This window comes from Pseudomonas sp. 10(2024), from assembly GCF_045164175.1.
Classification (GTDB): Bacteria; Pseudomonadota; Gammaproteobacteria; order Pseudomonadales; family Pseudomonadaceae; genus Aquipseudomonas; species Aquipseudomonas alloputida.
The window spans coordinates 3006091-3062669 of the sequence record NZ_CP174006.1; the positions used below are offsets into that span (position 1 = coordinate 3006091).

Annotated in this window: 52 protein-coding genes and 1 pseudogene (2 of these 53 only partly in view); 28 read left to right on the top strand and 25 right to left on the bottom strand. The window is 63.7% G+C overall.

All coding sequences use genetic code 11. The features are described 5' to 3' along the window. Positions 1 to 293: the 3' portion of a UDP-glucose 4-epimerase GalE gene (galE, locus tag ACI7M0_RS13375; RefSeq protein WP_104961748.1), read on the top strand. The gene continues 673 nt to the left of window position 1, outside the view; the window shows 293 of its 966 coding nt (coding positions 674–966); its start codon lies beyond the left edge, outside the window; the stop codon is at positions 291 to 293. 62 nt (positions 294 to 355) lie between these two features. On the opposite strand, the gene ACI7M0_RS13380 is transcribed toward galE, so the two are convergent. From ACI7M0_RS13380 to ACI7M0_RS13420, 9 genes are all read right to left on the bottom strand, one after another. Next, on the bottom strand, positions 356 to 1162 hold the full coding sequence (locus ACI7M0_RS13380) for a CpsD/CapB family tyrosine-protein kinase (RefSeq protein WP_129931694.1): 807 nt from the start codon (positions 1160 to 1162) through the stop codon (positions 356 to 358). An 11-nt stretch (positions 1163 to 1173) separates the two neighbouring features. Then, positions 1174 to 2736, bottom strand: a complete 1563-nt coding sequence (locus ACI7M0_RS13385) for a Wzz/FepE/Etk N-terminal domain-containing protein (RefSeq protein ID WP_129931693.1) — start codon at positions 2734 to 2736, stop codon at positions 1174 to 1176. A 19-nt stretch (positions 2737 to 2755) separates the two neighbouring features. Beyond that, complete coding sequence (locus ACI7M0_RS13390) at positions 2756 to 3871, bottom strand: hypothetical protein (protein WP_019438668.1); 1116 nt, start codon at positions 3869 to 3871, stop codon at positions 2756 to 2758. Positions 3872 to 3895: 24 nt separating this feature from the next. After that, the gene (locus ACI7M0_RS13395) at positions 3896 to 4453 is read right to left on the bottom strand and encodes a polysaccharide biosynthesis/export family protein (RefSeq protein ID WP_014591044.1); all 558 of its coding nucleotides are present in this window, start codon (positions 4451 to 4453) and stop codon (positions 3896 to 3898) included. A gap of 264 nt (positions 4454 to 4717) precedes the next feature. After that, on the bottom strand, positions 4718 to 4894 hold the full coding sequence (gene eppA / locus ACI7M0_RS13400; RefSeq protein WP_004374238.1) for an EPS-associated small membrane protein EppA: 177 nt from the start codon (positions 4892 to 4894) through the stop codon (positions 4718 to 4720). Positions 4895 to 5142: 248 nt separating this feature from the next. After that, positions 5143 to 5685, bottom strand: coding sequence for a helix-turn-helix domain-containing protein (locus ACI7M0_RS13405; RefSeq protein WP_004374236.1), 543 nt, complete (start codon positions 5683 to 5685; stop codon positions 5143 to 5145). Positions 5686 to 5761: 76 nt separating this feature from the next. Next, entirely contained in the window at positions 5762 to 7180 is a 1419-nt protein-coding gene (locus ACI7M0_RS13410) for a short-chain fatty acid transporter (RefSeq protein WP_004576289.1), read from the bottom strand. 154 nt (positions 7181 to 7334) lie between these two features. Further along, positions 7335 to 7991, bottom strand: a complete 657-nt coding sequence (locus ACI7M0_RS13415) for a CoA transferase subunit B (RefSeq protein WP_010954014.1) — start codon at positions 7989 to 7991, stop codon at positions 7335 to 7337. Positions 7992 to 8026: 35 nt separating this feature from the next. Next, positions 8027 to 8725, bottom strand: coding sequence for a CoA transferase subunit A (locus ACI7M0_RS13420; RefSeq protein WP_004374230.1), 699 nt, complete (start codon positions 8723 to 8725; stop codon positions 8027 to 8029). Between the two features lie 140 nt (positions 8726 to 8865). Here ACI7M0_RS13420 and ACI7M0_RS13425 point away from each other — a divergent pair, with 140 nt between their 5' ends. Further along, positions 8866 to 9771 (top strand): LysR family transcriptional regulator, encoded by a 906-nt coding sequence (locus ACI7M0_RS13425; RefSeq protein ID WP_129931692.1) that lies wholly within the window; start codon positions 8866 to 8868, stop codon positions 9769 to 9771. Continuing rightward, positions 9759 to 10580: an aldo/keto reductase gene (locus ACI7M0_RS13430; RefSeq protein ID WP_104961753.1), complete on the top strand. Its 822-nt coding sequence runs from the start codon at positions 9759 to 9761 to the stop codon at positions 10578 to 10580. The genes ACI7M0_RS13425 and ACI7M0_RS13430 overlap by 13 nt, the downstream gene beginning before the upstream one ends. A 589-nt stretch (positions 10581 to 11169) precedes the next feature. On the opposite strand, the gene ACI7M0_RS13435 is transcribed toward ACI7M0_RS13430, so the two are convergent. The 4 genes from ACI7M0_RS13435 to lexA are packed head-to-tail and all read right to left on the bottom strand — an operon-like array spanning position 11170 to position 16909. Next, a complete protein-coding gene (locus ACI7M0_RS13435; RefSeq protein WP_129931690.1) occupies positions 11170 to 14250 on the bottom strand; it encodes an error-prone DNA polymerase in 3081 nt (1026 codons plus the stop codon). Next, a complete protein-coding gene (locus ACI7M0_RS13440) occupies positions 14247 to 15665 on the bottom strand; it encodes a DNA polymerase Y family protein (RefSeq protein ID WP_129931689.1) in 1419 nt (472 codons plus the stop codon). The genes ACI7M0_RS13435 and ACI7M0_RS13440 overlap by 4 nt, the downstream gene beginning before the upstream one ends. 6 nt (positions 15666 to 15671) lie before the next feature. Further along, positions 15672 to 16292 carry a translesion DNA synthesis-associated protein ImuA gene (imuA, locus tag ACI7M0_RS13445; RefSeq protein WP_098090248.1) on the bottom strand — a complete coding sequence of 207 codons (621 nt, stop codon included), beginning with the start codon at positions 16290 to 16292 and terminating at the stop codon, positions 15672 to 15674. Continuing rightward, positions 16292 to 16909: a transcriptional repressor LexA gene (gene lexA / locus ACI7M0_RS13450; protein WP_012052394.1), complete on the bottom strand. Its 618-nt coding sequence runs from the start codon at positions 16907 to 16909 to the stop codon at positions 16292 to 16294. The genes imuA and lexA overlap by 1 nt, the downstream gene beginning before the upstream one ends. 91 nt (positions 16910 to 17000) lie before the next feature. Between lexA and ACI7M0_RS13455 the strand changes: the two genes are divergently transcribed. Further along, positions 17001 to 17684: an HAD family phosphatase gene (locus ACI7M0_RS13455; protein ID WP_104961757.1), complete on the top strand. Its 684-nt coding sequence runs from the start codon at positions 17001 to 17003 to the stop codon at positions 17682 to 17684. Here the strand turns inward: ACI7M0_RS13455 and ACI7M0_RS13460 are convergent. From ACI7M0_RS13460 to ACI7M0_RS13475, 4 genes are read right to left on the bottom strand one after another with little or no spacing between them, the layout of a single operon-like run. Further along, positions 17681 to 19066 (bottom strand): MFS transporter, encoded by a 1386-nt coding sequence (locus ACI7M0_RS13460; RefSeq protein ID WP_129931688.1) that lies wholly within the window; start codon positions 19064 to 19066, stop codon positions 17681 to 17683. The two genes, ACI7M0_RS13455 and ACI7M0_RS13460, sit on opposite strands and share 4 nt — an antisense overlap. 44 nt (positions 19067 to 19110) lie before the next feature. After that, complete coding sequence (locus ACI7M0_RS13465; protein ID WP_004374204.1) at positions 19111 to 19437, bottom strand: NIPSNAP family protein; 327 nt, start codon at positions 19435 to 19437, stop codon at positions 19111 to 19113. Continuing rightward, entirely contained in the window at positions 19437 to 21152 is a 1716-nt protein-coding gene (locus tag ACI7M0_RS13470) for an FAD-dependent oxidoreductase (RefSeq protein WP_129932707.1), read from the bottom strand. Before ACI7M0_RS13470 ends, ACI7M0_RS13465 begins: the two co-directional genes overlap by 1 nt. Further along, positions 21149 to 21976 (bottom strand): SDR family NAD(P)-dependent oxidoreductase, encoded by an 828-nt coding sequence (locus tag ACI7M0_RS13475; protein ID WP_004374198.1) that lies wholly within the window; start codon positions 21974 to 21976, stop codon positions 21149 to 21151. The genes ACI7M0_RS13470 and ACI7M0_RS13475 overlap by 4 nt, the downstream gene beginning before the upstream one ends. A 176-nt stretch (positions 21977 to 22152) precedes the next feature. Between ACI7M0_RS13475 and ACI7M0_RS13480 the strand changes: the two genes are divergently transcribed. After that, positions 22153 to 23025 (top strand): helix-turn-helix domain-containing protein, encoded by an 873-nt coding sequence (locus ACI7M0_RS13480; protein ID WP_129932708.1) that lies wholly within the window; start codon positions 22153 to 22155, stop codon positions 23023 to 23025. A gap of 77 nt (positions 23026 to 23102) precedes the next feature. On the opposite strand, the pseudogene ACI7M0_RS13485 reads toward ACI7M0_RS13480, so the two are convergent. Beyond that, a pseudogene (locus tag ACI7M0_RS13485) lies at positions 23103 to 23396 on the bottom strand (IclR family transcriptional regulator); the annotation flags it as partial. Between the two features lie 58 nt (positions 23397 to 23454). Between ACI7M0_RS13485 and ACI7M0_RS13490 the strand changes: the two are divergent. From ACI7M0_RS13490 to ACI7M0_RS13505, 4 genes are all read left to right on the top strand, one after another. Further along, entirely contained in the window at positions 23455 to 25971 is a 2517-nt protein-coding gene (locus tag ACI7M0_RS13490; RefSeq protein WP_129932709.1) for an excinuclease ABC subunit UvrA, read from the top strand. 88 nt (positions 25972 to 26059) lie between these two features. After that, entirely contained in the window at positions 26060 to 26566 is a 507-nt protein-coding gene (locus ACI7M0_RS13495) for a sigma-70 family RNA polymerase sigma factor (protein WP_129932710.1), read from the top strand. Next, positions 26566 to 27528: a FecR domain-containing protein gene (locus ACI7M0_RS13500; RefSeq protein WP_129932711.1), complete on the top strand. Its 963-nt coding sequence runs from the start codon at positions 26566 to 26568 to the stop codon at positions 27526 to 27528. Before ACI7M0_RS13495 ends, ACI7M0_RS13500 begins: the two co-directional genes overlap by 1 nt. A 155-nt stretch (positions 27529 to 27683) precedes the next feature. Further along, positions 27684 to 30101, top strand: coding sequence for a TonB-dependent receptor (locus ACI7M0_RS13505; RefSeq protein WP_129932712.1), 2418 nt, complete (start codon positions 27684 to 27686; stop codon positions 30099 to 30101). 137 nt (positions 30102 to 30238) lie between these two features. On the opposite strand, the gene ACI7M0_RS13510 is transcribed toward ACI7M0_RS13505, so the two are convergent. Continuing rightward, on the bottom strand, positions 30239 to 31114 hold the full coding sequence (locus tag ACI7M0_RS13510; RefSeq protein WP_014591064.1) for an AEC family transporter: 876 nt from the start codon (positions 31112 to 31114) through the stop codon (positions 30239 to 30241). A gap of 426 nt (positions 31115 to 31540) precedes the next feature. Between ACI7M0_RS13510 and ACI7M0_RS13515 the strand changes: the two genes are divergently transcribed. From ACI7M0_RS13515 to ACI7M0_RS13585, 15 genes are all read left to right on the top strand, one after another. Then, the gene (locus ACI7M0_RS13515) at positions 31541 to 32839 is read left to right on the top strand and encodes an MFS transporter (RefSeq protein ID WP_003248327.1); all 1299 of its coding nucleotides are present in this window, start codon (positions 31541 to 31543) and stop codon (positions 32837 to 32839) included. Between the two features lie 81 nt (positions 32840 to 32920). Continuing rightward, positions 32921 to 33229, top strand: coding sequence for a hypothetical protein (locus ACI7M0_RS13520; RefSeq protein WP_003248325.1), 309 nt, complete (start codon positions 32921 to 32923; stop codon positions 33227 to 33229). Between the two features lie 48 nt (positions 33230 to 33277). Beyond that, the gene (locus ACI7M0_RS13525; RefSeq protein ID WP_129932713.1) at positions 33278 to 33829 is read left to right on the top strand and encodes a YbhB/YbcL family Raf kinase inhibitor-like protein; all 552 of its coding nucleotides are present in this window, start codon (positions 33278 to 33280) and stop codon (positions 33827 to 33829) included. Between the two features lie 554 nt (positions 33830 to 34383). Beyond that, on the top strand, positions 34384 to 35445 hold the full coding sequence (locus ACI7M0_RS13530) for a 3-deoxy-7-phosphoheptulonate synthase (RefSeq protein WP_129932714.1): 1062 nt from the start codon (positions 34384 to 34386) through the stop codon (positions 35443 to 35445). Between the two features lie 80 nt (positions 35446 to 35525). Continuing rightward, the gene (locus ACI7M0_RS13535) at positions 35526 to 35807 is read left to right on the top strand and encodes a peptidylprolyl isomerase (protein WP_003248318.1); all 282 of its coding nucleotides are present in this window, start codon (positions 35526 to 35528) and stop codon (positions 35805 to 35807) included. 142 nt (positions 35808 to 35949) lie between these two features. Then, on the top strand, positions 35950 to 37749 hold the full coding sequence (locus ACI7M0_RS13540) for an extracellular solute-binding protein (protein ID WP_129932715.1): 1800 nt from the start codon (positions 35950 to 35952) through the stop codon (positions 37747 to 37749). Then, positions 37746 to 38804, top strand: coding sequence for a microcin C ABC transporter permease YejB (locus ACI7M0_RS13545; protein WP_064490558.1), 1059 nt, complete (start codon positions 37746 to 37748; stop codon positions 38802 to 38804). Before ACI7M0_RS13540 ends, ACI7M0_RS13545 begins: the two co-directional genes overlap by 4 nt. Then, positions 38804 to 39820 carry an ABC transporter permease gene (locus tag ACI7M0_RS13550; protein ID WP_129932716.1) on the top strand — a complete coding sequence of 339 codons (1017 nt, stop codon included), beginning with the start codon at positions 38804 to 38806 and terminating at the stop codon, positions 39818 to 39820. The genes ACI7M0_RS13545 and ACI7M0_RS13550 overlap by 1 nt, the downstream gene beginning before the upstream one ends. Positions 39821 to 39879: 59 nt before the next feature. Further along, entirely contained in the window at positions 39880 to 41262 is a 1383-nt protein-coding gene (locus tag ACI7M0_RS13555; RefSeq protein ID WP_129932717.1) for a sigma-54-dependent Fis family transcriptional regulator, read from the top strand. Between the two features lie 225 nt (positions 41263 to 41487). After that, the gene (locus ACI7M0_RS13560) at positions 41488 to 42879 is read left to right on the top strand and encodes a GntP family permease (protein ID WP_014860335.1); all 1392 of its coding nucleotides are present in this window, start codon (positions 41488 to 41490) and stop codon (positions 42877 to 42879) included. A 10-nt stretch (positions 42880 to 42889) separates the two neighbouring features. After that, on the top strand, positions 42890 to 43660 hold the full coding sequence (gene hbdH / locus ACI7M0_RS13565) for a 3-hydroxybutyrate dehydrogenase (protein WP_010953972.1): 771 nt from the start codon (positions 42890 to 42892) through the stop codon (positions 43658 to 43660). A 55-nt stretch (positions 43661 to 43715) separates the two neighbouring features. Beyond that, the gene (gene eco, locus ACI7M0_RS13570; protein WP_012052429.1) at positions 43716 to 44195 is read left to right on the top strand and encodes a serine protease inhibitor ecotin; all 480 of its coding nucleotides are present in this window, start codon (positions 43716 to 43718) and stop codon (positions 44193 to 44195) included. Between the two features lie 92 nt (positions 44196 to 44287). Then, on the top strand, positions 44288 to 46240 hold the full coding sequence (locus tag ACI7M0_RS13575) for an acetoacetate--CoA ligase (RefSeq protein ID WP_129932718.1): 1953 nt from the start codon (positions 44288 to 44290) through the stop codon (positions 46238 to 46240). Positions 46241 to 46327: 87 nt separating this feature from the next. Then, positions 46328 to 46603 carry a peptidylprolyl isomerase gene (locus tag ACI7M0_RS13580; RefSeq protein WP_010953969.1) on the top strand — a complete coding sequence of 92 codons (276 nt, stop codon included), beginning with the start codon at positions 46328 to 46330 and terminating at the stop codon, positions 46601 to 46603. Positions 46604 to 46715: 112 nt separating this feature from the next. Then, positions 46716 to 49193, top strand: a complete 2478-nt coding sequence (locus tag ACI7M0_RS13585; RefSeq protein ID WP_129932719.1) for an autotransporter outer membrane beta-barrel domain-containing protein — start codon at positions 46716 to 46718, stop codon at positions 49191 to 49193. Here ACI7M0_RS13585 and ACI7M0_RS13590 read toward each other — a convergent pair. Then, the gene (locus tag ACI7M0_RS13590; protein ID WP_003248288.1) at positions 49190 to 49813 is read right to left on the bottom strand and encodes a LysE family translocator; all 624 of its coding nucleotides are present in this window, start codon (positions 49811 to 49813) and stop codon (positions 49190 to 49192) included. The genes ACI7M0_RS13585 and ACI7M0_RS13590 overlap by 4 nt on opposite strands. Before the next feature lie 131 nt (positions 49814 to 49944). Between ACI7M0_RS13590 and ACI7M0_RS13595 the strand changes: the two genes are divergently transcribed. Continuing rightward, positions 49945 to 50754 carry an AraC family transcriptional regulator gene (locus tag ACI7M0_RS13595; protein WP_104961781.1) on the top strand — a complete coding sequence of 270 codons (810 nt, stop codon included), beginning with the start codon at positions 49945 to 49947 and terminating at the stop codon, positions 50752 to 50754. A gap of 83 nt (positions 50755 to 50837) precedes the next feature. Beyond that, a complete protein-coding gene (locus ACI7M0_RS13600) occupies positions 50838 to 51452 on the top strand; it encodes a LysE family translocator (RefSeq protein WP_104887572.1) in 615 nt (204 codons plus the stop codon). On the opposite strand, the gene ACI7M0_RS13605 is transcribed toward ACI7M0_RS13600, so the two are convergent. After that, complete coding sequence (locus ACI7M0_RS13605) at positions 51400 to 52125, bottom strand: serine/threonine protein phosphatase (protein WP_129932720.1); 726 nt, start codon at positions 52123 to 52125, stop codon at positions 51400 to 51402. The genes ACI7M0_RS13600 and ACI7M0_RS13605 overlap by 53 nt on opposite strands. Before the next feature lie 214 nt (positions 52126 to 52339). Between ACI7M0_RS13605 and ACI7M0_RS13610 the strand changes: the two genes are divergently transcribed. Both ACI7M0_RS13610 and ACI7M0_RS13615 read left to right on the top strand, forming a co-directional pair. Then, entirely contained in the window at positions 52340 to 53083 is a 744-nt protein-coding gene (locus ACI7M0_RS13610) for a carbon-nitrogen hydrolase family protein (RefSeq protein ID WP_129932721.1), read from the top strand. Then, complete coding sequence (locus ACI7M0_RS13615) at positions 53080 to 53322, top strand: hypothetical protein (protein WP_054888825.1); 243 nt, start codon at positions 53080 to 53082, stop codon at positions 53320 to 53322. Before ACI7M0_RS13610 ends, ACI7M0_RS13615 begins: the two co-directional genes overlap by 4 nt. A gap of 4 nt (positions 53323 to 53326) precedes the next feature. Here ACI7M0_RS13615 and ACI7M0_RS13620 read toward each other — a convergent pair whose 3' ends face one another. The 4 genes from ACI7M0_RS13620 to ACI7M0_RS13635 form a co-directional block, all read right to left on the bottom strand. After that, positions 53327 to 53827 (bottom strand): methylated-DNA--[protein]-cysteine S-methyltransferase, encoded by a 501-nt coding sequence (locus tag ACI7M0_RS13620; protein WP_004576657.1) that lies wholly within the window; start codon positions 53825 to 53827, stop codon positions 53327 to 53329. Between the two features lie 70 nt (positions 53828 to 53897). Then, complete coding sequence (locus tag ACI7M0_RS13625) at positions 53898 to 54698, bottom strand: lipopolysaccharide biosynthesis protein (RefSeq protein WP_129932722.1); 801 nt, start codon at positions 54696 to 54698, stop codon at positions 53898 to 53900. A 206-nt stretch (positions 54699 to 54904) separates the two neighbouring features. Continuing rightward, positions 54905 to 56545 carry a fatty acid--CoA ligase gene (locus ACI7M0_RS13630; protein ID WP_256658230.1) on the bottom strand — a complete coding sequence of 547 codons (1641 nt, stop codon included), beginning with the start codon at positions 56543 to 56545 and terminating at the stop codon, positions 54905 to 54907. Between the two features lie 11 nt (positions 56546 to 56556). Continuing rightward, a protein-coding gene (locus ACI7M0_RS13635) for an acyl-CoA dehydrogenase C-terminal domain-containing protein (RefSeq protein WP_129932724.1) crosses the window boundary here: on the bottom strand, positions 56557 to 56579 show its end. The gene runs 1756 nt beyond the window's last position; the window shows 23 of its 1779 coding nt (coding positions 1757–1779); its start codon lies beyond the right edge, outside the window — the gene reads right to left on this strand; its stop codon occupies positions 56557 to 56559.

Consider the following 56579-nt stretch of genomic DNA (forward strand, 5'->3'; position numbering starts at 1 on the left):
CGGCCCATGCACTGGCAGTGGATTATCTACTGGACGGTGGCGAGCGTGCCGCGTTCAACCTGGGCAATGGCCTGGGCTTTTCGGTGCAACAGGTGATCGATACGGCCCGGGCCGTGACCGGGCGACAGATCACCGCCCTTGACGCACCGCGTCGTGCCGGCGACCCGCCACGGCTGGTGGCGGATGCGAGCAAGGCCATGCAGGTGCTGGGCTGGCGTCCGGCATTCGCTTCGCTGGAGCAGATTGTTCGGCATGCGTGGCAGTGGGAGTTGCAGTATCCCTGGAGGCGCTGAGTTGACCTCATAGCTTTCAGGCGCAGCACAAGGCTGCGCCTGAAAGCGTATTGCCAGAAGGCTCAGTAATAGGTGCGTGGCTGTTCGTCAGCCTTGTTCAACACTGTCCCGATCAGGTTCACCGTGGCCAGGTGATGCAGGCAATCCTCGATTTCCTTCTTGTTGTTCATTCCGTTGGCCACCACCAGCAACACGCAGTCGAACTTGGGCAACACGGTGATCGCATCGTCCGAGCTGAGCAGCGGTGGCAAATCGAAAATGCAGATGCGCGATTCGTAGCGGTTGCGCAAATCGCCAATCAGGTTGTTCACCTTGGGCGAGGACAGCACCTCGGTCGACAGGGGCACGGGTACCCGCGTTGGCAGCACCACGAAGCGCGGCAAGGTGGGGTTGACCAGGCAGTCCTGCAACTCGGCCTTGTCCGTCAGAAACTCGTTCAGTGCCTGCTCCATGGGCAGGCCCAGGTAACTGCCGACCTTGGGCCGGCGCAGGTCGAAGTCCACCAGTAACGCAGTCTTGGTGGTGTGGTGGGCAATACTCATGGCCAGGTTGATCGCCAGCATGGTCTTGCCCGCTTCCGGCGTTGGCGAGGTGATGGCCAAGGTACGCCAGCCGTTCTCGTCCATGGCCCTGAGCACCTGCGTACGCAAAAGGTCGATCGGCCCGTTCATGTTGGAGTTCTTGTTGTATGCCACGATGCGGTTACGCTCCAGGTGGTCTGCACGCAGCGGTACCACCTTGGTGTTCACGTAATCGAACTGACCCGGCACTTCGGCCAGCGCCGTACCTGGGGCGGGAGACAGTGCCTGGGGAGTACCTGGGGTAACCTGATGAATATTGTTGCCAACAGCCGGCTTGATCCTGTCCATCACTGCTTTCCCTATACAAACCGAGACATGACTTTGTACAACAGCACATCCAGTGGCATGTAGAACACGTGCACCAGCCCTATCATGATAGCTGCCAGCGCCAGTGCCGCCAGGATCAGTCGATTGCGCCAGCGCTTGCGTCGGGCGACGTCGGCCCGGGTATCGATATAGGGCAGTGCCACCAGCACTCGTTTGCCCAGCAGGCTTTCCAGGGCGCCCACGCCACGCACGCGCTGATTGAGCATTTCCAGCAGCATCACCAGCGCACCGCCACCGGCCGGTGCCAGCACCAGGCCCAGCGCAGCGATTTTCTTGCGGTTAGGCTTGATCGGCTTCTCAGGCAACAGGGGAGGCTCCAGCAGCACAAAGCGTTCAGCCTTGTTCTCCTGCTCCAGGCTTTCGGTAATCTTTGCGCCCATTTCCTTGGCACGAATCTCTTCGTATTTCTTGCGCGCGTTGTCGTGGTCACGCATCAAGGTCACCAGGCCACGCTCGACCTGCGGCGCCTCGAGGATCTCGGCTTCGTAGCCTTCCATTTTCCGGGTCAGCTCACGCTTTTGCTCTGCCAGCGAGGCAATACGCACCTGGGCGGCGCTCATCTTGGCGCGGACACGGGCCGCGTCGAGGCTGACCGTGGACACTGCCGCAGTGCGCCCCCCACTGGCTTCGAGCGCCTGGATCTTGCGCTTGACCGCCACGACATCCGGGTGGGCGTCCTTGTAGCGGGTCAGCAGCTGCGCGTATTCGGCTTTCAGGCTTGGCAGGTCTTCGGGCAGGTCGGCACGGGTTGACCGGGTGCCTTCGGCAACCTTGGTGGCAAGGCCGGCATTGGCCGCAGACAGCTCCAGTTCCAGGTAGCGCAGCTCTTCCTGGGCAGCCTTGTAGTCACGGTCGACCTCACGGAATTCCAGCTCCGCCCGCGATAGCATGTTCATGCGCAGGGTCTGGTGCTCGGGCAAGGCATTGGCGTGGGCCTGCTTGAAATCGGCCAGCTGGTTTTCCAGGCTGGCCAGCTCGGCACCCAGCTTGTTGGCTTCCTGGGTGAGGAATTCGGTGGTTTCGTTGGCCCGCTCGGTGCGCTGCTTGAGGTTTTCGTTGAGGAACAGCGTCACCAGTTCATCGGCGACTTCCTTGGCCACTTGTGCCTGCTTGTGCTCGAACGAGACATTGAACGCCACGGTCGCTTCACCACGGCCGCGCACGTAGGTGGTCAGGGTTTCGACCACGATCGCGTTGCGCATCTGGTCGATCTTGTCGCTTTCGCTGAAGCGCTTGTCGGGGAAGAGGTCGTACTTGCCGATGATGCGCAGCAGGTTGTCGCGGGTCATCACCCGTTGACGGATCACCTCGATGCGCTCATCGGCAAAACTGGTGTTGTTGGTCGACACCAGCTCAGGCGAAATCTGCTGCGACTCCACCAGAATGGTGCCGGTCGACTGGTAGATCGGCGGCACCATCAACGCGACGGCCACGGTCGCGGCGAGAATGACTGCGGCACTCACCCCTAACACCAGGGCCCTGTCCTTGATAATGGCGATGTAATCTCTGAGGGAGAGCTCGTAGTCAGACTTCATAGGGCCACCTGCCTGAAGTTCAGATGTCGGGGTACCTGTACGTCAACGTCAAACCAACGATCGTAGCGGTCGCATCCGGTACATGGTCCTGCTGCCGTTCCTTGTACATCAGCGACAGGCGCAGGTCCCAGTAAGGCGAAAACTGGCGGCTGGCCCATACGCTGTAAGTCTGCAGCGTGTTGGGCGACTGCCCTTTGCTGTCTTGCCACGCGGCGTCGGCGCCCACCCGGGACAACTCGGTCAGCGCATAGCTCCACACACCACGCACCTGGTCCAGTTCGGCGAAGCCGCCTTCGGCGCTCGCCACCGTGCTGCGCTCGGCGGTAAGACTGGCATCGGCACGCGGGCCGGTGTACAGCAACGCAACCCCACCCTCCCCGCGCCGGCCACCGTCGTCGCCTGACACTTGGTTGACGCCAACATGGGCATCGGCGCTCAAGCCTTCGGCAAGCTGGTATTTGATGCCGACTGCCGGGCTGTAGCTGTTGGAAGCGGTCGCGGTAAGGTCCTCTTCGGGCTCATAGCGCCGGGCACCAAAACGGGTATACAGGTCAGCCCGCTCACTCCAGGCGTAAGTCCAGGTAAAGACGTTCGCCAGTTCGTCGTAGCCCGTCAGCGTGCTGATGTCGTAACGGGCACGGCTGTAGGTGGTTTCGTTGCTCAAGGTACTGCGCTCGGTCACCGCCTGGCTCCAGTTGCCAGTCAAGGTGTAAAGCTTCTGTGTACCGTCGGTAGTAATCACCCCGGTATCCAGTACTGTGCCCGACAGCGTCGAGCTTTCGTTGTAGCGCCCCACCAGGCCGAACCGCCCCCGCTCGGTGGTGCGCTGCCAACCCAGGCTGATATCAGGGTCTTCACGGTCATCGACGATATCCGTATCGGACGAGCGCAGCACATGCATGCCAAGCCCCAACCTCAATTCGTCACGGTCGAAAGTACCAATCAGGGTGTAATCCGGCGCGATGATCGTGCGCGTTATGCCCTTTTCCCCCGAGGTCAACAGCAATGGGTTGCTGTCGTATTCGACGGATGTCGGTACCACCACCGTAGACTGCCAATTTGCCGCCAGTACCGCGTCCGTGAACGGCAAGACCAAGATTGCCGTTGCAATGCGAGTTGTTCTAAGAAGAGGCATTAAATGTTCTTATTAAAGGCAAGATCAAGGAACGACCAGCGTATCGCCAGCCTGAAGTTGGATGTTGGTGGACATGTCCCGCCCAGACACCAGGTCCTTATATCGCACGGGCAGGATCTTTTGGGAAGCACCGGTGCCGCGGACCACCTTGATTTCGCTTTCATCTGCAAACTTGTCCAGGCCACCCGACATGCTCAGCGCCTGCAATACCGCCGTGGGGCCTGCCATTTGCACGGGCCCAGGTTTGATCACTTTACCCTGTACATAGACCATGTTGCCGGCAATGCTTTTGACGACAACGCTGACGTTAGGGTCGGGGAGGTATTTTTCGAGTTTGGCAGCGACCTGCTTTTCGACTGCCGTCACGTCCAGCCCGGCGACATCGATGCGCCCGGCCAGGGGGAAGGTGATACTGCCATCGGGAAGTACGGTGGCTTCTTGACGCAGGCTGTCTTCCTGCCACACCGATACCATCACCACATCGCCGGGGCTGAGCAGGTAGGCAGCACTGCTCTGGTCGGCGTTACCGGCGCCAGACCACACCGTCAGCATGCAGAAAGCGGCAAACATTGAACGCACCATGAGGGTCCCTCCGGCCAAATGGCCCGACAAAGAGCACTGAATGAGAACAACACACCAACTCTCGCTCCGCTTCACGGCGCACTGCTGCCGCGATGGCCTCGACCTTCCTGGAGGCCCTTGCCTTGACGCTGCAGACGTGGCTGCAACGCCTTGTAAATGTTGGTCCTACGGGCTACTGGGAATATAGCAACGGTTGGAGAATTCACAAGCCATGCCTGTGGCTTCGCGGCAAGGAGCAGTCACTTCAGGTACAAGGCAGCCGGTTCAGATCTTTCTGCGGTTGGCAACGGCAACAAAACCGACCACAGCAAAGGCAAAGAACCAGCCAGCAGTTGAAACAGGAATGATACTGTTCTGATTTATATACGAATCTGCCGCGCGGGCAGCACCACTTAGCATCACCAGCAAGAACATCGATTTGATTATCAGAGTCGTGCGCATACTCCCCTCCTAAAAACAGGAAAATCAATGAGTTATTAGAGCGGTGCTGCGGGTGTTGTTACATGTTTGATTTGAGCTTATGGGCACAATGACACTACGTCAATGATCCGACACCATAATAAAATTCAATGGGCGATGGGCGCATTCGTCAAAAAAACGGCATGCAGATTATGCAAGGGAGGGATGATGCGATGAACATGGCGTTTCACAGCTGATAACACGTGGGGGCATGATTGCCCCCTGCGCTTTCATTCGTCTGCGTGGTGAACCACAACCAGTAACTGCGCCGGTGTCGCACCTACCGAGCGCAGCCGGTGCGGTGTCTGGGCATTGAAATGCAGGGCGTCGCCCTGCTCCAGCAACACCCGCTCACTCATGAAATCCACTTCCACCTGGCCTGCGTGAACAAACAGGAACTCTTCGCCCTGGTGTTCCTTGAACGTGGGGTCGCTGAACTCGGACGGCGGCTGAATCAGAAACGGCAGCAGGCTGCGCTGGCCAACCTGACTGGTGAGGGCCGCGTACCCCGGCCCTTGCCCATCGCCAACCAGGGCCTGGCGCTCGGTACGGCGCACCAGGCTGTAGCGGCTCTGACCGGGCTGTTCTTCGGCGAACAGCTCTTCGACATTGACGTTCAGTGCCCTCGCCAGTTTCAGCGCCGCAGCGATCGAAGGCGTGTTGAGGCCGCGCTCGACCTTGGACAGGTAGCTTTTGGTCATGCCAGTCTTTTCGGCCAGCATTTCCAGGGTCATCCCCAGTTTCTTACGCAGCAATTTCAATCGGATAGACATGTGACGCGGGTTTCCCAGGCTGAGGCAGCCATGATACGCGTCTGAAAGCTGACGCCAAGCCTCCAGGGGCCTTGAATCAAGGCATCACTGGCGGCACATACTGCAGCGTTGTACCCAGCGCCCACAGCAACACCAGCACCAACGGCACATGCACCAGCAATTGCACGAACGAGAAACCGATCAGGTCGCGCGCCTTGAGCCCCAGCACGCCCAGCAGCGGCAGCATGTAGAACGGGTTGATCAGGTTCGGCAAGGCTTCGGCCGCGTTGTAGATCTGCACGGCCCACCCCAGGTGGTACTGCAGGTCGTTGGCCACCAGCATCACGTAAGGGGCCTCGATGATCCACTTGCCGCCGCCCGAAGGGATGAAGAAGCCCAGCACCGCCGAATACACACCCATCAGCACGGCATACGTGTCATGGGTGGCAATCTGAGTGAAGAACAGTGAAATATGGTGGGCCAGCGTCTGTTCATCGACGCCCTTCACCTGGGTGAGGATGGCGGCGATCGAACCATACAGCGGGAACTGGATCAGCACACCGGTGGTGGTCGGTACCGCACGCGCCACCGCGTCAAGGAAGCTGCGTGGGCGCCAGTGCAGCAAAGCACCGAGCATGATGAACAACAGGTTGTAGGTGTTGAGCCCCGAGATGGCGGTAATCGCAGGTTTCGTCGCAAACTCCTGATACAGCCAGCCAGCAGCCAAGGCCACCAACAGCAGGATCAGGATCGGGCTGTGTTCCAGCCACTCTCCCGGGCGCGTGCGTTGCGGCGCGGGTGGCGCTGTGAAGCTGGGGTCGACACCGCAGTCTTCTGCGCTACGGGCGCTGTTCGGGCCCGGAGCGGTGGCGTAGGCGATCACCAGCGAGACCACCACCAGTGCCGCCAACATCACGCCGGACTGCCAGAGAAAGATGGTTTCGGTAAACGGGATCACCCCGGTTATCGACAGGATTGAAGGTGGCAGGCTGGCCGGGTTGGCCTGCAGCTGCGCTGCCGAGGATGACAGGCCCAACGCCCACACCGCCCCCAGGCCCAGGTAAGCGGCCGCACCCGCAGCGCGGTAGTCCATCTTCAGGTCGGTGCGCCTTGCCAGGGCGCGCACCAACAAACCTCCAAACACCAGCGAAAGCCCCCAGTTGAGCAAGGAGGCCAGCATCGAGATCAGTGCTACCCAGCACACTGCCGAGCGCCCATTGCCGGGGATGCGCGCCAGGCGATCGATCAGCCTCGCGGCGGGCGGCGAGCTGGCCACCACATAACCGCCGATGACCACGAAGGCCATCTGCATGGTGAACGGTATCAGGCTCCAGAAGCCGTCGCCAAACGCCTTGGCGGTGTCGGTCGGTTTGGCGCCCATGGCCAGTGCGCCGATACACACCAGCAGCACCGCCAGCGCGGCGAACACCCAGGAGTCGGGGAACCAGCGTTCAGCCCAGTTGGAGCAGCGCAAGGCAAAGCGCGCGGAGCGGCTGTCTTGAATTTCAGCGGCCACGGTTGAATTCCTTTTATTGGTTTTATGGGATGAAGCGGTATTGCCAGGCAACGCAAAAAACCTGTAGGAACAGGCTTACCCGCGAATGCGGCGGTCAATGTACCGACGCATTCGCGGGTAAACCCGCGCCTACAGGGTGAGATCACGTCATGCCTTAGAAGGTCATTTCCTTCACATCATCCGGCACGATCAGCTTGCCAGCGGTTTTCTCGATGATTTCCTCGACGCTGACCCCGGGTGCGGTCTCGCGCAGGATGAAGGCGCCGTCTTCGATTTCCAGGTAGGCCAGGTCGGTCAGCACCTTGCGGATGCAGCCCGCACCGGTCAGCGGCAGGCTGCACTTTGGCAGCAACTTGGACTCGCCGTCCTTGGAGGCGTGGGTCATGGTGACGATGATGTTGTCGGCGCCGGCCACTAGGTCCATGGCCCCGCCCATGCCCTTGACCAGCTTGCCCGGAATCATCCACGAGGCGATGTTGCCCTGCACGTCCACCTCGAAAGCCCCCAGTACGGTCAGGTCGACGTGGCCGCCACGGATCATGGCGAACGATTGTGCCGAATCGAAAATCGAGGCGCCGCGGCGGGCGGTGACAGTTTGCTTGCCGGCGTTGATCATGTCGGCATCGAGGGTGCTTTCGGTGGGGAATTCGCCCATGCCGAGCAGGCCGTTTTCCGATTGCAGCATCACATCCATGTCGGCGGGTACATAGTTGGCCACCAAGGTGGGGATGCCGATGCCCAGATTGACGTAGTAACCGTCCTTCAGTTCACGGGCAACGCGTTGCGCCATCTGTTCGCGGGTCAGTGCCATGGTCAGGATCTCTTTATTGTTCGGGTGGATGGCGCTCAGGCCTTGACGGTGCGCTTTTCGATACGCTTTTCGAAGGTGCCGACGATGACACGGTCCACGTAGATGCCCGGGGTGTGGATTTCGCTTGGCAGCAGCACGCCGGGCTCGACGATTTCTTCCACTTCGACCACGGTGATCTTGCCGGCGGTGGCCGCCAGCGGGTTGAAGTTTTGCGCAGTGTTGCGGTACACCACGTTGCCGTAGTGGTCGGCCTTCCAGCCCTTGACGATGGCGAAGTCACCGGTGATGGATTCTTCCAGGATGTACTTGCGGCCCTTGAACTCGCGGACTTCCTTACCGTCGGCAACCGGGGTGCCATAGCCGGTGGCGGTGTAGAACGCCGGAATGCCGGCACCACCTGCGCGCATTTTTTCGGCGAGGGTGCCCTGTGGGGTCAGTTCCACTTCCAGCTCGCCACTGAGCAACTGGCGTTCGAACTCGGCGTTTTCGCCCACGTAGGAGGCGATCATCTTGCGAATTTGCCGGTCTTCCAGCAGCACGCCCAGACCAAAACCGTCAACGCCGCAGTTGTTGGAGACCACGGTCAGGCCCTTGACGCCGCGCCGCTTGATCTCGCTGATAAGGTTTTCCGGGATGCCGCACAGGCCGAAACCACCGGCCAGTACCGTCATGTTGTCGGTCAGGCCTTCGAGGGCCTGTTCATAGGTTGCAACGCGCTTGTCCAGTCCGGCCATGCTGATCCGCCTTTTGTAGTTGTTTAACCGACGAGGCTGTCGGTGAGCGTGTGCAGACATCTTCACCGCAAGCGACTGATTTGTTAATTTTGTTTTCGTCATCGATTGATAATTTTTACAAAACAAACGATAGGCCCGACATGAACGTCAAACAATTGCGCGCCTTTGTCGCCGTGGCCAAGTACCAGAGCTTCGCCCAGGCCGGTGAACACCTGCACGTTTCGCAACCGGCACTGAGCCTGACCATCAAGGCGCTGGAAGAAAACCTCGGCGGCGCCCTGCTCAGCCGCACCACGCGCAGCGTCAGCCTGACTGCCGAAGGCGAAGTGCTGCTGCCACTGGCACGCCGCCTGCTGGCCGACTGGGACGACACCGAAGAGATGCTGCGCCAGCGCTTTACCCTGCAATTGGGCCGTGTGTCGGTGGCAGCCATGCCGGCTTTTGCCGGCAACCTGTTGCCCCACTCGCTCAAGGTGTTTCGCCAGCGCTACCCCAAGGTCAACGTCACGGTGCACGACGTGATCAACGAACAGGTACAGGAACTGGTACGCCATCGCCGCGTCGAACTGGGCATCGGCTTCGAGCCGGATAACATCGATGGGCTGGACTTCCACCCGTTGTACATGGACCGCTTCGTTGCCGTAGTGGCCGCCGACTCGCCCTTGGCGCTGCTGCCCCAGGTCAGCTGGGCACAGCTGATGGCCGAAGATTTCGTGGCCCTGCAGCGCCCTTCGGCGGTGCGCCTGCTGATGGAGCAGAATGTGGCGGCCCGCCACGGCAAGCTGGCAGTCGCGTTCGAAAGCCACCAGCTGACGACCATCGGCCGCATGGTGGCCAGCGGCCTGGGGGTCAGTGCCGTGCCGGCGCTGTGCATCAACCAGATGCAGGAGCTGGGTGCCCGCTGCGTAACCTTGGTCGAGCCCACAGTCGAGCGGCGCATCGGCGTGATTGCCCTCAGCGAGCACAAGCTTTCCACTGCAGCGCAAGCATTGCTTGAGGTGCTTCTTTCCAATACCCGGATCCCGGAGGTGACATGCGTTATGTAAGTCTGGCAGGCACGAGCGTTCCAGCCATCGGCCAAGGCACCTGGTACATGGGCGAAGACCCAGGTCGCAAGGCTGCCGAAGTCGCGGCGCTGCAACAGGGCATCGAGCTGGGCCTGAACCTGATCGACACCGCCGAGATGTATGCCGAAGGGGGGGCAGAAGAGGTCGTTGGCCAAGCCATTGCCGGGCGCCGCGACCGGGTATTTCTGGTCAGCAAGGTCTACCCGCACAATGCCAGCCTGCGCGGCATGGCGGCTGCCTGCGAACGCAGCCTCACCCGGCTGGGCACCGATTGCATCGACCTGTACCTGCTGCACTGGCGTGGTCAGCACCCGCTGGAGGAAACCGTCGAAGGCTTCGAGCGCTTGCGCGAGCAAGGCAAGATCAAGCGTTGGGGCGTGTCCAACTTCGACGTCGACGACCTGCGCGAACTGCACAACCCTGATTGTGCCACCAACCAGGTGTTGTATAACCCGGCCCAGCGTGGCATCGAATTCGACTTGCTACCGTGGTGCGAAAAACGTGGCTTGCCGACCATGGCCTACTGCCCGCTGGCTCAGGCCGGGCGCTTGTTGCAGCACCCGGTACTGGCGGAAATCGCCGAGCGCCATGGCGCCACACCGGCCCAGGTCTGCCTGGCCTGGGTGACCCGCGATGACGGCGTGATCGCCATCCCCAAGGCGGTGGCGCCCGAGCACGTGCGGCTCAATGCGGCGGCGGGAGCGCTGACCTTGACCGGTGAAGACCTGCGGGCGATCGACCGGGCGTTCCCTGCACCGACGCGCAAGCAGCGGTTGGCGATGGTGTAACCGGCGAGCGCAAGCTGGACCAGCAGGCGACCTCTGTGGGAGCCTGCATGCCCGCGAACACCGGCAAGACCGGTGCCCTGCAACGCGGTGGCTGCTTCGCGGGCTCGCCCGCTCCCACATGAGACCGCGCAAGTACCGAGCGTTGAGTAACTGCGCCACCACCGCCCGCCGCTGCCGTTCGCCAAGCGCAATCTGGCCCAAGACGCGACCTTTGGGAGCAACTGTCTTGCTCAATTTCTAAAAGCTGGCGCGATCCCTGTGGGAGCGGCCTTGCGTCGCGATAGGGCCGCGCAGCGGCCCCAGGATCTCGGCATCATGCATAGATTGCTGGGGCCGCTTTGCGGCCCTATCGCGACACAAGGCCGCTCCCACAGGGGGGGCTCAGGCCTAGTGGCAAACGTGGCAGTCGACCAAGGTATAACGCACCGTGGCCGATGAATGGTTGGGGCAGGCTCAATGTTGCAGGCGCTCAATGTGGGAGCGGGCATGCCCGCGAACACCGGCAAGGCCGGTGCCATGCAACGCGGTGCCTGCTTCGCGGGCTCGCCCGCTCCCACAGGGAACCGCGCAAGTACCGAGCGTTGGAGTTTCAGTGGAAATCCCGACTGCGCACATCCAGCCCTTGCAACAGCGGACTCACATCCTCCAACCGCCGCGCAATCAGGTGCCGCACCCCATTCTCCTGCTCCAACCGCCCACTGACCTTGAGCAACTGAGAACCCACCAGCGCCCGCCGCTGCCGTTCGGCCAGCGCACGCCACACCACCACGTTGACCATGCCATGTTCGTCTTCCAGAGTAACGAAGGTCACACCGCTGGCGGTTTGAGGCCGTTGCCGGCCCACCACCAGCCCGGCCACGGCAATGTTGTCGCCATGCTCCACACCCTGCAATTCACTGGAGCTGCGACACCCCAGCGCCCTCAGGCGAGCGCGCAACAGGGTCAACGGATGTGGGCCAAGCGTAGTGCCGAGGGTTTGATAATCGGCCATCAGGTCCTCGCCCACGGTTGGCACGGGCAATTGCACCGGTTCTTCAGGCAAGGCCTGCACATCGGCGAACAACGGCAGCTGCGGCTGCACCGCCGCCACCTGCCAGCGCGCCTGATGCCGATCACTGGCCAAGGCGCGCAGCGCCCCGCCATCAGCCAGGCGGGCACGGGCCCGTGCGTCCAGGCCGGCGCGCAGGCACAGGTCTTCGACGTTGCGCCACGGCCGCTGCGCCCTCGCCTGCTGCACGCGCCTGGCGTCGGCTTCGGCCAGGCCACGCACCAGTCGCAGGCCCATGCGAATGGCCAGGGTGCCTTCAGCATCAGGCTCCAGGGTGCAGTCCCAGTCGCTGTGGCAGACATCAACCGGCCGTACCTCGATACCTTGGCGGCGAGCCTCTTGCAGCAGCTGATCAGGGCTGTAGAAGCCCATCGGCCAACTGTTGACCAACGCACAGGTGAAAATCGCCGGCTCATGGCACTTCAGCCAACTGCTGGCATAGCACAGCAAGGCAAAGCTGGCCGCATGCGACTCAGGGAAGCCATAGCTGCCAAACCCCTTGATCTGCTCGAAGATGCGCTCGGCAAACGCCAGCGTGTAACCATTGCGCAACATGCCCTGCACCAGCCGTTCGCGGTGCGGTTCCAGGCCGCCGTGGCGCTTCCAGGCTGCCATGCTGCGGCGCAACTGGTCGGCCTCGCCCGGGGTATAGTCGGCCGCGACCATCGCCAGCTCCATCACCTGCTCCTGGAACAGTGGCACGCCCAAGGTACGTTCGAACACTTCCTTCAGTTGCGGCGACGGATACGTGACCGGTTCCTGCTTCAGACGCCGGCGCAGGTACGGGTGCACCATGTCGCCCTGAATCGGCCCGGGGCGGACAATGGCTACCTCGATGACCAGGTCGTAGAACTTTTGGGGCCGCAGCCGCGGCAACATGGCCATCTGCGCGCGCGACTCGATCTGGAACACACCCATGGTCTCGGCGCGGCTGATCATGGCGTAGGTGGCCGGATCTTCGCTGGGGATGGTCGCCAGGGTCAGGTGCCGGCCACGGTGGTGCTGCAGCAGGTCGAAGCAGCGACGCAAGGCGCTGAGCATGCCCAACGCCAGCACGTCGACCTTGAGCAGGCCGACCATGTCCAGGTCGTCCTTGTCCCACTGGATCACCGTGCGCTCCGGCATCGCGGCATTCTCCACCGGCACCAGCTGGTCGAGCGGTTGCTGGGAGATGACAAAACCGCCCGGGTGCTGTGACAGGTGCCGGGGGAAGCCGATCAGTTCGCCGGCCAGCACCAGCACCCGCCGCAGCGAAGGGCTGCCCGCTTCGAAACCGGCCTCGGCCAGGCGCTGGTCATCGGGTATGCGATCGCTCCAGCGACCACAGCATTTGGCCAGGGCATCCACCTGGTCGGCGGGTAGCCCCAGCACCCGCGCCACATCCCGCACCGCACCGGCGGCATGGTAGGTGTTGACTACCGCAGTGAGCGCCGCCCGGTGCCGGCCATAGCGACGGAACACATACTGGATCACCTCCTCGCGCCGGTCGTGCTCGAAGTCCACGTCGATGTCCGGCGGCTCGTTGCGCTCGCGCGACAGGAAGCGCTCGAACAGCAGGTGGTGTTTCATGGGGTCAAGCTCGGTGATGCCTAGCACGAAGCACACCACCGAGTTGGCTGCCGACCCCCGGCCCTGGCATAGAATGCGCTGGCTGCGGGCGAAGGCGACAATGTCGTGCACCGTCAGGAAGTAGCTTTCGTAGCCCAGCTCTTCGATCAGCCCCAGTTCCTTGGCAAGCACATCCCGCACCTTGCCACTCGGCCCGTCTGGCCAGCGCAGCGGCATGCCTTGCTCGCACAATTCGCGCAGCCAGCTTGCCGCGGTATGCCCCTCGGGCACCAGTTCGCGTGGGTACTGGTAGTTCAGTTCGCTCAGGTCAAACTGGCAGCGCCGGGCAATGACCAGGGTCTCGGCCAGCAGGTCAAGCGGATACAGCTCGGCCAGTTGCGCCTGGCTGCGCAGGTGCCGTTCGCCATTGGCAAACAGAAAGCGCCCGGCCTCGCTCACCTGGCAATGCTGGCGGATGGCAGTCATGCAGTCCTGCAAGGCACGGCGACCACGCACGTGCATGTGCACGTCACCACAGGCCACGGCGCGGATACCCACATCAGCCGCCAGTGCCCGCAGCCGTTGCAGGCTCACGGCATCGTCACTGCCCCGATGCAGGTGCACGGCCAGCCACAGGCGCTCTGCGAACACACTGCGCAGCCACGCGCCGGTAGCGGTATCGCCACTGTCAGCGGCCACCCACAAGGCCAGCAGACCTTGGTGGTGCAGCAGCAAGTCATCACGAAACAGCTGGTACGCACCCTTCTCTGCCCGCCGCCGGGCACGGGTGATCAGGGCGCACAGGTTCTGGTAACCCGTCAGGTTTTCGACCAGCAGCACCAGCTTGGGCCCGTCGCACAATTGCACCTCGCTGCCGACGATCAGCCGCAACTGGTGCACCTTGGCTGCCTGCCAGGCGCGCACGATACCGGCCAGCGTGCATTCGTCAGTGATTGCCAAGGCCTGGTAGCCCTGCTCGCGCGCACGCCGGAACAGCTCGTCGGCGCTCGACGCACCGCGCTGGAAGCTGAAGTTGGAAAGGCAATGCAGCTCGGCATAACCCGGGGTGTTCATGCGAACCAACCCTGCAGCCAAAGCGGACCGGCCTGGCTCAGGTCGCGGTAGGCCCAGCCGCGCAGGCCGTCACGGGTTTCGATGCGGTAGTAGTCGCGACGCACATCGCCGCCATCCCACCAACCTGATTCGATGCGTTCGGCATAGCCCTGCACCTGGTAGGCGGCGTCATCCAGCGCGATCGGTGCCGACAACAGCCACCCCGGGCGGCTGCCCGGTGCAACGGGCATGTTGCCTTGGCCCCCCTGCTCCGCCAACTGCCAGGCGCATTCGGGGCGGTGATCGGCGGCTGCACCAAGCCCCTTGACGGCCTCATCCCCCAGCCGGGCGCGCAACCGCTCGCGCAATTGTGCCCAGGGTTGCGCCTGTTGCGCCCGCGGGTCGAACAACGCCTGATGCTGTGGCACGAAGGGTGGCAAGTCTTCGGCAACCAGCCGCAGGTTGCGCACCGGTGCGGGTATGCGCAGCGGCTCAAGGCGCCCACGGGCCAGCTCGAACAGCATCGCAGCATCGCGTTCGGCCGCCAGCAGGCCCACCTTGAGCAGGGTATCCGGCCCCTCGGCGTGCTCCAGATGCAGACAGAAGCGCTGCACGCCACAGTCTCGCCCGGCGAGAAATGCAGCAAGGTCGTTGAGCATGCGCCGCAGCGGGAACAACAGCGCCTGGTGCGACTCGACGTCGAAATTGAGTTCCAGCCGGGTTTCGAAACGGTCCGGCGGCTGGTAGAAGTCCAGCCCCAGGTTGCGCAGGCCGAGCAACTGGTCGAGGTGCAGCTGCACCTGGGCCGCAAAGCGCCTGGCCAAGGTATCGCGTGGCAAGGCCAATACCTGGCCCAGCTGGTGCAAGCCCATGCGGGCAAACGCTTCGGCCGCCTCTGCCGGCAGGCCGACGCGCGTGATGGGCATGCCAAGCAGCGCCGCTCGGGTGGCGTCGACATCGCCCACGGCCAGGCCATCGTGGCCATTGGCGAGCATGCGAGCTGCCACCGGGTTGCTGGCCAGGACAATGCGTTGGCGCAGGCCGAGTTCTGCCAATTCCTGACGCAGACGCGCCTCGAACAAAGGCCAGGGCCCAAACAGTTGCAGGCTGGAGCCCACTTCCAGCAGCAGCGCCCGTGGGTAATGCAGGCTGACCTGGGCACTGAAGCGGTATGCCCAGGCCGCCAGCAGCTGCTGCACCTGATTGATGCGTTTGGGGTCGGCTTCGACACAGGTGAAGCCATCGGCCAGGGCACGCGCTGCGGTCAGGGTTTGCCCGGCCCGCAGGCCAAGTGCAGCGGCCGCCGGGTTGACTGCCTGCAACACGCGACGCTGGGTCGGCCCGCCAATCAGCACCAAAGGCGTGTCAGGGTCGTCACGCTCACGCAGGACGGTGTCCAGCGCAAGCTGCGGGAGCAGGATGCAGGCCCAGAGCATGGTGCATCAGCCCCGCCCCGGGCAGGGAATAGGCAGCGCTGGAGGCATGCCACCGCGGCTTTTCAGCACGCGCCATTGCGCCGGGCGCGTGTCGACTGCAATGCGCAGCGCTGCGGGTGAAGGGTTGTGCGACGCCTGCTGCGGCCTGCAGGCGAACGCCAGTGCCTGCCCGGTTTCGGCCGCTACCTGCAAGCGCCGCAGGGCGCGGTCATCGGCACGTTCCGGCCAGCACAGCACCGCCGCGCAACTGCCCGAGCGCAGGCACTGTTCGGCAGCCCACAGGGCATCGGCAGGCTCGGCATCCACCTGTACCAGCCAGCGCAGGTCCACCCCCGCTGCCTGCCAGGCCGGTGCAAAAGGGATGAAGGGTGGAGCCACCAGCACCACTCTGCTGGCTTCTGCACTCAGCCGGGCCAGGGTTGGCCACAGCAACTGCAATTCGCCACAGCCGGGGTTGGCCAGCAACAGCTCGCTCAGTGCTGCCGCCGGCCAGCCACCTTCCGGCAAACGTTCGTCGAGGGCAGGATGGCCGGTGGGCTGCAGCCCGAGTGGCCGCGCCTGGGCCTGCCGGCCGCGCCATACCCGGCGCTGCTCCAGCAGCCTGTCGAGGTCGACCACGGCGCCCATCAGTCGCGCCTCAGCAAGCCGCAGAACACGCCTTCGATGAAAAAGTCCTGTTCGGGCTGCACATCGATCGGCGCATAGGCCGGGTTGCGTGGCAACAGCCGGTAAGTGCCGCCTTGGCGTTGCAGGCGCTTGATGGTCACTTCGCCGTCCAGGCGCGCAACCACGATTTGCCCGTCGCGGGCGTCGGCCTGTTGCAGGATGCCGACCAGGTCACCGTCAAAGATGCCGTCGTCGATCATCGAGTCGCCCCGCACCTTCAGCAGGTAGTCGGGGGTACGGCGGAACAGGCTGGGGTCGAGCAGCAACTGCTCGTGGATGTCCAGGTCCGGGCCGATGGGGGCACCCGCCGCCACCTGGCCCAGCACGGGTATTTCGAGGATTTCCGGCCGGCGCAGCGGTTCGGCCAGGCGTATGCCCCGCGCCTGGTTTGGCGTGACATCGATGTAACCGGCCTGGCACAGGGCGGTGATGTGCTTGCGCGCAACGCTGCGCGAGGCAAAACCGAAGCGCGTGGCGATATCGGCCAGGCTCGGCGGCTGACCATGCTCGGCAATGCGCTCACGGATGAATTCGAAAATGGCGCGGCGTTTGGGGGTAAGAGTGTCCATGGAGCACATTTGTACTCTTTTCGGAGCACGCTGAACAGCCCCCTTCGTCGTCAGCTTTGGTTATGATCCCCTGGCTTGTGTTTTTTCATCTGGATATCCCATGCTGACCGCCCTGCTGTTCGACCTTGACGGTACCCTCACCGACACTGACACCCTGCACCTGCAGGCCTTTCGCCAACTGCTGCGTGAACACGACGGCCGCGAACTGAGCCAGGCGCAGTTCGACGCCCAGGTCAGCGGCCGCGCCAACGGCGAGCTGTTCGCCGAGCTGTTCAGCGGCGCCAGTGTCGAACAGTGCCAGGCGTTGGCCGACCGCAAGGAAGCGCTGTTCCGCGCAATGTCGCCGTCGCTTGAACCGATGCCAGGCCTGTTGCGCCTGCTGGAGCATGCCCAGGCCCATGGCATCGGCATGTGCGTGGTGACCAACGCACCGCGGCTGAACGCCGAGCACATGCTGAACGCCATGGGCCTGGGCCAACACTTTGAACATGTGCTGGTGGCCGAAGAACTGGCACGGCCCAAACCGGACCCGCTGCCCTACCTCACCGGCCTGCAGCGGCTGGGTGCCGAGGCCGGGCAAGCGCTGGCCTTCGAGGACTCATTGCCGGGGACGGCCGCAGCCAGTGGCGCGGGGATCTTTACCGTGGGCGTGGCCACGACGCAGACCCCGGAGCGGTTGCTGGCGGCGGGCGCCAGGCTGGTTGTCGACGATTTCAATGATGCGGCGTTGTGGGCGTTGATCGAGCGTATGGCTTCAGATAAGGGGTGTGTTCCCGAAGGCTAGGGAGCGGGAGCCGAACTTGCTGGCACTGCAGCCGGGGTGCCGGATGTACAGCCTGGAACGCTAAGCCGTGACGGCGCATTTCGCCCCTGCAGCCATACCGCCAAAGCCGCCAACCCTGCGGGTAGCAACAACGAAGCGAACACCTGGGCAAAACTCCAGCCCAGCGCCAGCATCTGTGCCCCGGCAAAGGCACTGAGAATCGCACCCAGGCGCCCGATGCCGCTCATCCAGCTGGCCCCGGTCGCCCGTGCTTCAGTCGGGTAAAAAGCCGCCGCCAGTGCATTCATCCCAACACTTGCCCCATTAAGGCCAAAGCCTACAGCGCTCGCAACCGCGCACAACCAGGCGAAGTCCGCAGCGACCTGACCAATTGCAAAAATCACCGCACCACTGAACAGGAAGGTCAGTACCAGCACGCGCTGCGCCGGGTAACGATCCATGGCCCAACCCACCGAAATTGCGCCCAACGGGCCGCCAATCTGGAAACAGGCCGTGACGATGGCCGCTTCGGCCACCGAGAACCCGCCCCCCTCCTTCACCAGCGTCGGCAACCAGCCGCTGAACAGATAGACCAGGAACAGCGCCAGCACGTACCCGCCCCAGAGCATGCAGGTACCAAAGCGATACCGCGCAGAGAGGATAGTGCCGATTGCACCGCCTGCAGCCTGGGCTTTACCGGGCAAGACAAAGGTCGTGTCGGCGTTGACATGCTCAGGTGCCAGGCGACGGACAATGGCCAGAATGCGCTTGCGGTCCGCCCCCTTGCTGACCAGGAACGTCACCGATTCCGGCAGGCGCCAATACAGCAACGGCAGGACCATTAGCGGCAACACCCCACCCAATGCCAAGACACTGCGCCAGCCCAGGTTCGGAATCATCCAGGCGCTGACGAAGCCACCTGCCGCCGCGCCCAGGGAGAAACCGCAGAATGCCAGGGTAATGAGCAGCGAGCGGCTGCGTGCCGGGGCATACTCGCTAACCAGGGTGCTGGCATTGGGCATGGCTGCGCCCAGGCCCAGGCCGGTCAGAAAGCGCAACGCGACCAGGGCTTCCAGGTTGGGTGAAAAGGCCGAGGCCAGTGTCCAGAGGCCGAACAGCAGCACGCTGCACAGCAGCACCGCCTTGCGCCCGTAGCGGTCCGCCAAGGGGCCGGCAATCAATGCGCCGAGTGCCAGGCCGATCAACGCGGCGCTCAATACCGGGCCCAGACTTTGCGCATCCAGGCCCCAGTCGCTTTTCAATTGCGGGGCAATGAAGCCGATGATGGCGACGTCCAGGCCGTCCAGGGCGATGATGAGAAAGCCGAGGAACACCACCCATTTCTGGTAACGGCCGATGGGTTGCTGGTCGATCAGTTGGCGCACGTCGAGTGTGTTGTTCATAGGTATCACCTGTTGTTGTTTTTATGACGGTGTTTGTCGCAGCCCTAGTGGAAAAGGCTGGGTAAGCGCACAGGCCTTATGATGCGTGTTTCCTGAGCCACCACCAGGTCGCGGGTGGCATGCAGGTACGCGGCAAAGTCCGGGTCGGCATCCCGCGCTGCGCTGCGCTTCTCGAAGTCATCGAGGCTGTCATAGCCCCACAAGTGCACCACCTGGTTCAACGGCCCGATGCTGCTGGTGTAAAACGCCAGGGGTGCACCGAGGTGGCGCAGCAGGATCGGCATCGCCAGCTGGTCGAACGCCTCGAGAAAGGCCGCCATGCCGCGCGGGCGAATGGTGTAGATGCGGTGGTCGACCACAGGCTTGTCCATCACGCGACCTCCCGTGCGTTGCCCGCCGCCAGCCCCTGCTCGACACCCGCCAGGTGGCGCCCGGTGATGTAGGCAAAGGTCATGATCGGCCCCAGGGTGATGCCCGCCCCGGGGTAGTTGCCGCCCATGATGCTGGCGCGGTCGTTACCCACCGCATACAGGCCGTCGATGACTTGCCCATCGGCCGCCAACACTTCACCGGTCACACGGGTGCGCAGCCCGTCGAAAGTGCCCAGATCGCCCATGATGACTTTCACGGCAAAGTACGGTCCCTCGCCAACCGGCGCTACGCACGGGTTGGGTTGTTGCTGCGGGTCGGCCAGGTAGCGATTGAAGCTGGTGCTGCCGCGGCCGAACTGACGGTCTTCACCGTGGACAGCGCCAAGGTTGTACTCGCGCACAGTCTGCTCCAGCCCTTGCGCATCGATACCGGCCTTGCCGGCCAACTCCGCCAGGGTCTGGCCCTTGAGCAGGTAACCGTTGCGCAGCAATGGCCGCAGCGGCATCGGCGCAGGCTTGGCAAAGCCCAGCCCGTATTTGGCCAGTGTGCGGCGGTCGCACACCAGCCACATGGCGGTTTCTGCCTGGTCGGAACACGCCTCGATCAGCGCTGCGCCTACGTCGTGGTAGGCATTCGACTCGTTGGTGAATCGCTGCCCCGAACGCAGCACGCCGATCACACCCGGCTTGTAGCGGTCGAGCAAATGCGGAAAGGCAATATGCCGCCCACCACCCACCGGCACCTTCGATACCGGCATCCAGGCTGCAGGTGCCTGCAGGCAGATATCGACCTTTGCTCCCAGCGCCTCGGCCATGCGCGCACCATCGCCGGTGTTGCCCGCTGGCACCGGTGAAAAATGCTCGCCGCCACGCCGTACATGCGGGTAGGCCTGGCGCAGCCGTTGCAGGTCATGGGAGAAACCGCCACAGGCCAGCACCACCCCGCGTCGGGCCTCGATGCGCTGCTCGCTGCCGGCCTGCCCGGTCACCGCCCCTACTACCCGCGCCCCTTCGCGCAGCAACTGCCGCGCCGGGGTGCCTGTGAGAATCGGAATGCCCAGGTCCAGTGCCGAGCGTACCAGCCGTGCCGCCAGGGCATTGCCACTGGTGACCTGGGTGCCGCGTCGGTACAAGGCCAGCTCCTTCAAATGGGTCAGCAGGCGTTTGGCCACGTAGGCGAACGAGGTCAACGAACGGGTGACATTGAAGAAGTGCTTGAGGTCGGCATTCGACGAATTGAACATCATGCCGATGAAGGTGATGGTCTTCAGCGGCGGGCGCAGCCGCGCCATGTCGGGCCCCAGACCACGGATGTCGTAAGGTGCGGCCAGTATCGAGCGGCCCACATCGACGCCACCTTCCACCTGCGGGTGATAATCGGGGTACAGCGTGGGCACGAACTTGACTGCCGTCTCGCGCTCGAAAAACTCAACCATCTGCGGCGCGTAGCGCAAGAATGCCTCCACCCCGGCCGCATCGAAGCAGGCACCGGTTTCGTTGCGCAGGTAGGTCATGGCCGCTGCTTGGCTGTCATTGCCCCCGTGCCGGGTGCCCGGCACCCACAATACGCCGCCGGAAAACGCCGTGGTGCCGCCGAAGCACGCCTCCTTTTCGATGACGATCACATCCAGGCCAAGCTTTTTCGCCGTGATGGCTGTCGCCAGGCCGCCAGCACCCGCACCGATGACCAGTACATCGCAGCTACGCGTATTCATTGGCCTGCCCCCTCGAAGCCAGGGCGCGGGATCAATGCCATGGGCATGCTTTCCAGTCCGCCATCCACGGTCAGCTCGGCGCCGTTGATATAGTCGGCGCGGCGGCTGGCCAGAAACAGCACGGCTTCGGCGATGTCTTGCGGTTCACCGATGCGCTGGTTGGCGGTCATGGCGCTACGCCGGCGCTCCACCTGTGGGTCGGCATAGAACGCAGCCGACAATGGCGTGCGGATCAAACCCGGGCATACGGCGTTGCTGCGCACACCGCGTGGCCCCCATTCCACGGCAATCTGCCGCGACAACATGCTGACGCCTGCCTTCGCCGCGCTGTAGGCGCCACTGTTGGGTTGCGGGTAATGTGCTGCAATCGAGGCCACATGCACGATACGGCCTTGGCCGCAGTCCAGCATGGAACGGCCAAAGGCCTGGGCACACAAAAGGTAGCCACTGAGGTTGACCGCCAGCACCTGGTTCCATTGTTCCAGGCTTAGCGTGTCCAGCGCACCGGGGCGCAGCACGCTGGCATTGTTGACCAGTACATCGCAGCGCCCATGCAGCGCCTGTACCTGGGCCGCAGCCTGCTCCACGCTGGCCGGGTCGGCAATGTCGCAGGCCAGGGCACTGACTTCGCCTGCACTGTGTTCCCCCAGGGTGGCCGCCAGTTCGCGGCATTTGTCCAGGTCGCGGTCAAGCAGCACCACGTGGGCCTGCTGCTCCACCAAGGCTGCGGCCAACGCTGCGCCAATGCCGCCGGCCGCGCCGGTCACCACGCATACGGCCGACTCCAGGCCTAGCCACTGAGAAAGGATCTTGTTGTTGTGCATGCTGTTCTCCAGAGCGTTGCTTGTTCTGGGCAACAGGCTATGGCCGGCAGGCCCACCGGCAGAATGGACAAAACCTGCAACCAGCCCCACATTCCCGTCAATTTGCCCACTGCGCCCTGAAGCCTGCGGGCAGCTATGGCACAGTAGCGGGTACTGAACAGAACAATTACAACACCATGAACAAGATCCCCAATTACGCCCTGTACGGTGAAACCGCGCAGCCGGTGTGGCACGAAGCCTTGCATGTGGAGCAGATATCCCAGCGCTCTGGCGCGCACAACTGGGAGATTGCCGCACACCGTCACGAAGGCTTGCTGCAGCTGTTGTACCTGCAAAGCGGTGGCGGCGAGGTGCTGTTCGACAGTGACCGGTTTCAGGTTCATGCGCCCTGCGTGGTGTACGTCCCGGCGCAGGTGGTGCATGGTTTTCATTGGGCCAGCCAGGTAGAAGGCCAGGTAATCACGGCTGCGCAGCACCCGCTGGATAGCATCGCTCAGGTGCTGGCACCCAGCGTGCTGGTGCAACTGCGCAAACCACAGGTGATTGCCCTGCCCCACTGGGCCGCCGATGAAGACCCGTTGTTGCCCCTGTTTCGGGCCCTGCGCGAGGAATACCACAATCGCGCCCGCGAGCATGTGGCCAGCAGCATGGCGCTATTGCTGGCACTGATGATCCATGTCCTGCGCCATGAGCCGCACATACCCGCAGGTGAGCAGCGCCCAGTATCAAGACGCAGCCAGCAACTGACTGCTTTTCGCGAGCTGGTAGACATGCACTATCGCGCGCACTGGCCACTGGCAGAATACGCCGCCGAGTTGGGCATGACCCTGGTGACGTTGGGGCGGTTGTGCCAGGAACACCTGGGCATGACGCCGATGAATGTGATCCATGCCCGACTGGTGCTGGAGGCCAAGCGCATGCTCGGGCATTCGAGCCTGAGCGTGAAAGAGATCGCTCATGAACTGGGGTTTGCCGATGTGGGGTATTTCAGCCGGTTCTTTCGCAAGCAGGCGGGGGTGAGCCCTAGCGGATTTCGGGAGGGCCAGTAACGCCCGCAGGTTCTGTGGGCGGTACTGGCAATGCACGCGTCTGTGGCTTACCCGCGAAGAAACCCGTGCAGGAAACATCAAACAGCCAAGGCCCGCTGCACTTCCCCCACCGTGGTCGCCAAACTGCTCAGGTGCAGGCTCGACACCCGCTCCACCGGCGCCTGATCCAGCGGCCATTGCAAGGCAATGCTGCCGACCAGGCGCCCTTCGGCATGTACCGGCAAGGCAATGGCGCGGATCAGGAACGGCAGGCGCACCGGGTATTCCCAGTAGCCTTCGGTGCGCTGACCAAAGCCCTTGTGCGCTTGTTCTTCGATATCGCGTAACAACCCGTCGTCACCCAGCCGCTCATGGGCCGCCAGGCGCTGCAGCGCGCTGCAATTGCTGTTAACTTGAGCGCACTGCTCAGCTTCAGACAAGGACTGCTTCATGCCTCCAAGCCCGACCACCCCAAGCGGTTTCATCCGCGTCCGTGGCGCCCGCGAGCACAACCTGAAGAACATCGATGTCGATATCCCCCGCGACGCCTTGGTGGTGTTCACCGGCGTGTCTGGCTCGGGCAAGTCTTCGCTGGCATTCTCCACGCTGTATGCCGAAGCCCAGCGCCGCTATTTCGAATCGGTCGCGCCCTATGCCCGGCGCCTGATCGACCAGGTTGGCGTGCCGGATGTGGATGCCATCGATGGCCTGCCGCCGGCGGTGGCCCTGCAGCAGCAACGCGGCACGCCGAGTGCACGTTCCTCGGTGGGTAGCGTGACCACCTTGTCCAGTTCGATCCGCATGCTCTATTCCCGCGCTGGCCATTACCCGGCCGGGCAAGCGATGCTGTACGCCGAAGACTTTTCTCCGAACACGCCCCAGGGCGCTTGCCCGCAGTGCCATGGCCTGGGCCGTGTCTACGAGGTGACCGAAGCGACCATGGTCCCCGACCCGTCGCTGACCATCCGTGAGCGTGCGGTGGCGGCGTGGCCAATGGCCTGGCAAGGGCAAAACCTGCGCGACATTCTGGTCACGCTGGGCTATGACGTCGATATCCCTTGGCGCGACCTGCCTCAGGCGCAGCGCGACTGGATCCTGTTCACCGAAGAGACGCCCACCGCCCCCGTGTACGCCGGCCTGACTCCGGCGCAGACCCGCGAAGCGCTCAAGCGCAAACTCGAGCCCAGCTATCAAGGCACATTCATGGGTGCCCGGCGTTACGTGCTGCATACCTTCATGCACTCGCAGAGCGCGCAGATGCGCAAGCGTGTGGCCCAGTACATGCACCCCAGCCCCTGCCCGCTGTGCCAGGGCAAACGCCTGAAGCGCGAAGCGCTGGGCGTGACCTTCGCCGGGCTGGACATCGCCGAACTGTCGCACCTGTCGTTGCAGGCGCTGGCCGAGGTGTTCCGCAAGGTGGCGGCAGCCGACTACCTGACCCAGCAGCAGGACGAGCTGACACTGGAAAAACGCCTGGCGGCCCAACGCATCGCCAACGAGCTGCTCGAACGCATTGATACGCTGCTTGACCTCGGCCTCGGTTACCTGGCCCTGGAGCGCAGCACCCCGACCTTGTCTTCTGGTGAACTGCAACGCCTGCGCCTGGCCACCCAGCTGAATTCGCAGCTGTTTGGGGTGGTCTACGTACTCGACGAGCCGTCTGCCGGCTTGCACCCGGCCGACAGTGAAGCGCTGTTCGAAGCCCTGCAGCGCCTGAAACAGTCTGGCAACTCGGTGTATGTGGTGGAGCACGACCTGGACACCATGCGCCGCGCCGACTGGCTGGTGGATGTAGGGCCAGCTGCCGGCGAGCACGGCGGCACCATCCTCTACAGCGGGCCGCCTGCCGGCCTGGTCGAGGTGCAACAGTCATGCACCCGCACCTACCTGTTCAATGCCCCGGTACAGGCCGCACGCGCCCCCCGCCATGCCCGCGACTGGCTGAAGCTTGAAGGCATCACGCGCAATAACCTCGATAACCTGAGCGCTGCATTTCCGCTGGGCTGCTTTACCGCCGTTACCGGCATTTCCGGCTCGGGCAAATCCAGCCTGGTCAGCCAGGCCCTGCTGGAACTGGTGGGGGCACACCTGGGCCATGCCGAGCAACGTAGCGAGCCCGAAGCGCAAAGCCTGGAAGACGAACCCGAACAGACCAGCAGCGGCCACGTAAGCGCCGGGCTTGGCAGCATCAAGCGGCTGGTGCAAGTTGACCAGAAGCCGATCGGCCGCACGCCGCGCTCCAACCTGGCCACCTACACAGGCCTGTTCGACCACGTGCGCAAACTCTTCGCGGCTACCGAGCAGGCCAAGGCACAGGGCTTCGACGCCGGGCGCTTTTCCTTCAACGTTGCCAAGGGCCGGTGCGCCAACTGCGAGGGAGAGGGTTTCGTCAGCGTCGAATTGCTGTTCATGCCCAGCGTGTATGCGCCCTGCCCGACCTGCCAGGGTGCCCGCTACAACCCCGAAACCCTGGCGGTGAGCTGGCAAGGCATGAACATCGCGCAAGTGCTGCAGTTGACCGTCGACCAGGCCCTGCAGGTTTTTGCCGAGCAACCGCCTGCCCGCCGTTGTCTGCAAGTGCTGCAGGATATCGGCCTGGGCTACTTGCGTCTGGGCCAGCCAGCCACCGAGCTGTCCGGTGGCGAAGCGCAGCGGATCAAGCTGGCGACCGAACTGCAGCGCATGGCCCGCGGGGCGACCCTGTATGTGCTGGATGAGCCCACCAACGGCTTGCACCCGCAGGACATCGACCGGCTGCTGGTACAGCTGAACCGCCTGGTAGAAAGCGGGCATAGCGTGGTGGTGGTCGAACACGACATGCGAGTGGTGGCGCAGAGCGACTGGGTGATCGATATCGGGCCGGGGGCTGGTGATGCCGGGGGCAAGGTGGTGGTCAGTGGCACGCCGCAGGTGGTGGCGGCATGTACCGACAGCCGCACGGCGGCGTTTTTGGCCAAGGCCTTGTGACCCCTGCGCATTGCCAGTTTCCTGGGCCGCCGATTAGAATGCGATCAATTCTTGATTGCACTCACGCTTCCGGAGCCTCGCGCCCGCCATGCCACCCGCCGAACCTAGCTTCAACCTGCAGGTCCAGACGCTGTACACCGAGCACCATGGCTGGCTGCAGGGTTGGCTGGGCCGTAAACTGGGCAATGCCTGCGATGCAGCCGACCTGGCTCACGACACGTTCGTGCGTCTGCTCAGCCGCCAAGGCAACCCCTACTTTGGCAACGAACCCCGGGCCTTGCTTACTCATATAGCCAAGGGCCTGGTGGTCGACCGCTGGCGCCGCCAGGATCTCGAGCGGGCCTACCTGGAGGCCATCGCCCATTTGCCGCAACCCGAGGTGCCTTCGCCGGAAACGCGCTGGCTGATCCTTGAAACCCTGTACCGCATCGACGCCATGCTGCGCGACATGCCGGCGCGGGTACGTCAGGTGTTCCTGCTGTCACAGGTGGACGGCCTGACCTACGCCCAAATCGCCGAACAGCTGCAGGTTTCGCTGATCACGATCAAGCGCGACATGCGTACGGCATTCCTTGCCTGCCTGAGCATCGAGTGATGGTGCAGCGCATTGACCCGCTGATCCTGGGCGAAGCGGCTGACTGGCTGGTGCAGCTGCAATCGGGCACCGCCACTGAGGCCGACCACCGCGCCGTGCAGGCCTGGTGCAAGCGCAGTGCCCAGCACGCCCAGGCGTGGCAGCGTGCAGAGGCCATCCTCGGTGATTTCCGCCGCCTGCCCACACCGGTTACCGGTGAAACCCTGCGCCGTCTGAGCCGTAACGGCGCGGTAAGTCGTCGCCAAGCGCTGCATCGCCTGGGGCTGTGGCTGCTGGCAGCACCGGCAGCCTGGCTGGCCTGGCGCGAAAAGCCGTGGCAGCAATGGACCGCCGATGCGCATACAGCGGTCGGCGAACAACGCACGCTGACGCTCGCCGACGGCAGCCAGGTGCTGCTTAACACTGACACCGCCATCGATATCACCTTTGACGCGCGACAGCGCCGCATTGACCTGCTGGCGGGCGAAATTCTACTGACCAGCGCCAAAGACCCTGCGACCCCGGCCCGACCACTGTCAGTGCGCACCCCGCATGGGCAGGCAACTGCCAGGGGCACTCGCTTCAGCGTGCGCATCCATGGCCCGCTGACCCAGGTCGCCGTCCTGGAAGGCGCAGTCGACACTCGACCGCTGCATGCCGACAGCCTGTTGCTCAAGGCAGGCGAGCGCAGCGCTTTCGATGGGGACCGGGTGCTACCGGCCTCACCGCTGGAAACCGGTGACCTGGCCTGGGAGCACGGCATGCTGCTGGCTCGCGACATGCGCTTGGCCGACCTGCTGCAAGAGTTGGCCCGCTATCGCCCCGGCGTGCTGCGCTGCCACCCGGCAGTGCGAGAGCTGAAGGTGTCTGGCGCATTCCCGCTGGCCGACACCGATGCCAGCCTGCGGCTGCTGAGCGACACCCTGCCGGTGAACATTCAGGGCATGACCCGCTACTGGGTAACTGTGGAGCCACACGTGTGAAAGCCTGGCAACGCTCCCGGTGATCGCGCCAAGCTTCAACGTGTGAGCAGGACAGTTGTTCCCACAGGGACTATGGGCAGCACGATTGATACCTTTTCCTGCGTCGTCCGGTGATGAGTGCAGAACCTTCATTTCTGCACCCACAGGACCCACGCATGACGCCTCGCCAGCCGTACCGCTTGCCTTTGAAGGCCCTGAGCCTAGCCATCGCCATGGCCGCCCTTGCCCCCACCGCGATGGCAGCCGACACCTCCGCGCGCACTTATCACCTGGCCGCAGGCCCGTTGGCCGATGTACTGGCGCGCTTTGCCGCCAACGCCGGGGTGGCGTTGTCATTCGACCCGGCCCTGCTCAGGGGCGTACAAAGCCAAGGCCTGGAGGGCAGCTACAGTATCGCGCAAGGCTTTGCCCGTCTGTTGGCCGGCAGTGGCTACAGCCTGATCACTACCGACAGTGGCGGTTATACCTTGGCGCCGACGATCGACCTGGGCAATGCCGTGGAACTGGGCGCGACCACCATCAACAGCGACCTGGCCGCCAGCACCGATACCTGGCAAGGTGGCCAGGTAGCCCGTAGCGCCCGCCTGGGCGTGCTGGGCGACCAGGCAATCAGCGACGTGCCGTTCAGCGTTACCAGCTATACCGCCAAGACCATCGCCGACCAGCAGGCCCGTACCCTGGGTGACGTGCTGCTCAATGACGCGTCAGTGCGCCAGTCGGCGGGCTTTGGCAACTTTTCGCAGGTATTCACCATACGCGGTTTGCCGCTGAACACCGACGACATCAGCTATAACGGCCTGTACGGGGTGCTACCGAGGCAGATCGTGACGACCGAGGCACTCGAGCGGGTCGAAGTATTCAAGGGTTCCAGTGCTTTTCTCAATGGGGTCGCGCCACAGGGTAGCGGCATCGGAGGGGCGATCAACCTGGTGCCCAAGCGTGCCGAAGATAGCGCTACGCGGCATGTCACCCTCGACTACGCCACGGGCGACAACGTGGGTGGCCACCTCGACCTGGGCCAGCGTTTTGGTGAAGACAACCGTTTTGGCGCCCGCATCAACCTGGCTCAGCATGACGGTGGCAGCGGCATCGATGACGAGGCCCAGCATTCCACCCTGCTTGCCGTGGCCCTTGACTACCGTGGTGAACGGCTGCGCCTGTCCACCGACCTGGGTTACCAGAAAGAGCGTATCAACCAGGGCCGTGCGGTGATCTACCCCACCGGCAACAAGGTACCCCGGGCGCCATCGGCGCGAGACAACTACTCGCAGGCCTGGAGCTGGTCGCAGCTGGAAGACACCTACGGCATGCTCAACGCCGAGTACGACCTGAACGACGCCTGGATGCTGTATGCCGGCGCCGGGGCCAAGCATACCCGTGAGAACGGCGAGTATTCCTCGCTCTATGTCAGTGACGGGAATGGCACTGCACGCGGCGGGTTCCTCTATGCGCCCCACGACGAAGACAACAAGAGCGCCGTCGCCGGCGTCAATGGCCGCTTTGCCACCGGCCCGGTCAGCCACCGGGTCAATTTTGGCCTGTCCGGCCTGTGGGGTGAGCAGCGCTCGGCCTACGAGGCGCTGGCGGCCAGCAAGCGTTATGACAGCAACCTTTACAACCCGGTCAAGGTGCCGCGCCCGGCCGATACCTATTTCGGCAGCGATTTGCACGACCCGCGCATCGTCGGCAAAAACCGCAACAAGAGCATCGCGCTGTCCGACACCCTGGGGCTGCTGGATGACCGCGTGCTGTTGACCGTGGGCGTGCGCCGGCAGTCGATCAGCGTCGACAGCTGGGCGACTGCCACAGGTGTGCGCAACACGCCTTACGATGAGTCGATTACAACCCCGGTGTATGGCCTGGTGATCAAACCCTGGGAGCATGTGTCGTTCTATGCCAACCGCATCGAGGGCCTGGCCCAGGGGCCAACGGCACCCTCGAGTGTCAGCAATGCCAACGAAGTATTCCCGCCCAAGCGCAGCAAACAGGTAGAGGCCGGGGTGAAGCTGGACTGGAACAGCTTTGGTGCGAGCCTGGGCGTGTACCGTATCGAGCAGCCCAACAGCGTGACCTATCGCGTTCCCGGGGCAGCGCTGGACACGTTCAGCATGGACGGCGAGCAGGTCAACAAGGGGGTGGAGCTGAACCTGTTCGGTGAACCGCTAGACGGCTTGCGTCTGCTGACAGGCGCGGTGTTCATGCACACCGAACAGAAAAACACGGCCTATGGCAGCAACGACGGCAACCGTGCTGCTGGCGTGCCGCGCTTTCAGTACAACCTGGGCGCCGACTGGGACGTGCCCGGTATCGAAGGCGCCGCGCTCAGTGCCCGGCTGCTGCGCACGGGTGGCCAGTATGTGAATGCGGCCAACAGCCTGAGCATCCCCGCCTGGACCCGGGTGGACCTGGGCGGGCGCTATCGCTTCAAGCTCGACGACAAGCAGGTGACATTGCGCGCCAATGTGGAGAACGTGGCGAACAAGGCCTACTGGGCTTCAGCGTCGACCTCGAACAACTACCTGACGCAAGGTACGCCGCGGGTTTTGCGCTTGTCGGCCAGTGTAGACTTCTAAGACGCCTTGATGAGCAAGGCTTGAACAATGGAGCGTCTGCCGTTCCTGCAGGGTGCCCAGGGTGCATCCACGGCAGAACATGATGTGATTGCCACTGGCCTTTTCACGGACAAGCCCGCGAAAAGGCCAGAACAGGCTTACATCCACCAAGCCAGCACCACCGGCAACCAGGCAAACGACAGCACCGTAGAACACATCACCAGGTTCGCCACCTGCTCTGGCTCACGGTTGGCCCGCACCGCCATCAGGTAGTTGAACACGGCTACCGGCATCGCCGACTGCACCATCAGCACCGCACGCTCCAGGCTGTCCATACCCAGTACCGCGCCCACTGCCCAGCCCACCGCAGCCCCCAGGCCAATGCGCAAGCCGCCCAGCAGCATGCCGCTGCCCACGTGACGCAGGCGAATGCTGGCCAGTGACACCCCCAGGGTCAGCAGCATGAGTGGAATGGTCATGCCGCCCAGCAGGTCTGCGGTGTTGGCCAGCCAACGCGGCAGTTCGAAATCGAGAAAAATGATGGGCATGGCGCCGGCCAGGCTGATGACGATAGGGTTGCGCAACAGCGCCTTGAGCGAAGCCGCCGTGCCGGAGATGGCCATGCCGATGGTGAACTGAACGATCGACAGGGTCAGGAAGAATGCCACGGCCAGGGCCAGGCCATGCTCACCGAAGGCATACAGACTGATCGGCAGGCCCATGTTGCCGGTGTTAGGAAACATGAACGCCGGCAGCAGTACCCGCCAGTGCATGCCCGATGCGCGACACACGAGCAAAGCGGCCAGGGCCATACCCAGGGTGCACAGCAAGCAGGCCACGGCCATGCTGGTAAAGGCATTCGGGTCCAGCTCGGTACGGCTGAGGGTGGACAGTACCAGCGAAGGTGTGCCGACGGTCATCACCACCCGGGCGATGAAGTCAGTGGGGTAATCCAGGCCCTTGCGGGCCCAGGCAAAACCAATTCCGGCGACGATGAAAACCGGGGCCAGGACTGCGAACAGCGACGCGAACATGGGGGCCTTCCTTGGTAGGGTTCGGCATTATGCAGCACTCAGTGAGATTACCGGGCCGATTTCAATGCACGCAGGAGCCGCCATCGAAAATGTCTGTGGAAGACATGTTCATGTCGCGCTGAGACTGCGGCGTCTCGTCGCACACCCGAGCCCCTTGGGCAAAAGCGTCCAAGCCCGTAGAATCCCGCTTCCTTTTCGCCCGTCGCCTTGAACGGTGGCAACCAGCAGCAATGACAGAGTCAGCGCCTGAACACATGAACGTACATGTGAAGTAGGCTCAACCCTCCCCGCCCGGCCCATCTCCCATAGCGCCCAGCGGTTGAGTCTTGCCCAGGTCGCATCCGTGTCGCCACTCGCCCCTTGCCGGGTCGAGCCGGTGTGCGCGCCGAGAAGGTGCTCATTCCGCTCATCCAACTAGAGGTACGTATGTCTCCGCGTTTGCTGGCCATGGCGCTGGCGCCCCTGCTCGGGCTGTTCATCATTGCCCTGGGCAACGGCTTCATGTCTTCCCTGACCACCCTGCGCCTGGGCGCCGCCGGTGAGTCTGCCACTACCATTGGTATCGTCTCGTCGACTTACTTCATCGGCCTGACCCTCGGCGCCATCTTCAACGACCGGCTGATCCTGCGCATCGGCCACATCCGCGCCTATACCAGCTTCGCCTCGCTGATCGCCGTGACCATCCTGCTGCAAGGGTTGTTCTACGAGGTCACCTGGTGGTCGGTGCTACGCCTGATCAACGGCTGGGCCGCAGTGGGCGTGTTCCTGGTGATCGAAAGCTGGCTGCTGCTGGCCGGCGACGCGAAAATCCGCGGCCGCCTGCTGGCGCTGTACATGATCGCCTTCTACGGCGCCGGGGTGATCGCCCAGGCCGGTCTTGGCGAAATCACCCAGCTAGGCGATACCGCCCCGTTCATGCTGGCCGGCGTGCTGGCCGCACTGTCGGTGTTGCCGATCGTGATCCTGCCGCGGGTGTCGCCGCTGCTGGACCAGGTCGAACCCCTCAAGCCCCGCCAGTTGCTGGGCGTGGCACCGTCGGGCCTGGTCGGCTGCTTCGGCTCGGGCGTGGCCATTGCCGGCATCTATGCACTGCTGCCACTGTACCTTCAGCGCATCGGCCTGGAGGTGGGTGAGGTCGGCAACATGATGGCCTGGGTGATCCTTGGCGCGATGCTGCTGCAATACCCGGTCGGGCGCTGGTCCGACCGCAAGGACCGCCTCGATGTGCTGCTCGCGCTGGCCGCGTTGTGCGTTGTCCTGTCGCTTGTAACGGTGTTCCTGCCATCGGACTCGTTCCTGCTGCCGGCCATGCTGTTCCTGCTGGGTGGTGGCGTGTTCACCTTGTACCCGGTGGCGGTCAGCCATGCGGCCGACCGCGCGCCGTCCGATGCGCTGGTGCCGATGATCCAAGGCCTGCTGCTGATCAACTCGCTGGGCTCGGCCATGGCACCGGTGGCCATTTCGCCGATGATGACCGAGTTTGGCGAGGCCGGGCTGTTCTGGGCGTTTGCCGTGGTCAACCTGGCCATGGTGTGCTTCTTCATGTGGCGCCGCGGCAAGCGCCCGGCGGCAGAGCACCCGGCGCCGTTCACCGCTTCGACCACCTTCTCGCCAACCGGTGCCGAGTTGCGGGTGACCGAAGACCTGATGCATGCGGCGCAGGAGCATCCGCCACTGGAGCCGGTCGAAACCCCGGCACCCGCACAGCGCTCGGAATCTTGTTGATTGCCACTCGTCGCCCAGAAGGCACCTCGCCAGCCGCTGCCAGCCAAACGAATGACAGATCTTGCACAAAGGAGAAGTCCCATGATCCGCATTCGCCCGCTGTCCCTGTGCCTGGCGCTGGCCCTGACCAGCCTGACCGGCGCTGCCTTCGCCGCCACCGACACCCATACCGACAGCCATCCGCAAACTGACCAGTCCGGCGGCAAGACCGCCGGTGAAGGCAGCAGCGTCAACAGCCCCGGTAGCAGCAAAGGTAACGACAGCAGTGACACCGGCAGCAACGCCGATGCCGCCGACGGTGCGTCTGGCGGCTCCAACAGCACCGGCGAAGCCACCGGCTCTGGTGCCGGAGCCAGCGGAGGCACTGCCGAGGACCAGGACAGCCGCTGAAGCAGACCTGGGCTAGACTGAGCCCTGACACCCTGCCAAGGATTGACCATGCACCTCAGACACTGGCTGTTCGCTGCCTTGCTGCCCTGCACAGCGTTAGCCGCCGCAGGCGGCCAAGGCGCGATGTCGGTCAGTTCCTCGTCTTTCACCGATGGCGGCGTCATTGCCCTGCAACAGGTCGGCCAGGACCCGGCATGCGGTGCCGGTGAAGAGCGGACCCCGCAACTGAGCTGGGACAACCTGCCCGCAGGTACGCGGTCGCTGGCCCTGATCATGTTCGACCCGGACGGTGGCAAGGGTGTGGGTGTGGTGCACTGGGTGGCCTACAACATCGATCCCGAACAGGATGGGCTCAAGGAAGGCATGGCGGGGTTGAGCGGGCCCTACGTGACAGTGGGCCGCAACTCCCGTGGCACCCAGTGCTACCGCGGCCCCTGTCCACCCGCCGGCGACAACCCCCATCATTACGCCCTGACCCTGATTGCCACCGACCTGCCCTTGGGTACCTTGCCCGAGGGGCTGGACCGCAGCGGCCTGCTGCAACTGCTGCAAGGCCACGCCCTGGGGGCGCAGAGCCTGGTCGGACGCTACGGCCATTGAACCAGTCAGTACAAAAACAAATGATCGGCTCCATAGCATTTATCCATTGAATGGCCCGCACGAACTGAAGTAAGCTCGGGCTCATTCACTGGAGAGCAACATGCCGAAACACACCCGCAACCACGCCAACCACACCGGTCGCAGCCTGCGCCCTGTGCTGGCCGTTGCCGGCTGCGTGGCACCTGCCAGCTATTACTTTGGGTATTGGTTTAGCCACTAGGCGCCGATACCCACCCGGCGTCCACCTTCGAGGGGCCGCCGAACATGAGAATACTCAAACCCCCGGTCGGCTTCCCGACCGGGGGTTTTGTTTTTCAGGCCTTTGACCAACACCGATTCACTTTGAGGACAGATTCATGAACTACGCCACTTATTACTACGCAAACACCTGCGCCTGGCGATTTAGCCAATCCCGTTCGGGCCAGCCTGCCGCCTCCGATCGGTCTTCTACAGGTGGCAATGCAGCAGCCAATACGAATTCAACGATCTGTCGAACACCTCGATAGGGCCGACCATGCGGGCTTGAACCCGCTGTCCGCCCAGGGAAAAACGCCATGCACGCTTCCAGCCTCGCCCTGCCCCTGACCCAGCCGCAAGCGGCCAACACCACTGTCAGCAAACGCCTGCCCAGCCCGCACCTGCTCAAGCAGCAGATGCCACTGCCCAGCGAACTGGCCCAGCAAGTCCAGGCCCATCGCCAGGCCATCCGCAACATCCTCGAAGGCCGCGACCCGCGCCTGCTGGTCATCGTCGGCCCCTGCTCGATTCATGACCCACGCTCGGCCCTTGAATACGCCGACCGCCTGGCCGCCCTTGGCCGCGAAGTCAACGACAAGCTGCTGCTGGTGATGCGCGCCTACGTCGAAAAACCACGTACTACAGTGGGCTGGAAAGGCCTTGCCTACGACCCGCACCTCGATGGCAGTGACGACATGCACTCGGGTATCGCCTTGTCTCGCGGGCTGATGCTGAGCATGATCGAACGCGGCCTGCCGATCGCTACCGAGTTGCTGCAACCGATGGCCGCCGGCTACTTCGACGACCTGTTGGCCTGGGCGGCGATCGGCGCACGCACCACCGAATCGCAAATCCACCGCGAAATGGTCAGTGGCCTGGAGCTGCCGGTCGGCTTCAAGAACGGTACGGACGGCGGCATCGCCATCGCCAGCGACGCCATGCGCAGCGCGGCCCACCCGCACCGCCACTTCGGTATGGATGCACAGGGCCACCCGGCGATCATCGAGACCTTGGGCAACCCTGACACACACCTTGTACTGCGTGGCGGCCACAAAGGCCCGAACCACGATGCCAACAGCATTGCCATAGCCCGTCAGGCGTTGGCCAAGGCCGGTCTGCAGGCACGGATCATGGTCGATTGCAGCCACGCCAACAGCGGCAAGGACCCGGCGCGCCAGCCAGCGGTCTTCAATGATGTGCTGGAACAGCGCCTGGCCGGCGACCGTTCGCTGGTCGGCGTCATGATCGAAGGGCACTTGTTCGATGGCTGCCAGGCGCTGGGCAAGGGCACACTGAAATACGGTGTGTCGATTACCGACGGCTGCCTGGGCTGGTCCTCGACCGAAACCCTGTTGCGTGAGGCGGCACAAAAACTGTAGGCCGAAGGTTGTAAGCCTGGCGAGACATACCCCGGACAAGTGCGCTAGGCTTGCCTTTTTACCCCCAAGGAGCAGTACCCATGGCCCGTGCAACCGCCCGCCACATTCTGGTCAGCAGCGAAGACAAGTGCAACGAACTCAAAGCCCAGATCGAAGCAGGCGCCGACTTCGCTGAAATCGCCAAAGCCAACTCCACCTGCCCGTCCAGCCGTCAGGGCGGTGACCTGGGCTCGTTCGGCCCAGGCCAGATGGTCAAGGAATTCGACACCGTGGTCTTCAGCGCCCCGGTCAACACCGTGCAAGGCCCGGTGAAGACCCAGTTCGGCTACCACCTGCTGGAAGTGACCAGCCGCCAGGACTGATTCACCCCTCCCGGTGATCAGCCCCCCTGTGGGAGCGGGTTTACCCGCGAAGAGGCCAGACCAGACAACCTCGTTGCCTGCTCCGACGCATTCGCGGGTAAACCCGCTCCCACAAGTATTGTGGGGGCTTGTATTTTCGTGCATGGGCTTTACGGTCCAGGCCGCTCCCACCCACGCCCTCACGGTCTACGGTGAAGCCCCCCGCTACGCCGCCAGCTTCCGGCATTTCGACTATGTAAACCCCAACGCCCCCAAGGGCGGCATCTTGCGCCGCTCGGCCATCGAGATCGGCCAGTTCGACCATATCCTCCCCTATATCGACAAAGGCATCGGTGTCAGCGAAGTCGATGGCCTGCTGTACGCGCCACTGGCGGTACGCTCGTACGATGAACCCTATACCGTTTACGGCCTGATCGCCCGGCGCATGGAGCGCGGCCCCAATGATGAGTGGCTACGTTTCGACCTCGACCCACGCGCCACCTTCGCCGATGGCAAGCCGGTGCGCGCCGAAGACGTTCGTTTCACCTTCGAACTGCTGATGAGCAAGGGCAGCCTCAAGTACCGTACCCAGTTTGCCGACGTGGCCGGCGTGACCGTGGAAAGCCTGCACAGCGTGCGATTCGACTTGAAGCCCGAGCACGGCCGCACCCTGGCGCTGGACCTCGCCAGCCTGCCGGTAATGCCCCAACACGACCTGCAGCAGCGCGACTTTGCCAACGGTGCCGGCTTCGACAAGCCAGTCGGCAGCGGGCCATACCGCATTGGGCGCATCGACAACGGCCGCAGCATCACCTTCGAACGCGACCCGGCATGGTGGGCACGTGACCTGCCCGCCAGCCGTGGCCGCTACAATTTCGACAAACTGCGCATCGAGTACTTCGGCGACACCGAAGTGGCGCGCCAGGTACTCAAAGGCGGTGGCTACGACTACAACCGCGAGTTCTCCGCCACGGCCTACACCTTGGGCTACAACGGTGCGCAACTGGACGACGGCCGCCTGCAGCGCGCCCACCTGGGCCCGGCCAAACCGCAGGTGGCTCAGGGTTTTGTGTTCAACCTCGACCAGCCGCAGTTCAAGGACCGCCGTGTGCGGCAGGCGCTGGGTATGTTATGGGACTTCGAGTGGAGCAACCGGCAGATGATGCGCAACCTGTACATCCGCCAGCAAAGCGTGTTCTCCAATACGCCGTTGGCCGCTCGCCAGTTGCCGGATGCGGGCGAGTTGAAGCTGCTCGCCCCCTTGCGCGGCCAAGTGCCAGATGAAGTGTTCACCACAGTGTTCACTGCCCCGGTCACCGATGGCTCGGGGATCATCCGTCAACAGCAGTTGCAGGCCCTGGCCCTGCTCGAACAAGCCGGCTGGCACCCCGAAGGCGACCGTCTGGTCAATAGCCAGGGCACGCCACTGGCGTTCACGTTCCTCAATGGCCAGGCGGGCCTTGAACGCCTGCTGCTGCCGTGGAAGCGCAACCTGGCCCAGATCGGCGTGAGCCTGAACATCCGCAACGTCGACTCAGCCCAGTACGTCAACCGGCTGATGGCGCGCGATTACGACATGATCGTCACCGGCTACCCGGTCACCCTGTCGCCGGGCGCCGAGTTGTACAACTACTTTGGCTCGGCGGCCGCTCACGACCCCGGCTCGAACAACCTGATGGTCCTGCAGGACCCGGCCGTAGACCACCTGATCGACGGCCTGGTCCGCGCCGACACCCAGGCCGACATGCTGCGCCACGCCCATGCCCTGGACCGCGTGCTGCAATGGAATTACTACTGGATCCCCAACTATTACCCGCCGGGCAGCTCCACCGTCTGGTGGAACCGCTTCGGCCTGCCCAAGGTCCAGGCCACCTATGACGAAGGCCTGGACACCTGGTGGGAGGTAAGCCCTACCCCGCTGACCAACGCGCAGATGGCCGAACGCCGGAAGGCCTCGCCATGACCGCTTATATCCTGCGCCGTCTGTTGCTGATCATCCCGACGCTGCTGGCGATCCTGCTGGTCAATTTCGCCATCGTCCAGGCCGCGCCGGGTGGCCCGGTGGAGCAAGCCGTGGCGCGCCTGCAGGGCATCGGTGGCGGCGCACCCGGCGCGCGAGCTGAAGTGGTCCATGGCGAATCCCGGGCCACACGCGGCCTGGACCCGAAACTGATCGAAGAGATCAAGCGCCAGTATGGCTTCGACAAATCCGCCCCCGAGCGGCTTTGGTTGATGCTCGGCCAATATGCCCGGCTAGACTTTGGCAACAGCTTCTTCCGCGGCGCCAAAGTCACCGACCTGATTCTCGACAAGTTGCCGGTCACCCTGTCGCTGGGCTTCTGGGCCACGCTGATCACCTACCTGGTGTCTATCCCGCTGGGCATCCGCAAGGCGATGCGCCACGGCAGCCGCTTCGATGCCTGGAGCAGCGCGTTGATCGTGATCGGTTACGCCCTGCCTTCGTTCCTGTTCGCCCTGCTGCTGATCGTCCTGTTTGCCGGCGGCACTTCGCTCAACTGGTTCCCGGTGCGCGGCCTGGTCTCGGACAATTTCGACGAGCTCAGCCTGCTGGGCAAGGTCGCCGACTACTTCTGGCACCTGGTGCTGCCGGTCGCGGCCCTGGTGATCGGTGGGTTCGCCACCCTCACGCTGCTGACCAAGAATGCCTTCCTCGACGAGGTTTCCCGCCAATACGTGGTCACTGCCCGGGCCAAGGGCCTCAGCGAACGCCGCGTGCTGTATGGCCATGTGTTGCGCAACGCCATGCTGCTGGTGGTGGCCGGGCTGCCACAGGCGCTGATCACCGTGTTTTTTGCCGGCTCGTTGCTGATCGAGGTGATCTTCTCGCTCGATGGCCTGGGCCGCATGAGCTATGAGGCCGCCGTGTCGCGGGATTACCCGGTGGTGTTCGGCACGCTGTTCATCTTCACCCTGGCGGGCCTGCTGATTCGCCTGATCGGTGACCTGTCTTACACCCTGCTCGACCCGCGCATCGACTTCGATACGAGGGCGCACTGATGCTATCGCCCCTGTCGCGCCGTCGCCTGCAACGTTTTCGCCGCCACCGCCTGGGCTGGGTGTCGCTGTGGTTGTTTGCCGGCCTTCTGCTGCTCAGCCTTTGCGCCGAACTGGCGGCCAACGACAAGCCACTGCTGCTGGGCTACAAGGGCAATTTGTACGTTCCGGCGCTCAAACGCTATACCGAGCAGCAGTTCGGCGGGCAACTGCCGTTTCAGCCCGACTACCGCAGCGCCTATGTGCGCCAACTGATCGCGGAACAGGGTGGCTGGATGCTGTTCGCACCTATCCCGTTCAGTGCCGACACACCAAATTACGACCTGCAGGTGCCCACCCCCAGTCCGCCCAGTGCCAGCAACTGGCTAGGCACCGACGACCAAGGCCGGGACGTGCTGGCGCGAGTGCTTTATGGCACGCGGGTATCGCTGCTGTTCGCCTTTGCCCTGACCGTGGTCAGTGTGCTCATTGGCGTGGCGGCAGGCGCCCTGCAAGGCTACCACGGGGGCTGGGTCGACCTGCTCGGCCAGCGCTTGCTGGAGGTCTGGTCGGGGTTGCCAGTGTTGTATCTGTTGATCATCCTCAGCGGTTTCGTCGAGCCGGATTTCTGGTGGTTGCTGGGGATCATGGCGCTGTTCTCCTGGCTGACCCTGGTCGACGTCGTGCGCGCCGAGTTCCTGCGCGGGCGCAACCTGGAGTATGTAAAGGCTGCGCGGGCGTTGGGATTACCGGACAGTCAGGTGATGTTGCGGCATATCTTGCCCAATGCCATGAATGCCACGCTGACCTATGTGCCGTTCATGCTGACCGGGGCGATCACCACACTGACGGCGCTGGACTTTCTGGGCTTTGGCATGCCAGCGGGCAGCGCCTCGCTGGGCGAGCTGGTGACCCAGGGCAAGCAGCACCTGGAGGCACCGTGGCTGGGCTTTACCGCGTTCTTTGCGCTGGCGGTGATCCTGTCACTGCTGGTGTTTATCGGGGATGCCTTGCGTGAGGCGTTTGACCCTCGACGATGAGTTTTCAGGCCTGGCCTTTTCGCGGGCTTGTGCCAATACATGATTCAGGATGTTCACCCATGCACGACAGCGACAGCCTCAAGGACTACCCCCAGGTACGGCAACTGGCAATCCGCTCGCTGTTCGAGATCATCGAACAGTCCAGCGAAGGCACGGTGATCGTCGACCGCCAGGCACGCATCGTCTGGATGAACGAACGCTACGCTCGGCGCTTTGGCCTGGCCGACGCTGCCAGTGCCATCGGCCAGCCGTGCGAAACAGTGATCCCCGGCAGCCTGATGCGCGACGTGGTGAGCAATGGCCGCCCCATCCTGCTGGACATGCTCGACACACCGAACGAACCATTGGTGGTCATGCGCCTGCCCATCCACGATGACCAGGGCGCGCTGATCGGCGCCATTGGCTTTGCCCTGTTCGACGAACTGCGCAGCCTGTCGCCGCTGCTCAAGCGCTACGCCAGCATGCAGCAGGAACTGGCCTCGACCCGCTCGCAACTGCGCGCCCGCCAGGCCAAATACAGCTTCGCCCAGTTCGTCGGCAGCAGCGCGCCCAGCCTGGAAGCCAAACGACGCGCCCGGCGTGGCGCCGGCAGTGATTCGCCCGTGTTGCTGCTGGGCGAAACCGGCACCGGCAAGGAGCTGCTGGCCCACGCCATTCACGCAGCGTCGGCACGGGCACACAAAGCTTTTGTCAGCATCAACAGCGCAGCCATCCCGGAGACGCTGCTGGAAGCCGAATTCTTCGGTACTGCGCCGGGTGCCTTTACCGGCGCCGACCGCAAGGGCCGCAGCGGCAAGCTGCAACTGGCCGAAGGCGGCACGCTGTTCCTCGACGAGATCGGCGACATGCCGCTGGCCCTGCAGAGCAAACTGCTGCGGGTGCTGCAGGAAAAGGAATACGAACCGGTCGGGTCGAACCAGATGCTGCGCAGCGATGTGCGCATCATTGCCGCCACCTCCATCGACCTGCAGGCTGCCATGGCCCGCGGGGCCTTCCGCGCCGACCTGTACTACCGGCTGAATGTGCTGCCGATCGATGTTCCGCCGTTGCGGCAACGGCTGGAGGACCTGCCCGCGCTGTGCGAGGCCATATTGGGTGAGCTGGGCAGCCAGTACGAGTTGGACGCTGAAGCGCAGCAACTGCTGGCCAGGCATGCGTGGCCGGGGAACATTCGCGAGCTGCGCAATGTGCTGGAGCGCGCGACCCTGCTGGCGGATCAGCCCCGGTTGGGGGTTGCGGACCTGCGTGCGGCATTGGGGCCATTGAGCCCGCTGGCTGAAGCGCCCGTGCGGCAGAGCTACCGTGAGGCCTGCGAGGCCTTTGAACGCGGCCTGATTGCCGGGGCGCTGGCCGAACAGGGAGGAAAAGTGCCAGAGGCAGCGGCAGCCTTAGGGCTGGGGCGGTCGACGCTGTACAAGAAGATGGCGGCACTTGGTCTCTGATTGGAGACTTTTGTTTCTTATTTGAGATTACCGCCAGAGGTCCGCCCTTTACCACAGGCAAGCCAGCGATGGGCTGTAAGGCAGCCCATGGCGTCTCTGAAAGTAGACGCAGACTTCTAACAAAACCCTTTAACCCTTACAAATCAGCCAGTTACATAGTTGGCACGATTCCCGCTATCTCCTGTTCAACGATAAAAACAAGACTCACCCAGGAGACCCACCCCGATGACCGTGCTCATCGCACTCGCTGCTTTGGCCTTGCTAATGCTGGCCGCCTACCGCGGTTACAGCGTAATCCTCTTCGCCCCCATCGCCGCCCTCGGCGCTGTCCTGCTCACCGACCCTGCTGCCGTCGCCCCTGCGTTCACGGGGGTGTTCATGGAGAAAATGGTCGGTTTCATCAAACTGTACTTCCCGGTATTCCTGCTGGGGGCGGTGTTCGGCAAGCTGATCGAGCTGTCCGGTTTCTCCCGCTCGATTGTCGCCGCGGCCATCCGCCTGCTCGGCACGCGCCAGGCGATGCTGGTCATCGTACTGGTCTGTGCCCTGCTCACTTACGGCGGTGTTTCGCTGTTCGTGGTGGTGTTCGCGGTGTACCCGTTCGCCGCCGAAATGTTCCGCCAGAGCAACATCCCCAAACGCCTGATCCCGGCCACCATCGCCCTGGGCGCATTCTCGTTCACCATGGACGCCCTGCCCGGCACCCCACAGATCCAGAACATCATCCCCAGCACCTTCTTCAACACCACCGCCTGGGCCGCACCGTGGCTGGGCCTGATCGGCACGCTGTTCGTGTTCTTTACTGGCATGGCCTACCTCCAGCGCCAGCGCAACAAGGCCCTGCGCGCCGGTGAAGGTTATGGCACCGACTTGCGCAACGAACCGGAAACCGCTGCCGACCTGAGCCTGCCCAACCCTTGGCTGGCGCTGTCGCCGCTGCTACTGGTGGGGGTGATGAACCTGGTGTTCACCCACTGGATACCGCATTGGTACGGCCCCAGTCACAGCCTGCAATTGCCAGGCATGAGTGCACCGGTACAAAGCGACGTGACCAAGCTGACGGCCATCTGGGCTGTGCAGGCCGCGTTGCTGGTGGGCATCCTGATGGTCCTGGTGTGCGCCTTTGGCGCCATTCGTACACGCCTGGCCGAAGGCACCAAAAGCGCGGTGGGTGGTGCCTTGCTGGCAGCCATGAACACCGCCTCGGAATACGGCTTTGGCGCGGTAATCGCCTCGCTGCCGGGTTTTCTGGTGCTGGCCGATGCCTTGCGCGGCATCCCCAACCCCTTGGTGAACGAAGCCATCACCGTGACCTTGCTGGCCGGCATCACCGGCTCCGCTTCGGGCGGCATGAGCATCGCCCTGGCGGCCATGGGCGACACGTTCATCGCCGCCGCCCACGCGGCCGATATCCCGCTGGAAGTGCTACACCGGGTAGCCGCCATGGCCAGCGGCGGCATGGACACCCTGCCGCACAACGGCGCGGTGATCACCTTGCTGGCGGTGACTGGCCTCACCCACCGCGAGGCCTACAAGGACATTTTTGGTATTACCCTGATCAAGACCCTGGCGGTGTTCGTGGTCATCGCCACGTTCTACGCCACTGGCATCGTCTAAGGAGCATTGCATGACCCTTGAAGGCAAAACTGCACTCGTCACCGGTTCCACCAGCGGCATTGGCCTGGGCATCGCCCAGGTATTGGCCCGGGCTGGCGCCAACATCGTGCTCAACGGCTTTGGTGACCCGGGCCCCGCCATGGCGGAAATTGCCCGGCACGGGGTGAAGGTTGTGCACCACCCGGCCGACCTGTCGGATGTGGTCCAGATCGAGGCTTTGTTCAACCTGGCCGAACGCGAGTTCGGCGGCGTCGACATCCTGGTCAACAACGCCGGTATCCAGCATGTGGCACCGGTTGAGCAGTTCCCGCCAGAAAGCTGGGACAAGATCATCGCCCTGAACCTGTCGGCCGTATTCCATGGCACGCGCCTGGCGCTGCCGGGCATGCGCACGCGCAACTGGGGGCGCATCATCAATATCGCTTCGGTGCATGGCCTGGTCGGCTCGATTGGCAAGGCAGCCTACGTGGCAGCCAAGCATGGTGTGATCGGCCTGACCAAGGTGGTCGGCCTGGAAACCGCCACCAGTCATGTCACCTGCAATGCCATATGCCCAGGCTGGGTGCTGACACCGCTGGTGCAAAAGCAGATCGACGATCGTGCAGCCAAGGGTGGCGATCGGCTGCAAGCGCAGCACGATCTGCTGGCAGAAAAGCAACCGTCGCTGGCTTTCGTCACCCCCGAACACCTTGGTGAGCTGGTACTCTTCCTGTGCAGCGAGGCCGGTAGCCAGGTTCGCGGCGCCGCCTGGAACGTCGATGGTGGCTGGTTGGCCCAGTGACGGGCGGCCTGGGCCTGGCGACGGTCGCGCATTCGTTTATCAGCAAGGAGGCCTTATGCGCCCTACCCCAATGACCGCGATTCTGGCCCTGAGCCTGGCCGCCGCCGCACCTGCGATGGCCGCCAGCCTGAAGGACATTGCGCCCTACCCCGAGGCGGAAAAAGGCTTCACCCGGCAGGTTATCCACCTGCCGGCCCAGGCCGACGAGTCGGCCTATAAACTGGAAATCCTCGCTGGCAAGACGCTGCAGGTCGACTGCAATCGTCAGCGCCTGGGCGGCAACCTGGAAGCACGCACCCTGGAAGGCTGGGGCTACAATTACTACCGCCTTGACAACGTCAGCGGCCCGGCCAGCACGCTGATGGCCTGCCCGGACGGCAAGAAGACCGAGGCCTTCGTGCCGGTGGTCGGCGATGGCTTCCTGCTGCGCTACAACAGCAAGCTGCCGGTGGTGGTGTATGTGCCCAAGGATGTCGAAGTGCGCTACCGCGTGTGGTCGGCATCGCAGGATGTGCAGAAGGCTAAAGTAGAGTAGGCAGGACCGCTTTCTCTGCAGGGTCAGCCTCTTCGCAACACGAGGCTGATCCTGCCCTGAGCCTGCTTTTGTTCCGGTAAAGGAGATTCGGCATGAACGATGTGCTCTGGCGACCGTCCACAACGCAGATCGAGGCCAGCCGGATGGATGCCTTCCGCCGCCGGGTCAACCTGCGCTACAACCTGCAACTCAACGACTACCAGGCCCTGCACGGCTGGAGCATCGAACAGCGGCCCTCCTTCTGGCAAACCCTGGCCGAGTATTTCCACGTGCATTGGCATACCCCGCCCAGCCAGGTGCTCAGCGAAGGGCCGCAAATGCCCGATGCGCAGTGGTTCGCCAATGCCACCCTGAACTTTGCCGAACACCTGCTGCGCCGCCGCGACGACCGCCCGGCCGTGGTCGCCGTACGCGAAGACGGCCAACGCGAAGTGTTCAGCCATGCTGAACTGGCCGCACAGGTGGCCGGGCTGCAAACGGCGTTCAAGGCTGCAGGTATCGTCCCGGGCGACCGGGTAGCCGCCATCATGCCCAATACCTGGCAAACACTGGTGGCCATGCTCGCCTGCACCAGCCTTGGCGCGGTCTGGTCTACCTCCTCGCCCGAGTTCGGCGTGCACGGCATCATCGACCGCTTCGGCCAGATCGAACCCAAGCTGCTGATCGTCTGCGCCGGTTACCAGTATGCTGGCAAGGCCATTGACCAGGTGACCAAGGTCAACCAGGTGTGCGCGCAGTTGCCTGGCCTGGAGCAACTGATCGTGGTGTCCCATACCCGCAAAGGCACGCGTGCCGATGAATTCCAGGCAGCCAACGTCAGCCTGTGGGATGACTTCTTCCAGCCCGGCGGCGAGCCCCGTTTCACCCCGCTGCCGTTCGACCACCCGCTGTACATCCTCTATTCCAGTGGCACCACCGGGGTGCCCAAGTGCATTGTCCATCGCGCCGGAGGCGTGCTGTTGCAACACCTCAAGGAACACGGCCTGCACAACGACCTGAAGGCCGATGACGTGCTGTTCTACTACACCACCTGCGGCTGGATGATGTGGAACTGGCTGGCCAGCGGCCTGGCGGTGGGTGCCACGCTGGTGCTGTACGACGGCTCGCCGTTCCATCCGGGCCCCGAGCGCCTTCTGGACCTGATAGAGGCCGAGGGCATCCACGCCTTCGGCACCAGCGCCAAGTACCTGGCGGCACTGGAGCAGGCAGGCCTGGAACCTGCCAACAGCCACTGCCTGACCAGCCTGCGGCTGCTGCTGTCCACCGGTTCGCCGCTGTCACCGCACAGCTATGACTATGTATACGACAAGATCAAGGCCGACCTGTGGCTTGTGTCCATGTCGGGCGGTACGGATATCGTCTCCTGCTTCGTGCTGGGCAACCCGACCCTGCCTGTGCGTCGCGGCGAAATCCAGTGCAAGGGCCTGGGTATGGCGGTGGAGGTGTGGAACGAGCAGGGTCAGCCCGTGGTGGACGAAAAAGGCGAGCTGGTGTGCACGCGCAACTTCCCCTCGATGCCACTCGGTTTCTGGAACGACCCGGACGGTCGCCGTTACCACGATGCCTACTTCAGCCAGTTTCCGGGGGTGTGGGCCCAGGGCGACTACGCCGAGCAGCGTGCCAGCGGGGGCATGGTGATCCACGGTCGCTCCGACGCCGTGCTCAACCCGGGCGGTGTGCGCATTGGCACGGCAGAGATCTACCGCCAGGTGGAAAAGGTCGAACAGGTTGTGGAAAGCGTGGCCATCGGCCAGGACTGGAACGGGGATGTGCGGGTGGTGCTGTTCGTGCGCCTGCAAGACGGCCTGCAGCTGGATGAAGCCTTGCGCCAGCACATCCGCCAGGTGATACGCCAGTACACCACGCCCCGCCATGTGCCGGCGGTGATCGCCCAGGTCAGCGACATACCGCGCACCATCAGTGGCAAGCTGGTGGAACTGGCGATTCGCGATGTGGTGCATGGGCGGCCGGTGAAGAACACCGATGCCCTGGCCAACCCGGAGGCGCTGGAGCAGTTTCGCGATCGCGCTGAGCTGAAGAGCTGACATTCATCGCGGCCATTTGGGCGCGATCGCTTCAACGGGATTCAATCAGGCATAATGCCGCCTTTTTCCCCGATGCACAGGTAGCCCATGAAAGCCCAAGCCCGCCACATACTGGTCAAGACCGCTGACGAAGCCGAAAAGCTAAAGCAGCGCATCGCCAACGGCGAGGCTTTCGACGTGCTCGCGAAAAAGTTCTCTCTTTGCCCATCGGGCAAGCGTGGTGGTGACCTGGGCGAAATTCGCCCGGGGCAGATGGTCGGCGCCATCGACCAGGTGATCTTCAAGAAACCTCTGCGTGTGGTACACGGGCCGATCAAGAGCAAATTCGGCTACCACCTGGTGCAAACGTTCTACCGCGACTAACGCGCTAGCCCTTTGCCACCTGACATTTTTGCCAGTTGTGGTCGTGACGCACTCCTCTATACAACCCCGGTAACCCTGTGCACCACGCGTGGTGCGCAGGTCTCCCTGGAGAATGGAGGATTTCCTGATGCGTCTACGCCTGATGCTGACCCTGGGTTCGCTCCCGCTGCTGGGGATGGCCTCGCCCGCTGCACACGCGGCTTGTACCTTCTCACCCGGCCCGGGTAACGACACCTACACCTGTGACAGCGGCACTGCGCCCTCGCTGGTGGACACCAGCGGTGATAACCGCCTGGTATTCCCGGCATCCGGTAGCGGCGCCATCACCAGCGACGTAACCTTCGGCGCCGGCAGAGACAGCATCGACATGGCCTCTGGCAGCGTCGGCGGAAACGTCAACCAAGGCGCTGACATCGATGACTTCGCCATGAGCGGCGGCGTCATCGAAGGCAACCTCAACCAGGGTGATGGCCTGGACACCTTTCACATGACCGGTGGCTGGATCAAGGGCACGTTCGACAGCGGCGACTATGCCGAAATGGACGACGGGCGTATCGGCAACGTCAACATGCGGCTGGACGAGAACACCTTCATCATGCGTGGCGGCAGCGTCGACCGGAACGTCATCGCGGCCTTCGACAAGGATTACATCGAAGTCTTCGAGGGCAACATCGGCGGCAACATCAGCGTCAGCGGTGGCGACGACCAGGTGCTGGTGCACGGTGGCCAGGTTGGCGGCGATGTGTTGCTGAGCACTGGCAACGACCGCTTCACCTGGGACGGAGGCCGTATCGGCGGGCGCGTGGATGCCGGGCCAGGTGATGACACGGCACTGCTCAAAGGCCTTACGCCCGAGGTGCTGAGTATCACGTTGGACGGCGGCGGAGGTAACGACAGCCTGACGTTCGATGCCAGCCAGCCGGCAGGCGGTGCCCACTATGTGAACTGGGAGCGCGTGGCGCTGAACAACGGCAGCCGGCTGGCACTGGATGACACGCTGGTACTGGGCGACAGTGACAGCAGCACGGGCAGCCTCACCCTCGACGCCAGCAGCAGCATCACTTCACGCCAAGGGGTGATCACTGCGTTTGCCCCAGGCCAGCGCGCCGCAATCAGCAACGCAGGCACACTTGACCTCACCGCCGGCAATGATGCCATGGGCCGCTTGCGCATCGAGGGCGATTACACCGGCAACAACGGCACCCTGCGCCTGAACAGCGTGCTGGCCGGCGATGGCGCTGCTTCCGATCGCCTGGTGGTCAGCCGCGGCGCCATCGCCGGCTCTACCCAGGTGCTCATCAACAACCTCAACGGCGCAGGTGCGGCGACTGCCCAGAACGGCATCCAGGTGGTCGAAGCCCGTGACGGCGCCACCAGTACGGCCACCGCCTTTGTACAGACCCAAAGGCTATCGGCCGGTGCCTACGACTATCGGTTGTTCAAAGGGGGCGTCACTGCCGGCAGTGAAAACAGCTGGTACCTGCGCTCGACGCTGGTTGCGCCACCCGCGCCAGCCCCTGTGCCGGCACCGGGCGAGCCGCCGGTGATCGCCCCGGCCGTCACCCCGCCCGTCGCTGCGCCAGCGCCCGGCCAGGCCGAGCTGCCTGCGCCGGTGCAGGGCCAAAGCCTGCCGCTGTACCGCCCCGAGGTCCCGGTGTATGCCGCCGCGCCACGGGGTGCCGCGATCATCGCCCGTCAGGCATTGGGCACCTTCCACCAACGCCAGGGCGACCAGCTGTTACTGCAGGGTGAAAGCGCCCTGCCAGCCAGCTGGGGGCAAGCCTACGGCGGCACGCTGCGCCAGCAATGGAGCGGCACGGTCAGCCCGAGCCTGGATGGCGACCTCTACGGTTTCAAGGTGGGCCAGGACCTGTATGCCAAGGTTGGCGAGAACGGTTACCGCCAGCATGTCGGTATCTACGTAAGCCATAGCCGCCTGGACGCCGACGTCAAAGGGTTTGCCCTGGCCGTTCACGACCGCAGGGTGGGCGACCTGAAGCTCGATGGCGATAGCGTGGGCACCTACTGGACGCTGGTCGGGCCACAGGGCGCGTACCTGGACGCGGTGTTGCAGTACACCCGCCTGGATGGCCGCGCCCGCTCCGATCGTGGCGACACGCTGAACCTCGACGGCCACGCCTGGACAGCTTCACTGGAATCGGGCTACCCCATCACCCTGTCCGAGCGCTGGCGCGTGGAACCGCAAGCTCAGCTGATTGCGCAAAAGGTCGCGCTGGACAGCGCCAGCGACAGCGTCTCGCGCATCAGTCATGACGCCCAGGTCGAGCTGACCGGCCGCCTGGGCCTGCGCCTGGAGGGTGCGTTCACGGGGAGCAGCGGGCGCCTGTTGCAGCCCTATGCGCAGGTCAACCTGTGGCACGGCGACGGTGGGCGCGACACCTTGACCTTCGATGACGCAGACAGGATCAAGACCGATTACCGCTATACCTCAGTGCAACTGGAAAGCGGTGTGGTAGCGCAGGTCAACGAAGCGCTGAGCCTGCATGGCGGCGTGCAGTACACCGCCAACCTGGACAGCCGCCAGCAGGAAGCCAGCGGCGTTAACCTGGGCGTGCGCTGGCAGTTCTAGCGGCGCGCAGCCAGCAGACCGAGGCCCGCGCAACCCAGCAAGGACGCGCTGACCCGGTTGAACATCCGGCGTGGGCCGGGCTGGCTGAACCAACGCTGCATGTAGGCGCCCAGGCCTGAGTAGATGGCGATGGCCGCCCATTCCAGCAGCAGGAACAACACACCCAGCCAAAGGAACTGCTCACTCACCGGGGTGCTGCTACCGACCGATACGAACTGCGGCAGGAAGGCGGTAAAGATCAGGATGGCCTTGGGGTTGCCGGCCGCCACCCAGAACTCCTGGCGCGCCAGGCGCCAAGTGCCGCCTGGGTGATCGCTTGCCACCACGGCCTCGCTCACAGGTGCGCGCCACAGTTGCCAGGCGATGTAGAACAGGTAGGCCGCGCCCACCACCTTGATGGCCAGGAACAGGTATTCGCTGGTATGCAACACCACTGCCAGGCCCATCGCTGCCAGGGCGATCATGCCGCAGAAGGCAAGGATACGGCCGGCGCCGGCCACGCATGCGGTGCGCAGGCCGTAACGGCTGGCGTTGTGCAGTGACAACAGGTTGTTAGGCCCTGGCGCCATGTTCAAGGCGAAGCAGGCAGGGATGAAAAGCAGCAGGCTTGAAAGGTCCATTCTCGTTTTCCTCTGACAACAGCCCTCTATTTCGGCGCGTTCCGGGCGCTGCGGTCAAGTAACAGCCAGCGATAAAAACTGTACGGGTTCACGGTACCTGATACCCTGCCGGCAATACCGAGGAGCCTGTAATGCCCCGTTCCCACGCCGCCCTGTGGCGCGATCCGGCCCTGGCACATGTCGAGAGCCGGCGCGCCTGCCACAGCCGGGCCTGCTACAAGGCCCACAGCCACCCGACGTTTTCCATCGGTGCGGTGGATGCTGGCCGCAGCCATTTCACCGGGGCTGCCGACGGGCAGCAACACTTGGCGCCCGGCACGCTGGTACTGGTTCCGGCCCACCGCGTGCATGCCTGCAACCCGGCCCCCGGCCTGGCGTGGAGCTATCAGATGCTGCATGTGGATGCCGACTGGCTGACGCAGTTACGCCTGGAGTCGGGCCTTGGCGGAATCGAAGCTGGCGAACCGGTGCGCATCTGCAGGGAGGCCGAGGTATATCGGCAGTTCTGCGCGCTGAACAGGTTACTGTTTTCCAGTGCCTGCAATGGCGAGAAAGATGCGGCGCTGATTGCCTTTCTGGGGGACCTGGACTTTTCCGCGCACCCACCGCTGGCAGCGGCCCCCGCCCTGCAAGCCGCCACCTTGAACGGGTTGCTTGCACGCATCGAACACCAGGACCCTGCGCAATTGAGCCTGGAGGTGTTGGCGCGGGAGGCCGGGCTGGGGCGCTATCAGCTGATCCGCGCGTTTCGTGCGGCTACCGGGTTCACGCCGCATGCCTACCTGCTCAATGCCCGGGTCAATCGTGGGCGGCAGCTATTGAGTGAAGGGCTGGCCCTGGCGGAAGTGGCCTACCAGCTTGGCTTTGCTGACCAGAGCCATTTCCAGCGGGTGTTCAAGGCCCATGTGGGGGTTACACCGGGGCAGTACCGCGGAAACTGAAGGCTGCTGCAGGTGCAATATTGTTCAATACGCCAGAACGGGCCCGGCAGCAGACTGCGGTTTTTTCCGTAGAGCAGCCCCTAATGCAACAATTCATGATCATCGCCCTGGCCCACTTCCTTGCCCTGCTCTCACCTGGCCCGGACTTTTTCCTGGTCGCACGCAACGCGATCAGCAGCGGCTGGCGCATCGCCAGCGGCGCCTGTTTGGGCATAGCGCTGGCCAATGGCGCGTTCATCGTCATCGCCTTCACCGGGCTTTCGGTACTGCAGCAGGGCAGCCTGCTGTTCAGCGCCCTGCAACTGGCCGGCGCCAGCTACCTGCTGTACATCGGCGTGCTGTTCCTGCGCCATGCCGGGCAAACCAGCCTGGGCACAGTCGCCGGCAGCCAGCGGGTGCATGGCTGGTGGCGCAGTTTGGGCATGGGCTTCTTGTCTGGCATCCTCAACCCCAAGAACGCCCTGTTCTATGCCAGCCTGGCCAGCATGGTCGCCAGCGTCAGCCCCGGCTGGAAAACAGCCTACGCGCTATGGATGTTCAGCATCGTCCTGCTATGGGACTTGCTGGTTGCCGTGGCCATCGGCAACCAGCGGGTACTGCGGCGCTTCGCCCGCAGCCTGGCGTGGCTGGAGCGGGCCTCGGGGGTCATGCTGGTGATGTTGGCAGGGGCGTTGTTGCTGCATCTGGCCCGGGGCTGACTTGTTGCAAGGTGCGCATGTCGACCAAGGTGAAATGGCCGCTGGCCCAGCCCCCCGTGTCCAGGTGCCACACATTGCCTAGCAGCTTGGCCTCCAGCACCGGGGTGTGGCCGACCAGCAGGGCTCGCAGGCCCTGCACCGGTTGGGTGTCTCCCTCTTTCAGGCGCCGACGCGACCACTGGCACACTTGGCGCACCTCAGGGTCGTCATCCAGCTCCAGCCAGGAGCGTAATACCGCCCAGTCGGCAAACGGGCTGTCGGCATGCAGCAGGCCTACCAGACCGTCTGCACTCTCCACTTCCATGGCAATCGGCAACTGCTCGAAACGCTCCACGAAACGCAGTTGCTCGCGCCGCGGCAAGTCAAGGAACCAACCCCCCCCGGCGGCGCGGTACATGCCCAGGTCGAGCCGCCCACCGCGCACGCGGGTGATTGCCAAGGCCTCATGATTACCCTGGACGGCATGGAACCAAGGCTGGGCCAGCCAGTCCAGCGCTGCCTCGCTGTGCGGCCCACGGTCGACCAGGTCGCCCACGCTGAACAAGCGGTCCACCGCCGGATCGAACCCTACCGCCTCCAGGCATTGCTGCAGGCGCTGGAAGTGGCCATGGATATCGCCCACGGCCAGATCCCGTCCCCGGATATTGGCGATCAGCCGCCGAAACCGTGCCATTACAGTGTTCCTCCGCTGGTAGCACCCTGCCCGCCTTCGCGCGGGCCGTGCGCATGGCGCTGTCACTGGACAGCATGGCACAAGGTACCGTGGCTGCGCAGGTTGGGAGGCGTTTTGCTGCGCACCCCAGGCTTCCTGAAAAACCCTTCACTGGAACAGGCGTTGGTGCCGGTAGTATGCTCGGCACGTCAATCTTCACCAGGGAATGGTTCTGATGAAACTGTGCGCCGTACAACTGGCCTCGCTCAAGGGCGATTTGCCAGGCAACCTCCAGCGCCATCTGGTTTGCATCGAGCAGGCTGCGGCCCTGGGTGCCGAACTGGTGGTGTTCCCCGAGCTGTCGCTGACCGGCTATGAGCCGAGTGTGGCGCGCCAGGCCGCCCTGCCCGTCACCTCCGCGCGCCTGGACCCGCTGCAGGCAGCCTGCGACCGCTTGGGCATTACCGTTGCCGTGGGCCTGCCATTGCCGACGCCCGACGGCATACGCATCGGCATGCCCATCTTCTGCCCTGAAGCGCCGCGCCAGGCCTATGCCAAGCAGCGCTTGCATGATGATGAGCTGCCTTACTTCACCCCAGGTGATCAGGCATTGCTGCTGGAGGTGGGTGAACACCGGGTGGCGCCGGCGATCTGCTACGAATCGATGTTCCTGGCGCATGCCGCCGTGGCCCGCGAGCGCGGTGCCGAGTTGTACCTGGTCAGCGTTGCGAAAACCGCCAAGGGTATCCGCGAGGGATATGCGCACTACCCAGAGGTGGCACGCGAGCTGGGCATGCCGGTATTGATGGCCAACTGCGTGGGGCCGGCCGACACCTTCATCGGTGCCGGCGGTTCTGCAGCATGGGACAGCCAGGGGCACTTGCTGGCCAGCCTGGATGACCACAGTGAAGGGCTGATCGTACTCGACACCCGCAGTGCCAGCGCGATCACCCTGCCCTTGAACCCGTACCTTGCATGATCTATCTGTTTCTAGCGTTGCTGAGTTACGCCTGCACCTACTGCCTGGTCGGTTTGCTGATTCAGGGTCAACTTGCCGATGTGGCCGAGGGTTTGCGCCATCGGCCCGATGCGCCTACGCCCGGCGAGTACCTGCGTGAGGTCGAGCCCCGCGCACGTCAGGCCCGGCGGCAATACACCCTGATCGCCGGTTCGGTGCTGGCCGTGCTGGCCTGCCTGATCGCCAGCGGGTTCGGTTGACGCCTTACAGGTCCAGTGCCAGGCTTTGCCGCCCTTCCAGCGCCAGCAGATACTGCTTGGCCGCCAGGCCACCGGCAAAGCCGGTCAGGCTGCCCGACGCGCCGATTACCCGGTGACAGGGAGCGATGATCGAAATCGGGTTGCGGCCATTGGCAGCGCCAACCGCGCGTACCGCCCTGGGGTTGCCGAGCTGCCGGGCAATGTCGCTGTAGCTGCGGGTTTCGCCGAACGGTATCGCCAGCAATGCGGCCCACACCTGGCGCTGGAACTCAGTACCGGCAAAGTCCAGCGCCAGCTCGAAACGCTGGCGCTTGCCGTCAAAGTACTCGCCCAGCTGGCGAGCGGTTTCCCGCAATACCGGGCACTGGTCGTCCCGGTGCAGTGCGCCCAGGCGTACGCGGTTTTCCCGCTCCTCTTCCCACAATACGGCTGCCAGGCAATTGCCACGGGCCACAAGGGTCAGCATACCGACGGGCGATGGCATGATCGTGAATGCGCTGGACATAGCCGGCTCCTGCAAGTTGCGACCGCCCAACTGTACGCATCCACAGTCTTTCATGCACCCGCTTTCTTGCTCAGGTAACTGCACAGCCAGCAATGTGCCGCGCCTGGCTGAGCGTGACCTTGGGTATCAGCTCAGCGGGAATGCGTGATGTTGCCGACAGGTTGTAGACGTGGAAATGCTCGCTGACCACTTCCCTGGCCATCAGCTTCAACGACGGCAGGATGCGGCTGTCCCAATGCTGGTCGAGTCCGCACGGCGAAGACGGGCCCTGGCCGTCCTCGTAAAAGCGCCCGACGCTCTGGTCGAGGTCTACCCCCACCAGCAACACTTTCTCGAAGCCCAGGTGATAGGCCAACTGCAAGGCCACATAAGCCACCGTGCGGGCATCGAAAAAGCCATGGGCCATGTCTTTACTGAAGGCAATCGAGCGGCTGCGTTTGCTCCACAGTGCCCGGTTGCACACGCAACTGTCACCATGGCCGCGCAAACCGTCCAGCAGGCTCGGCATGTCGGCTTTGTGCAAGGCATAACACTGGGTGTGGGCTGGCACATCGGCACGCGCATACTGCTCAGGCCACAGGGCCAGGCGTTCGCTGTCGCGCACGGCAGTGGCGAACAAGGCCGGCTGTTGCTGGCAAAAGCTTTTGTCGGTGCACACGTAGAAGAAGGGTTTGATGCCGTGTTCGGCGGTCATGGCGACCGACCCGTTCATGGCGATGATGGGCAAGTGCGCAAACTCGCCCAGCGGAAAATGTTTGGCAGAAGCGCCGGAGGCAAGGATCACCACGGGGCCCTGCTGGGAATTGCGACACGCCTCGAAACCGGAGAACGCCCCGCGTTCAGCGCTTGGCTGCGACGGAAGTGTGTTCATCAATGGCATCTTTAACTGGACAGTACAAACCACAATACTGATCCGTGTATATGCCGTGGCCGCTTTTACCTAACTTTACCTGGGTGAACTCAAGTCAACCGCCATTCCCTTGTTTGGCGGGGTTTTGGGGCTGCTGAGCGCGCGGGCAAAGCCCCCGCCAGCAACAAGATGGGGCGCAAGGCGCCCCCAGGCATCGCAAGCCACATCTATATTGCAGTCTGGCGAATGCGTTTCTTGTCGATCTTGCCGACACTGGTCTTGGGGATCTCGTCCACACACCGCACCTGCCGCGGTATCGCCCATTTGGCCAGGTGCCCGCTGTCAACATACGGCTGCAGGTGCCTGGCCAATGCCGGCTGGTCCAACTGCACACCGTCATGACAGACCACCAAGGCCAAAGGTTGTTCCCCCCACTGTGGATCAGGAATACCGATTACCGCGACCGAGGCGACGGACGGGTGCTGGCTGATCAGGTTTTCCAGCGCCACCGAACTGACCCACTCGCCACCGGTCTTGATCACGTCCTTGATGCGATCGCGGATGCGCACCACGCCCAGCGAGTCGATACAGGCCAGGTCACCGGTGTGCATCCAGCCCCCCAGCCACAGCGCCGCGCCTTGCTCCGGTTCGTGCAGGTAACCCTGGGTCAGCCAAGGCGCGCGCACCACGATTTCGCCCAGGCTTGCGCCATCGTGCGGTACTTCCCTGCCCTCGCTATCGACGATACGCAGGTCCACCAAGGCAATCGGCACACCGGCATCGATGCGCAGCGGCAGTTGCTGCGCCATGGGCTGTGCCAGCAAGTCGGTGCTCAGGTGGGTGATGCTGAGTAGCGGGCAGCTTTCCGACATGCCGTAGCCACAATGCACACTGATGCCGCGCCCGCTGGCACGCTGTGCCAGGCTCAGCGTCAGGGCGCTGCCGCCCAGCAGCATCTTCCAGCCGGTCAGGTCAGTGCAGCGCCCTTGCTCGCTGTCGAGCATCATCTGCAGCACCGTCGGCACGCAATGGGAGAACGTCACCCCCTCGTCATGGAACAGGCGCACCAGGCGGTTGGGCTCGTAGCGCCCGGGGTAGACCTGCTTGATGCCCAGCGCCGTGGCCACATAGGGCACGCCCCAGGCATGCACGTGGAACATGGGCGTGATCGGCATGTACACATCGCCGGTGCGCAGCAGCGCTACCTCGCCACACGCGGCCAAGGTGCCCTGCTCGACCAGGGTATGCAGCACCAGTTGCCGGTGGCTGAAGTACACACCCTTGGGGTTGCCGGTGGTACCGCTGGTGTAGAACAGTGTGGCCAGCGAGTTTTCGTCGAAGTCGGCAAATTCGAACTGTGGCGCTGCAGCCGCCAGCATGGCTTCGTATTCGCCCAGCAAAGGCACTGTCTGCGCGTCGGCAGCGCCGTCGCTGAGGCGGATGATGCCCTCGACTGCCGGCAGGTCGGCGCATAGCTGCTGCATCAATGGCAGGAAGTCGTCATGCACCAGTACCCACCGATCCTCGGCGTGGTTCATGGTGTAGCGCACCTGCTCGCTGGACAGCCGCACGTTCACCGTATGCAACACCGCCCCCAGCATCGGTACGGCAAAGAAACATTCCAGTGCCCGGTGGCTGTCCCAGTCGAGCAATGCCACCGTGTCGCCAGGCTTGACCCCGGCCGTGGTCAGCACGTTGGCCAGCCGTTGGATGCGTTCCAGCAACGTGGTGTAGGTGTAGCGCAGCTTGTCGGCGTAGACGATTTCCTGGTTGGGCTGGTAGCGCACACCCGACAGCAGCAGGCGTTTGATCAGCAGCGGATAGGCATAGGCCTGCTCGGCCCGGGGCATGACGCGAGTGGTGAGCATGTTGGCGGCCATCACAGTTGCTCGGCCTCGAGCA

Coding starts and splice junctions, on each gene's coding strand:
- lexA (WP_012052394.1), bottom strand. CDS start 16,909: ATGTGCTCCATGGACACTCTTACCCCCAAACGCCGCGCCATTTTCGAA.
- ACI7M0_RS13530 (WP_129932714.1), top strand. CDS start 34,384: ATGCACGCTTCCAGCCTCGCCCTGCCCCTGACCCAGCCGCAAGCGGCC.
- ACI7M0_RS13505 (WP_129932712.1), top strand. CDS start 27,684: ATGACGCCTCGCCAGCCGTACCGCTTGCCTTTGAAGGCCCTGAGCCTA.
- ACI7M0_RS13545 (WP_064490558.1), top strand. CDS start 37,746: ATGACCGCTTATATCCTGCGCCGTCTGTTGCTGATCATCCCGACGCTG.
- ACI7M0_RS13495 (WP_129932710.1), top strand. CDS start 26,060: ATGCCACCCGCCGAACCTAGCTTCAACCTGCAGGTCCAGACGCTGTAC.
- ACI7M0_RS13430 (WP_104961753.1), top strand. CDS start 9,759: ATGCGTTATGTAAGTCTGGCAGGCACGAGCGTTCCAGCCATCGGCCAA.
- ACI7M0_RS13620 (WP_004576657.1), bottom strand. CDS start 53,827: ATGTCCAGCGCATTCACGATCATGCCATCGCCCGTCGGTATGCTGACC.
- ACI7M0_RS13465 (WP_004374204.1), bottom strand. CDS start 19,437: ATGGACAAGCCTGTGGTCGACCACCGCATCTACACCATTCGCCCGCGC.
- ACI7M0_RS13455 (WP_104961757.1), top strand. CDS start 17,001: ATGCTGACCGCCCTGCTGTTCGACCTTGACGGTACCCTCACCGACACT.
- ACI7M0_RS13490 (WP_129932709.1), top strand. CDS start 23,455: ATGCCTCCAAGCCCGACCACCCCAAGCGGTTTCATCCGCGTCCGTGGC.
- ACI7M0_RS13480 (WP_129932708.1), top strand. CDS start 22,153: ATGAACAAGATCCCCAATTACGCCCTGTACGGTGAAACCGCGCAGCCG.
- ACI7M0_RS13580 (WP_010953969.1), top strand. CDS start 46,328: ATGAAAGCCCAAGCCCGCCACATACTGGTCAAGACCGCTGACGAAGCC.
- ACI7M0_RS13600 (WP_104887572.1), top strand. CDS start 50,838: ATGCAACAATTCATGATCATCGCCCTGGCCCACTTCCTTGCCCTGCTC.
- ACI7M0_RS13520 (WP_003248325.1), top strand. CDS start 32,921: ATGATCCGCATTCGCCCGCTGTCCCTGTGCCTGGCGCTGGCCCTGACC.
- ACI7M0_RS13585 (WP_129932719.1), top strand. CDS start 46,716: ATGGAGGATTTCCTGATGCGTCTACGCCTGATGCTGACCCTGGGTTCG.
- ACI7M0_RS13630 (WP_256658230.1), bottom strand. CDS start 56,545: ATGCTCACCACTCGCGTCATGCCCCGGGCCGAGCAGGCCTATGCCTAT.
- imuA (WP_098090248.1), bottom strand. CDS start 16,292: ATGGGCGCCGTGGTCGACCTCGACAGGCTGCTGGAGCAGCGCCGGGTA.
- ACI7M0_RS13605 (WP_129932720.1), bottom strand. CDS start 52,125: ATGGCACGGTTTCGGCGGCTGATCGCCAATATCCGGGGACGGGATCTG.
- ACI7M0_RS13415 (WP_010954014.1), bottom strand. CDS start 7,991: ATGGCACTGACCCGCGAACAGATGGCGCAACGCGTTGCCCGTGAACTG.
- ACI7M0_RS13515 (WP_003248327.1), top strand. CDS start 31,541: ATGTCTCCGCGTTTGCTGGCCATGGCGCTGGCGCCCCTGCTCGGGCTG.
- ACI7M0_RS13625 (WP_129932722.1), bottom strand. CDS start 54,698: ATGAACACACTTCCGTCGCAGCCAAGCGCTGAACGCGGGGCGTTCTCC.
- ACI7M0_RS13440 (WP_129931689.1), bottom strand. CDS start 15,665: ATGCTCTGGGCCTGCATCCTGCTCCCGCAGCTTGCGCTGGACACCGTC.
- eco (WP_012052429.1), top strand. CDS start 43,716: ATGCGCCCTACCCCAATGACCGCGATTCTGGCCCTGAGCCTGGCCGCC.
- ACI7M0_RS13555 (WP_129932717.1), top strand. CDS start 39,880: ATGCACGACAGCGACAGCCTCAAGGACTACCCCCAGGTACGGCAACTG.
- ACI7M0_RS13560 (WP_014860335.1), top strand. CDS start 41,488: ATGACCGTGCTCATCGCACTCGCTGCTTTGGCCTTGCTAATGCTGGCC.
- ACI7M0_RS13525 (WP_129932713.1), top strand. CDS start 33,278: ATGCACCTCAGACACTGGCTGTTCGCTGCCTTGCTGCCCTGCACAGCG.
- ACI7M0_RS13435 (WP_129931690.1), bottom strand. CDS start 14,250: ATGAACACCCCGGGTTATGCCGAGCTGCATTGCCTTTCCAACTTCAGC.
- ACI7M0_RS13540 (WP_129932715.1), top strand. CDS start 35,950: ATGGGCTTTACGGTCCAGGCCGCTCCCACCCACGCCCTCACGGTCTAC.
- ACI7M0_RS13420 (WP_004374230.1), bottom strand. CDS start 8,725: ATGGCCGGACTGGACAAGCGCGTTGCAACCTATGAACAGGCCCTCGAA.
- ACI7M0_RS13475 (WP_004374198.1), bottom strand. CDS start 21,976: ATGCACAACAACAAGATCCTTTCTCAGTGGCTAGGCCTGGAGTCGGCC.
- ACI7M0_RS13470 (WP_129932707.1), bottom strand. CDS start 21,152: ATGAATACGCGTAGCTGCGATGTACTGGTCATCGGTGCGGGTGCTGGC.
- ACI7M0_RS13390 (WP_019438668.1), bottom strand. CDS start 3,871: ATGCCTCTTCTTAGAACAACTCGCATTGCAACGGCAATCTTGGTCTTG.
- ACI7M0_RS13595 (WP_104961781.1), top strand. CDS start 49,945: ATGCCCCGTTCCCACGCCGCCCTGTGGCGCGATCCGGCCCTGGCACAT.
- ACI7M0_RS13615 (WP_054888825.1), top strand. CDS start 53,080: ATGATCTATCTGTTTCTAGCGTTGCTGAGTTACGCCTGCACCTACTGC.
- hbdH (WP_010953972.1), top strand. CDS start 42,890: ATGACCCTTGAAGGCAAAACTGCACTCGTCACCGGTTCCACCAGCGGC.
- ACI7M0_RS13385 (WP_129931693.1), bottom strand. CDS start 2,736: ATGAAGTCTGACTACGAGCTCTCCCTCAGAGATTACATCGCCATTATC.
- ACI7M0_RS13460 (WP_129931688.1), bottom strand. CDS start 19,066: ATGAACAACACACTCGACGTGCGCCAACTGATCGACCAGCAACCCATC.
- ACI7M0_RS13425 (WP_129931692.1), top strand. CDS start 8,866: ATGAACGTCAAACAATTGCGCGCCTTTGTCGCCGTGGCCAAGTACCAG.
- ACI7M0_RS13535 (WP_003248318.1), top strand. CDS start 35,526: ATGGCCCGTGCAACCGCCCGCCACATTCTGGTCAGCAGCGAAGACAAG.
- ACI7M0_RS13590 (WP_003248288.1), bottom strand. CDS start 49,813: ATGGACCTTTCAAGCCTGCTGCTTTTCATCCCTGCCTGCTTCGCCTTG.
- ACI7M0_RS13575 (WP_129932718.1), top strand. CDS start 44,288: ATGAACGATGTGCTCTGGCGACCGTCCACAACGCAGATCGAGGCCAGC.
- ACI7M0_RS13395 (WP_014591044.1), bottom strand. CDS start 4,453: ATGGTGCGTTCAATGTTTGCCGCTTTCTGCATGCTGACGGTGTGGTCT.
- eppA (WP_004374238.1), bottom strand. CDS start 4,894: ATGCGCACGACTCTGATAATCAAATCGATGTTCTTGCTGGTGATGCTA.
- ACI7M0_RS13550 (WP_129932716.1), top strand. CDS start 38,804: ATGCTATCGCCCCTGTCGCGCCGTCGCCTGCAACGTTTTCGCCGCCAC.
- ACI7M0_RS13510 (WP_014591064.1), bottom strand. CDS start 31,114: ATGTTCGCGTCGCTGTTCGCAGTCCTGGCCCCGGTTTTCATCGTCGCC.
- ACI7M0_RS13610 (WP_129932721.1), top strand. CDS start 52,340: ATGAAACTGTGCGCCGTACAACTGGCCTCGCTCAAGGGCGATTTGCCA.
- ACI7M0_RS13500 (WP_129932711.1), top strand. CDS start 26,566: ATGGTGCAGCGCATTGACCCGCTGATCCTGGGCGAAGCGGCTGACTGG.
- ACI7M0_RS13380 (WP_129931694.1), bottom strand. CDS start 1,162: ATGGACAGGATCAAGCCGGCTGTTGGCAACAATATTCATCAGGTTACC.
- ACI7M0_RS13405 (WP_004374236.1), bottom strand. CDS start 5,685: ATGTCTATCCGATTGAAATTGCTGCGTAAGAAACTGGGGATGACCCTG.